Raw genomic sequence first — 57,671 nt, 5'->3', positions numbered from 1 at the left:
AGATCGCGGTGAACTGCGACATCGACGCCGCCGTAGAGGGCCGGGTGCGCTCCTTTTACCAGGCGGTCGCGGCGGCCACCGAGAAGGCGACCGGGGCGTTCACCACCACCGTGCTCGACCTCAGCCACGAGGGGTTCGGGCGCGTGATCATTTGTGCCGGGCGGCTCGTCGTCCTCTCCGACGCGTTGCGGGACGTGCAGCGGTTCGGCTTCGGCTCCATGGACGAGCTCTCCGCCCGGGGCGAGTCGCTGGTGACCGGCGCGACCAAGCAGATCGAACGATGGAACGAGGTGGCCCGCGATGACTCCTGACGCCCAAGCCGCCGACACCCCGGCCGCCGACGCCCAAGCCGCCGACACCCCGGCAGGGGGCGCCCCGGCCGACACCGAGCTGCGGCTGCGCAAGCTTCGCAGCCGGGCCTCCCAGCTCAAGCTCGACCTGCACGACCTCGCCGAGGACCTCCCGATCGGCTGGGAGGGCCTGCTCGACGCCGCCCGCCGCACCTACGACGCCTATGCGGAGATCGCCCTCCTCGAGGGCCTGCTCAAGAAGGAGACATCGCGATGAGCGTGAGCATGGCCGCCGGCCAGCTGGCGGACTTCCGCCGCTGTTCCACCGCCGAGGAGTACTTCATCCTGCTGGACGTCGACTACGACCCGCGAGTCCTGGCCGTCAACCGGCTGCACATCCTCCGGTACTTCGCCAACCAGCTGGTCGAGCTGCACGACACTCGGACCGAGGCCGGGAACCCGGTGGAGCTGCTGCGGGAGTATCGCGACGCGCTCATCCGCTCCTATGAGGCCTTCACCACCGCCTCCGCCCTGGACCACCGCCTGTTCAAGGTGCTGCAGGACCGCGCTCCGCAGTCGTCGTTCGTGCYCGCGTCGTCGATCACCGTCGAGCGGCTGACCCCGACGGTGCCCCAGCCGTCGGCGCCGTCCGACCCGGTGGAGCCGTCCCAGTCCGCCTGGCCGCACCACGCCGCCGCGTCCGCCGACTACCTGGGTGGAACCCGATGAACAGCACCTACGACGTCGGCGACATCGTGGTCGCCGTCAAGGCATTGCGTAACGACGGCACGTATCCGGACCCGGCGATCGCCGTCGGTGAGGTTCTCGTCGAGGCCGGCACCCGTGGCCAGGTCATCAACGTCGGCCTCTACCTGCAGGAACACATCGTGTACGCGGTGGCTTTCGACCACGGCCGCATCGTCGGCGCGCTGGAACGTGAGCTCGTCTCCCCCGAGCAGTGGCAGCAGGCCGCGGCTGTCGCCGCCGGTACCGCCGCACCCGCCGCGACGACCACCGCGACCTCCTCGGCGACCGCTCCGGCCACCGGCACGGCGACCGCCGGGGGGAAGGAAGGGCGGTCGTGAAGGCAAMCCCCGTCAGCCTGCCGATGCTGCCCACCGACCCGGCAGGCGAGATGMCCCGGCAGGCCACCGGGCCGGCGCCCGACACCGCCGCCGGCTGCGCGAGCAAGTCCAGCTGTGGCAYCAGCGCTCCGGTGCGGGACCCGGAGATCGCGGAGAAGATCGCCAATCATCCCTGTTACAGCGCCGAGGCCCACCAGTACTACGCCCGGATGCACGTGGCGGTCGCCCCAGGTTGCAACATCCAGTGCAACTACTGCAACCGCAAGTTCGACTGCGCCAACGAGAGCCGTCCCGGCGTCACCAGCACCCTGCTGTCCCCCGAGGACGCCCTCGCCAAGGTCAAGCTGGTGGCCAGCGAGATCAAGCAGATGAGCGTGCTGGGGATCGCCGGCCCCGGCGACCCGCTGGCGAACCCGAAGCCGACCTTCCGGACGATGGAACTGGTGGCCCGGGACTGCCCGGACATCAAGCTCTGYCTGTCTACCAACGGRCTGACCCTGCCGGACCACGTCGACCGCATCGCCGAACTGAACGTCGACCACGTCACCATCACGATCAACATGATCGACCCCGAGGTCGGGGAGCGGATCTACCCGTGGATCGCCTTCCGCGGTAAGCGGTACACCGGCCGGGAGGCGTCCCGGATCCTCTCCGAGCGTCAGCTCGAGGGCCTGGCGATGCTCACCGAGCGGAAGATTCTCTGCAAGGTCAACTCGGTGATGATCCCCGGGATCAACGATGACCACCTCGTCGAGGTCTCCCGGAAGGTCAAGGAGCTCGRCGCCTTCCTGCACAACGTGATGCCGCTGGTGTCGGCGCCCGAGCACGGCACCCACTTCGGCCTGACCGGGCAGCGCGGCCCCACCCCACAGGAGCTCAAGGCGCTGCAGGACCGCTGCGAGCAGGACGACGGCGCCGAGATGAACATGATGCGGCACTGCCGGCAGTGCCGCGCCGACGCCGTCGGCCTGCTCGGTGAGGACCGGGGTGAGGAGTTCACTCCCGAGGCGTTCCGTGGCCGTGAGATCGAATACGACCTCGAAGGCCGCCGGCAGACGCATAGCGAGATCGAACGGTGGCGCTCCGAGGTGGCTGCCACCCGGGGAGCGCTGAACATCTCGACCGGCGCGGTCATTCCCTCTGGYCCGGGCGCATCCCCCGATGAGGRCACCCCGGCCGGGGCCCGCCCGGGGAACGCCCGCCCGGAGAACGTCGTGCTCGTCGCTGTAGCGACCAAGGGCAGCGGCGTGGTGAACCAGCACTTCGGTCACGCGACCGAGTTCTGGATCTACGAGGGGGGTCCGGGCTGGGCCCGGCTCGTGCAGACCCGCGACGTGGACCGCTACTGCAACGGCCCGTCGGACTGCGACGAGGACGCCTCCAAGCTCGACAAGACGGTCGCGATGCTGTCCGACTGCGCGGCGGTGTTGTGCAGCAAGATCGGCCTCGGGCCGCGCGAGGCGCTCGAGAATGCCGGGATCGAACCGGTGGAGCTCTACGACCTGATCGAGAAGGCGGTGGCCGAGGTCGGCTCCCGCCTTGTCGCACATCGTGCCGAAGCGGAGGTTGCCGTCCGATGAGCGCCACCACCCCCACCGTCGAACTGACCGACCGGGCCGTGAAGCAGGTCCGTCACCTGCTCGCCTCGACCCCCGGCACGGGCGGGTTCAGCCTGCGGATCGGCGTCGACCCCGGTGGCTGCGCCGGCTTCACCTACAACCTGGCGCTCGTCCCCGGTGCCGAGGCCGAGGACGTCGTCATCGGCCAGGACGGCTTTGACGTCGTCGTCCACTCGTCGATGGTTCACCTGCTGCGCGGGCTGCGCGTGGACTACACCGAGACGCTGACCTCCTCCGGGTTCACCTTCCAGAACCCGAACGCGACCAGCTCCTGCGGCTGCGGGACGTCCTTCGGTGCCTCGGACTCCACCGAGCGCACCGCCGCGGACGCCCGCCTGCGCGAGCAGGTCGAGGAGATCATGGAGGAGATCCGGCCCTTCCTGCGGGGAGACGGCGGGGACGCCGAGGTCGTCGCGACTCTCGCCGGCAACGGCGAGCCCGGGACGGCGGAGGTGCACCTGCGCCTTACCGGAGCCTGCGGCGGGTGCTCCAGCGCCACCGCGACCCTGACCGGCGTCATTGAGAGCCGGTTGAAGGAGGCCCTGCCCGAGATCGGCCGGGTCGCGCTGGTGTCCTGACAACGCACTACTTGATCACCTGTTCGGCCTAACCCGGGGAGCGCCCGATGGTCACCGCCCGATTCCGTTCCCACCCGCGTCTGCTGGGGTCCATCTGTGCCGGGCCGCCGGCACCGTACCCATCCCGTCGGCAGGCGCCGTCCGTCTTCGACCCGAATCGACGGTACGAGCGGCAGTTGGGTATTCCGGGCTTCGGAGTGTCCGCTCAGCGGCGGCTCAGCGGCGCGACCGTCCTGGTGGCGGGGGTGGGCGGGGTCGGCGGAGCGGCGGCGACCTACCTGGCCGCCGCCGGCATCGGCCGGCTGATCCTGGTCCATCCGGGCGTTCTGGAGGAGCCGGACCTCAACCGGCAGACCCTGATGCGGCCCGACCGGGTGGGCGACGCCCGGGTGGAGTGCGCGGCCGACACCCTGCGCGCACACCACCCGGACGTCGAGATCGTCGCCCTGGACCGGGATCTGACCGATCCCAGCCTGCCCCGTCTGATCGCCGAGGCGGACGTGGTGGTCGACGCTCGGCACAACTTCCCCGAGCGGTATCTGCTCAACCGGCTGTGCCTGGCGACGCAGATCCCCCTGGTCGTCGCCGCGATGAACGCCACCGAGGCGTATCTGCTGGTGGTCCGGTCGGGTTCGCCCTGCCTGCGGTGTGTGTTCCCGGAGGGGGACCCGTCCTGGGAGCCCCTCGGTTTCCCGGTGCTCGGCGCGGTCGCCGGAACGGTGGGCTGCCTGGCGGCGACCGAGGCGCTGAAGATCGCCGGTGGATTCGCCGAGCCGGCGGTCGGCCGGCTGATCCACCTCGACCTGTGGGACACGGACCTGCGTACGCCGCGGACGCGGCGCGATCCCGCCTGCGTGGACTGCGGCTCTGGAGGCGCACCGTGATCTATCTTGACCACAACGCGACGACCCCGGYCGACCCGGAGGTTGTCCGGGCGATGCTGCCGCTGCTGCGGGACCACTTCGCGAATCCGGCCAGCTCGCACCCGGCGGGGCAGGCCGTCGCCCGGCTCGTCGAAGGAGCCCGGCGGGACGTGGCGAACCTCGCCGGCGCCCAGCCGCGTGACGTCATCTTCACCAGCGGGGCGACCGAGGCGGCCAACCTGGCGATCGCCGGGGTCCTGGCCACCGCCCCGCCGTCCTGCCGCCGCGTACTCGTCGGAGCGACCGAGCATCGGGCGGTCCTCGCCGCGGCGGAGGCCGCGGCGCGGGTGCACGGGGCGATCGTGCAGACCATCCGGGTTCATCCCGACGGCACGATCGACCTCAATCATCTGCGCGCGCTGCTGCAACCGGTATGGGACGGTTCCGCCGTCGCGGGGAACGGGGGGGTTCTCGGGGCCTCCGTCTCGAAGGTCGCCCTGGTGGCGGTGATGACGGCGAACAACGAGACCGGGACGCTGAACGACCCGCGGCCCATCGCCGAGCTCGCCCACGGGGCGGGGGCGTTCTACCTCGCCGACATCACCCAGACACTGGGCCGGATGCCGGTCTCGGTCGCGGACGCCGGCATCGACCTCGCCCTCGCGTCCGCGCACAAGCTCTACGGGCCCAAGGGCACCGGCGCGCTGATCGCCGGCCGACACGCCCGGTCGCAGCTGGCACCGCTGATCCACGGCGGTGGGCAGGAACGGGGCCTGCGCGCCGGCACGGTCAACACCGCCGGGGTGGTCGGCTTCGGCGCCGCGGCGCGGATCGCCGCCGCGGTGATGGACGACGAGGCCCCGCGGCAGCGGGCCCAGACCGAGCTGCTGCACGATCTGCTCGTCGAGTGGCTCGGCGTCGATGCCGTCGAGCTCAACGGGCCGAGTGAGCGCGGCGGGAGCCGCGAATGCCGGCTGCCGAACACCATCAACCTGCGGTTCGTCGGTGCCGACGCCGACGCCGTCCAGGCCTGTCTGCCGGACGTGGCGGTGTCCGCGGGCTCCGCCTGTCACGGGGGCGGCGCCGAGCCGTCCCATGTGCTCACCGCGATGGGCCGGTCGACCACGGCGGCCATGGAGAGCCTGCGGTTCAGCGTGGGCCGGTTCACCAGCGTCGACCAGATCCACGCCGCCGCCGCCGCGGTGGCTCGCGCGGTGCTGCGCGTGCGTGCCCTGGAGCAGAACCGGTCGAACGATCTTTTCGACGGCCCCACCACCGAGTTCCGGGCGCAGGAGATCCCCACCGACCGGGTGTTCTCGCGGGCCCTGCGCATGCCCGAGGTGCCCGCCCCCCGATCCGCCTATCCCTGACCCGTTCCCCCCACGCTTCCCTGACCCCGCTTCCGTGCTGTCAGCGTTGCCACGCGCGGTTCCGCTCGCCCGGCGCGGGCGTGCGTAGCTGAGAAGTTGAGATGAGGTTTCGCCATGCCAACCGAACAGTTGTCCGAACGACCAGATCCGGGGGTCACGCAACTGGAACACGTGGTGATCCGTTTTGCCGGTGACTCCGGCGACGGGATGCAGCTCACCGGTGACCGGTTCGGCGCCCAGGCCGCCGCGGGCGGCAACGACGTGGCAACGTTGCCGAACTACCCGGCGGAGATCCGGGCGCCAGCCGGAACCGTGGCCGGGGTGTCGAGCTACCAACTCCACATCGCTGACCACGACATCAGGACCCCGGGCGACCGGCCCGACGTTCTGGTCGCCATGAACCCCGCGGCGCTCAGGGCSAACATCGCCGAGCTGCGTCCCGGCGGGGTCCTGATCGTGGACACCGACGCGTTCACGGTGATGGGCCTGGAAAAGGCCGGTTACGAGGCCGATCCCCTGACCAACGGGTCGCTGGACGCCTACCACGTGCACGCGATCAACCTCACCGGTCTCGCCGCCACGGCCGTCGCCGAGTTCAACCTGAAGCGCAAGGACGCCGCCCGGACGAAGAACATGTTCGCGCTCGGCCTGGTGTCCTGGATGTTCAGTCAGCCCATCGAGGACACGATCGCCTACCTGCAGAAGCGGTTCGCCGCGAAGCCGGACGTGCAGGCCGCGAACATCGCCGCGCTGCGGGCCGGGTGGATCTACGGCGACACCACCGAGGCCTTCGCGCTCTCCTACGAGGTGAAGCCGGCCAAGCTGCCCGCCGGCACCTACCGGCACATGAAGGGCAACAAGGCGATCGCCTACGGCCTGGTCGCCGCCGCGCAGCAGGCCGGGATGCCGCTGTTCCTCGGCGCCTACCCGATCACTCCCGCCTCCGACATTCTGCACGAGCTGAGCGCGCTCGCCTCCTTCGACGTGCGCTCCTTCCAGGCCGAGGACGAGATCGCCGCCATCGGTTCCGCGATCGGCGCGTCCTTCGCCGGGATGCTCGGCGTGACCGTCACCTCCGGTCCCGGGATGGCCCTGAAGACCGAGGCTCTCGGCCTTGCGGTGATCATGGAGCTGCCGCTCGTTGTCGTCAACGTGCAGCGCGGCGGGCCGTCGACCGGTCTGCCGACCAAGACCGAGCAGTCCGACCTGCTCCAGGCCCTGTACGGCCGGCACGGCGAGGCGCCGCTGCCGGTGATCGCGGCGCGTTCGCCCGCGGACGGCTTCGACGCCGCGCTSGAGGCAGCCCGGATCGCGCTGGCCTACCGCACCCCGGTCATCCTGCTGTCCGACGCCTACGTCGCCAACGGCAGCGAGCCGTGGCGGGTGCCCGAGACGGCGGAGCTGCCCACCATCGGGATCGATCTCGCCACCGGCCCGAACGGGGTGGACGAGGCCGGTAACCCGATCTTCCTGCCGTACGTGCGGGACCCGATCACGTTGGCCCGCCCGCTGGCGATCCCGGGTACCCCGGGGCTCACGCACCGCATCGGCGGTCTGGAGAAGGCCGACTTGACCGGTGCGGTCTCCTACGACCCCGACAACCATGACCTGCTGGTCCGCACCCGACAGTCCAAGATCGATAACATCGACGTGCCGCTCCTGGAGGTCGATGATCCCAGCGGGCCCCCCGGATCCGGCGCCGATGTGCTGGTGATCGGATGGGGCTCGACGTGGGGGCCGATCGGTGAAGCCTGCCGCCAGGTGCGGCGCGACGGCATGAAGGTCGCCCAGGCGCACCTGCGCCATCTCGCCCCGCTGCCGGCGAACCTGGCCTCGGTGCTGTCGGAGTACCACACCGTGCTCGTCCCCGAGATGAACCTCGGGCAGCTCGCCGGACTCCTGCGCCGGGAATGCCTGATCGACACCGTCGGCTACAACCAGACCCGCGGCATGCCGTTCCGGGTCGCCGAGCTTACCTCCGTCATCAGCCGGATCATCCAGGGCATCGACGAGGAGCCGTCGGCGGATGCGGCCTCGAAGCCGGTCGGGGACGTGAGCGCCCGGTTGAACGTACACCTTGGTTCGAAGCTCGGCACGGCCGGGGAGGCAGGACGATGATCTCGCTGAATGGTGGATCCGGAGAACCGTCGGGTGACTTGGCGGGACGGCCGGCGCTGACCGCGCAGGACTACATGACCGGCAACGAGGTCCGCTGGTGCCCCGGCTGCGGGGACCACGCCATCCTCTCGACGATGCGGGGTCTGCTGCCGGCCCTCGGCGTCCCGCCCGAGAACATCGTGATCGTGTCCGGCATCGGGTGCTCCTCGCGGTTCCCCTACTACCTCGACACCTACGGCATCCACTCGATCCACGGCCGGGCGCCGTCCTTCGCGACCGGTGTCTCGATCAACCGGCCGGACCTGGCGGTGTGGGTCGTAACCGGTGACGGCGACGCGCTGTCGATCGGCGGTAACCACCTTATTCACGCGCTGCGTCGCAACGTGAATCTCAAGATCATGTTGTTCAACAACCAGATCTACGGTTTGACGAAGGGTCAGCATTCGCCGACCTCCAGGATCGGCACGATCAGCCCGTCGAGCCCCCACGGGTCGCTCGACAACCCGTTCGACCCGGTTGCGCTCGCGCTCGGCGCCGGCGCGACGTTCGTCGCCCGCACGATCGACTCGGACCGTCGCCACCTCACCGCCACCCTCACCGCCGCCGCGGCGCATCAGGGAGCGGCGCTGGTGGAGATCCGGCAGGGCTGCCCCACGTTCAACGCGATCCCCCGTCAGCCGAAGCGGTCCGATGCCGATGCCGATGCCGGCGCCGCCGGGGCGAAGGGCGAGCAGGGGCCGATCCGGCTCTCGCCCGGTATGCCGGTGGTTTTCGGCGTGGACGAGCAGTACGCCGTGATCCGCGACCCGGCCACCGGGGAGCTGGCGGTCGGGCACAGYGGTGACCCCCGCGTCGTGGTGCACGATCCGACGGTGGAGAACTCGACCTATGCCTACGCCCTGGCCCAGTTGGCGCAGGCGGAGTTTCCGGAGCCGCCGATCGGCGTCTACCGGTCGGTCTCGCATCCCGTGTTCGACCAGCTGTTCCAGGAGCGGCTGGCGACCGCCCGGCCCGGCGGCCTGGGCGATCTGCGGACGTTGCTCCAGGGCGCCGACTCCTGGACGGTGGCCGGGTAGGTCGCAGCCGGGTGACCTACGGCCGGGATGAGACCTACGGCTGAGGCGAACCGGACCGATGGACGGTCGTCGGATGGATGCTCGGGGGGCGGGGGATCAGGCCTGTCGGGGCTGGCCTGATCCCCTCAGGGGGTCCGTTACGGTGCCCGCCCCGGCCTCGGCCCGGAGTGATTTCGGTTCCGGCCCCACGTGGTTTCCGTCATGTTCTCCGGTCGCCTGGCGATGACGTCTGCATGCCGTTTTCCGGGATTTTTGTCACGCCGCCTTCTCGTCAATCGACATTCCGCGGCGCGTCATCTGGTCGACGGCACGACCGGTCGACATCACCCGTTGGGAAACCCGCAACTCTGCTTCGGTCTCGGCCCCTGTTTCGCCCCCGAAATGTAGAGGGCCGGTGCCCGGACGGGGTGGGTCCTGAGCACCGGCCGTGGGCCGGCGGTCTCGCTGACGCCGTGGCCGCGTCAGCCTTCGCCGGCGGCTTGTCTCGTCAGCGTCTGTAGGACGCGACGAAAGCGGTGTCCGCTCCGATCGGGCCGATCTTGCCGGCGCCGCCCGGATTACCGATCGGAGCATCCCGACCAGGCAGGATGTCGGTGAAGAACCGGGCCTCGTCCGCGATGAACTCGGYCTCGCTCGCCGGCACGATCCGGGTACTCTTGATCGCGTCGACCGGACAGACCGACGCGCAGGCTCCGCAGTCGATGCACTCGTCCGGGTTGATGTACAGCTTGCGGCTGCCCTCRTAGATGCAGTCGACCGGGCACTCCTCCACGCAGGCGGTGTCCTTGACATCAATGCAGGGCGACAGGACGACAAACGTCATCGGAGCCTTCTTCCCCGTTCGCCTGCGGTCACGGGAAAATCGTAACAGGATGCCGCCGGCCGGGGTGGGTGGAACTGTAAAGGACAGGTAAACAACTCGTCCGTAGGGCAACGAATTTCGATGGCCCGAAACGGGGGACGAGGAAATCTCCAGGGATATTTTTAACCATGAGATTTTCCTTGCCTGTAGCCGGGCCGTCCGGGCCCGTCCGCCGGAGGGCGGTGGCACCCGCGCCGGCGTGTCCTCAGCCGGTCTTGACGACGGTCTGCGGGCACCACCGTCCGTTGGRCCGCCGGCGCGGCGGGTCCTCTGTCGCCGGTTCAGACGTCGGTGTTGCCGGGGGGCTGAACCTGGGCGGTTGATGGAGCGTGTCCCGGCGAGGCCGGGGTTACGTGCCCGAGCGGCGCCGTACCGTCCCCCGCCTCGTGCCGCTCGGCGCGGAAACGCCTGAAGGCGGCGAACGCGCGCGGGCCGTAGACCGACGCCGGTCCGCCGTTCATCAGCAGTGCCACCCCGATGGCCTCGGCCGCCTCCTGGCAGGTCGCACCCTGYCGGACGGCGCCGTGAGCGTGTGCCTCGATGCAACCGTCGCACTGGGTGCTCACGGCGAGCGCCAGTGCGATCAGCTCCTTCGTGCGGCTGTCCAGGGCGCCGTCACGGAGAGCCGCGTCGCCCAGGGTGCCGAGCCCCCGGTATACGTCCGGGATCAGCCGACGCAGTTCGCGGGCATGCGGGCGGATCTCGTCTTGGACCGGGCTGCCGGAGCTCATGACCCCTTGCCTTCCCRCCGGGGACGACCGGGAACCGCCACGCCGGGAACGGCCGAAGCCCGGCCTCGTGCCCGGGCGGTCGGGGTAGCCGGGCGGTCGGGGTAGCCGGGCGGTCGTGGGGTCGTGGGTGCCCGGGCGGTCGCGGCGAGGCCGAAAACGGTGAGCCTCGGCTCGTCCTCGGACTTGTCCCTGTTAGGGGGGCGACAGACCACTTCCATTGGCGTACCGTCAGACATCGCCAAAGTCCGTGCATCGATTCCGGGGTGTCCGGTTACCGTTCCGGGCCGGACGGACTCCGCCCGCGCCTGCTCGCGGCCCCGCTCACGCTCTCGAGGAGCGGCCGTCCCGCGCCGTAGGCGCTGATTGTCCTGTCCGCCCTGGCCCCGCTTTACATCCCCTACCCCCGCTTCTCGTCCGGCTGCCATGCCATGGCGGCCTCTACTTCGAGGTATCCAGATGACGGCGAGTGTCCGTACGGACCCGTTCGACGTACTGCTGGTTGAGGACGACCCGGGGGATGTCCTCATGACCCGCGAAGCGTTCGCGGATGATCGGATCAACGGCAGGCTGCATGTCGTGAACGACGGCATCCAAGCCATGGCGTTCCTTCGCCGGGAGGAGCCCTTCACACAGGCCCCGGCGGCCGACCTGATCCTGCTGGACCTCAACCTGCCGCGCCGGGGCGGCATCGAGGTGCTGGCCGAGGTCAAGGCCGACACCGACCTGCGACGCATCCCCGTCGTGGTGCTCTCCACCTCGGGCGCTGCCGAGGACATCCTGCGCAGCTACAACCTGCACGCCAACGCCTACGTGACGAAGGCGGTCGATTTCGACCGGTTCGTCGACGACGTGCGGTTCATCGACGACTTCTTCATCACCGTGGTTCGGTTGCCCGGGCGCTGATCTGGTCGCTCGTCAGGTGCACATGGCCCATGATCGAGCGGTGCCCGCCGACGGCGTCGGTCAACTACTGCGGTGAGACTACCGGCCTGCCAACACAACATCGGCCAACGCAACATCGGCGCGCGGCTCCCACGGGAGCCGCGCGCCGACGCGTAAGGCTGGGGGTGGTACGGCCTCAGACGGGCTGGACGTTGTCCGCCTGCGGTCCCTTCTGGCCCTGCACGATCTCGAACTGGACGCTCTGGCCCTCATCCAGGGACTTGTAGCCGTCCGCCACGATCGAGGAGTAGTGGACGAACACGTCCGGGCCGCCACCGTCGACGGAGATGAATCCGAAGCCCTTCTCCGCGTTGAACCACTTGACGGTACCCTGCGCCACGATTATTTCTCCTTGCCGCGCTCCCGGTAAGCGTCCTTCGCGTACCGGCCTCGCCCCAGACCCCGGCCGGTGCCGTGGTCCAGTCGTGCCGTTCTCTGCGTAGGTCACGCACGGAAGAACAAGCAACACCTACAGCCTACCCCTCCACCGACGTGGTGTGCCCGCTTGGCTCTTGTCCCGTCGGACTCGATGCGAAGCAGCTGGCGAAACGTCGGTTATCGGCACCCAGCGAGTGTAGTAGCCGGGGGCCGGCGCTCGCGTGCCGCTGCATCTCGGCGTCGGCGATGATGACCCGGGACCTGCCATCCGGGTGGCGCCGCGGGTGGCGCCGCGGGTGATCCACCCCGGTAGATCCGGGCGTCGAGGGCTGGGCAGGATGGCCGGTCACGGGGGACGAGGGGAAACCGTGGTGCGACGAGAGCGAACGTCGTGGGTGCCGCATCTGTCGATGTGGTGAAGGCCATCGGGTCCCGCCTCTTCTCAGGGCTGCCAGCGGACGGTGAGTCGGCTGTTCGGCCGATCGACGCGGTGTCCGGCGACGGTCTGGTCCTCCAGGGTGTCCGCGGCATGGGCCGTTACGACAGGTTCGGCGGGGCCTTCTTTGCGCCACTGGTGCAGCAGATCGGTGAGGTGCGCGGTGAGGGTGGCCGCGTGGGGTCCGTGGGCGGTGACGCCGAGTTCGTCGGTGTCGGATGCGAGGGGACGCAGGGTGACGTAGGCGATGGTGGTGCCGTCGTGGATGGTGGCCCCGGCCCAGCGCCGTGTCGGAGTGAGCTGGCTGTCAGGGCGGACGGTGGTGTCGACGGCGAGGCGGCCGAAGCGGGCGCCCATGGTGACGAGCCACAGGTCGAGGTGCGCGGTCGGTTCGTCGTCGTGGATCGTCAGCCCCGTCCACAGGTTGTGGGGTGGGCTGGCCGCCGCGGCGCGCAGCGCCGGCTCGTCGGCGGGGTCGTGGTCGTCGACGTGCAGGGCGACACCGTCTGCGAGGGCGAGGGTACGGCCGGTGTGGGCGTCGGCGCCACGTAGGGGGACGAATCCGCAGACGAGCGCCGAGCGGCTGACGAGCCGGCCCGGCTCAACGGCGTCGAGCGGGAGGGAGCGGGTCAGGCCGCTTCCGTGGAGACGGAGAGGCACGACGATACGACCGGCGGGGGCGARCTGGTTCCACCAGCCCTTGGCCAGGTCCCAGGCCCCGGCCGTGATGACGATCCGATCGTAGGGCGCTCCGCCCGGGTGGCCCGCCGCACCATCGGCGTGGACAACGTCCACGCGTTCGTAACCGGCCTTGACCAGTGCGGTGCGCGCGCCTGCGGCGAGCTCCTCGTCGATCTCGATGGTGGTGACCTGGCCGGTCGGGCCGGTGAGTTCGGCGAGGAGTGCTGCGTTGATGCCGGTGGCGGTGCCGATCTCCAGGACGCGGTGGCCGGGGTGGACGCCGGCCTGTTCGAGCATGGCGGCGACGAGGCTGGGTTGGGAYGCTGAGGACAGCGCGGTGCCGTCGGGGGCGCGGCGGGTGACGACGACCTGGGGGGCGTAGGCGGTTTCCAGGTCGACGTCGGGCAGGAACAGGTGTCGCGGGACCGTGCGGAACRCGGCTTCGACCTGGGCGGTTCGGAATGTGCCCCAGCGGTGGATGTCGGCGACCAGGTTGTCGCGGAGCTGTTCGGGGGTGCGGGTGGTCATCGTGGTCACCGTTCGTCAGGGATCGGGCCGGGGTCATCGAAGATGATGGCGGCGGTGGTGTGGGCGAGCTGCGCCTGGTCGGCGGCGGGGAAGCCGAGCCGGTTCCAGGCGAACAGGATGTGATGGGCAAGAACGGCGCGGAGGCCGCGGGTGAGCTGGCCCTGGTTGGCGAGGTTCGCGAGTGACCGACCCGCGTGCCGGAACGCTGCCGGCCACGCCGGTAGCGCTTTGAGGGGCTGCACGGTGCGGGCGGCGAGAAGTTGCCGGACGGCGTTTCGGGTAGCCGCCGTGGCGGCGGGCTGCCGCGCACTGGCCTGGCGGGTGCGGCGGTGACTGGCGACGCGGGTCCAGACGTCACCCTGTTCGTAGTAGTCCTGGCCAGCTGACCTCAGCAGCGCCGCGGCCAGCACGAGTCCGACCTCGGCCCGATGCTCGGGGCGGGCTCGGTCGAGGTGGGCGAGGACGTTGCGGCTGTCGTGGTGGAAGAGCTGATGCGCGACGTCCATGCCGGCGGGGCCACCGAAGGCGTGGATCTCAGGCTCGTAGACGGCGGGTGCCCAGCGGTGGACCGCGTCGCCGTTGAGCACGGCGCGGAGCCTGCCGTCGCCGGACTCCGCGGGGTTGCGCCCGTCCCGATTTGGGCCTGGGCGCCAGCGGATCCGCCAGGAGGCTGCCTTCCTGGTGAACCACCACAGGCTGATCCCGTCCGTCTGCTCAGCTGAGGTCAGCAGTGGTGCCAGCTGGGTAACCCCCAGATGTTCGGCGGCACGCCAGTCTTGGCACCACACCGTAGCGCTCTGTGGCGGTCTATGATGGTCACGCGAGCCTTAAGGAGTGGGCCGAGTCGCAGGCCGTGGCGTACGTGACCGCGCGCCGTTGGTACGCGGCCGGTGTGCTCCCGGTTCCGGCGCGCAAGGTCGRTGGGCTGATCCTCGTCGGCGGACATGCGGCAGGGYCGGTCCGCGCCACGCCGTTCAAAGGACCTCATCCCCAGCGCGGTGGGCGTCCATCTGGCCCCGCTGGCCGGGACCGATGGCCCCTGATCAATACCGTTCATCGTCCTAACCTCGGCATGGCAGGTACAAGACGTCAGGGGGGCGTGATGAACGGACCGAGAACGAAGTCAGCCGATGCGCTCGCGCGCGACGTGATCCGGACCGCCCATGGGCAGGACATGATCATCGGACGGCTTCCCCTGGATGGGGAGGGCCAGGGCGCCAGCCAGATCATTCTGAACGTCGGCTGCCAACGGCACGACCGCGGCGAGGAGTGGGCGCACCTGACCGTGCCCGAGGCGCGGCRGCTGGCCGGACGGCTGCTGGCGCAGGCCGCGGCAGCCGAACGCGACCGCGAGGATGCCGTCGGGACAGCAGACTCGGCGCTTGACCGCGGGCGGGACACGGMTGGGTCCGGAGACGGTCACCCGGGCCGGATCGATGTGGCCTACCTTGCGGGTGAGTCGTACGCGATCGGGGTCCGTGGACACGAGATGCTGGTTGACCAGCCGCTGCGGCACGGTGGTGACGACATCGCGGCGACGCCGACAGAGTTGTTCGTCGCCTCACTCGCATCCTGCGTCGCCTTCTACGCCGGCCGGTACCTCACCCGCCATGGCGTGTGCCGGGACGGTCTGCGGGTTGCTGCCGAGTTCGACATGGCGACTGACCGACCCGCCCGGGTGGCGGCGGTGCGGCTGCGAATCGCCGTTCCCGCCAGTCTGCCGGAACGGCGCCGGCCCGGCCTCGTAGCGGTGGCCTCGCACTGCACCGTCCACAACTCGCTGCACCAGCCGCCCGACGTCGGCATAGAGATCGCCTGATAAAGGCCGCTACCGGTTCGGGTACCTACCGTGGGCGATCATGGGTAGGCCGTCCTTCGGTCGCAGGGTGACCAGGGGTTGCGGTGTGACGGGCAGGCCGGGTACGGGGGTGAAGGACCAGCGGCGGGCGATAGCGGCCAGGGCGAGCACGCCTTCGGTGATGGCGAAGGTGTTGCCGATGCACTGGCGGGGGCCGGCGCCGAACGGGAAGTAGGCGAAGCGAGGCCGCATCTTCGGCCCGGCGTCGGCCGGCTCATCGGCGGTGTCGGGCCCGGTCCAGCGGATGGGGTCGAAGAGTTCCGGTCGBGGCCACCAGCGCTCGTCGCGGTGCACCACCCATTGGCTGAAGACCAGGGTGGAGCCGGCGGGCAGGCGGTAGCCGGCGACGTCGCGGTCTTCGACGAGGTGGCGGCCCATGGCCCAGACGGGCGGGTACAGCCGCATCGCCTCGCTGATGACCGCGTTGGTGTAGGGCAACTGGGGCAGGTCGTCGATCGTCGGCCGCCGCTCGCCGAGCACCCGGTCGAGTTCGGCCTGCAGAGTCGCCAGTACTTCCGGATCCCGGCCGAGTAGGTGGAACGTCCAGGTCAGTGCGTTAGCGGTGGTCTCGTGGCCGGCGAGCAGGAGGGTGAGCGCCTCGTCGCGGACCTGGGAGTCGTCCATCGACGCGCCGGTGTCGGCGTCGCGGGCGGTCAGCAGCAGGGACAGCAGGTCGTTACCGGTGGCGCCGGTGGCGCGGCGGTCGGCGATCAGATCGTGGACGACGCGGTCGAGCGCGTTCCGGGCGTCTCGTCGGCGCCGGGGCGCCGGGAGCGGTAGCCGTTCGAGGGTAGTGAAGCCGGGAAGTTGGGCTCGGCGGGCTGCGGGCATGTTCTGGTCGAGAGCGGCCCGAATGACGTCGACGACGTGGCTGTCCAGGTCGACGTCGAACAGGGTCCGGGCGACGATCGCCAGGGTCATCTCGGTCATCTCGGTGTGCACGTCGAGGCGCTGCCCGTCCCGCCAGCCGTCGGCGGTCTTGTCCGCGATGGCCGCGAAGGCGTCGGCGTAGCCGGCGATCCGCTGCTTGTGGAACAGCGGCTGCAGCAGCCGGCGCTGCTGGCGGTGGGTGTCCCCGGCGCTGGTCAGCAGGCCCTGGCCCAGCAGCAGTGCCAGCGGCTGCACCACCGTTCGCCGGGAACCGGCGCCGCGGCGTACGGCACCTTTGGCGTAGGCCCGGTGTCCGCTGACCAGGGCGTCAGCGATCGCGTCCGGGTCGGTGACGAGGAAGGCCGACACCGGCCAGCTCGCCAGGCGCACCACCGGCCCATGGGCGCGGGCCAGCTCGTTGAGCCGGGTGAGCGGGTCGGCACGCAGCCGCCGGATCGCCTCGACCGGCCCCTCTCCCGAGCCGGGCACCCTGTCGGAGGTCTTGATGTCGGAGGTCTTGATGTCGGAGGTCTTGGCTGTGGATGGTGGCGCGGCGACGGAGCGGACGTGGGGAGCGCGGCTCATCACGACTTCCTTTCGGGCGGAGATGGGAGCGAGTGGGGTGGACGCAGGGGAAGCGGGCGCGCGGTGCTGAGGGCGCGCGGTGCTAATAGCCGATTAGCTGACGAGCACCACCGCGACGAGAAGGCCGATCTTCACGGCGAGGGCGACGTCGGCGGTCCGGCCGGTGGCGTGCGGCAGGCCGACCGCCGTCAGCAGGGTTACGGCGGCGCGCCGGACCGCCGGCCACAGCAGGACGGCCAGGCTCGCGCCGCACCCCGCGACGGCCAGTCGAAGGCCCACCGGGCCGGCAGCGACGACGCCGGCGATGGTCGACGCCGCGATAAGGGCGAATGCCTTGACAGCCGCGAAGGCCGTGACCGTCCGGCGAGCGCGGAGCAGAAGGGCGGACACGGCCGCGGACACGGCGACCATGACCAGAGCGGTCAGCGGGGTCAGCGGCTCGGRCCCAGTCTCGGCCAGGCGGGTGACATGCAGGTGCGGCAGCGGCTGTTCGAGCCGCAGTGCCGCTGCCGTCAGCACGGTGAGCGCAGCGACGCCGGCTTGCACACCGCGCAGGACCRCCACGGCCGCGACCACCAGGAGCAGACGGCGCAGACGTCTCCGGGCCGGCGTGCCCCCGTGGCCGACGAGCGGCCTGGTCACCGAATGTTCTCCTAAAGTCACTGGTCGCATGTGCGCCTACGCGGAGCAGGCCCACGCGATCGAACCGGCGAGCGTTCGRCCGCCGGTGCTCGTCGCCGAGAAGGAGACGTCGCCACCAGTAGCGGTGACCTGCGCGGTGGCCGGTACGGCGGTGACCGCGTAGTGGGCATCCGGGCCGGTCATCGACACGGTCACCGAAGCCTGGTAGCTCCCTGGCCCGTGGTAACCGGCCACCCGCACGACGTCCGAGACGGCGTAGCCGTGGACCGAGCCGCTCGCCGACGCCACGTAGCGGGCGCCCGCGGTCTGGCAGCTCACCACCGTGTCGACGTGGCCGGAGACCGCCACCGGGGAGGTGATGGCCACGGTCAGGGAGCCCGGCCCGCCGGCACCCTTCCCGACCGCATCCGTGGATGTCGCGGCAGCCGACGTCGCCGCCGACACCGGTGTCGTTGAGGTTGGCTGGTCGGCTGCCTGCTCGGCGGTCGCCGTCGCCGGCGCGGCGGTCACTACCCGGGTGCCAGGCTGGCAGGCCRCGATGGTAAGCAGCGCCGCGCCGGCAACGGTAGCCGTTGCGAGACCTCGACGGACCGGAGCCTGAAGGTTCATGGGAACGGGACACCTGCCTTCGGGAGATCGGAGATGGTCAGGTGGCCCCGACGGGTGACCGTGGGAGCCAGCCGGCTGGGTGCCACGGTTTCCGTGGACCGGCTGTGCCCGTGTCCCCTGCCAGCAAGGCAAGAACATCAGCCTGGAATGAGAACCCTTTCCCGGCAAGATGTGAGGCACATTCGGATCCGCAGTTTTCTTGCTATGACCGGGCAACCCGCGGAGGCGGTGAACGCGGCGTCACTGGTCGAAACGGGCCGGCCCGGTCAGAGGAGGTTGACGGGCCGGACCGCGGCCAATTCCTCCCCTGTACCGGCGGGGAGGACGATGCGGACGGTGGTGCCGGCGCCGGGGGCGCTGTCGAGGGTGGCGGTGCCGCCGTGGGCGGCGGCGATGGCGGCGACGATCGCCATTCCGAGGTCGCTGCCGGTCCGGCCACCGCCGCGGCTGCCGGCCGCCGACGGTCCTCGAAGGCCGCCTGAATCTGGCCGAGCATGGTGTTGAGCGCCGCCGCGAGCTGACCGGTCTCGGTGCGCGGACGCCCCGGCGGGACCCGCCGAGCCAGGTCGCCGCCGGCGATGGCGGCCGCCGTACGGGTGATGTCCCGCAGCGGGCGTAGCCCCCGGCCGAGCAACAGCCAAGCCGCCGTACCGGTCAGCGTGAGTACGGCCGCACCAGCGGCGGCCTCGTCCAGGGTCACATCGGCGAACGTGAGCACCGGCGCCGGCGGCACCCTGGCCGGGTCTCCCGCACTCATCCCCACCTCTTCCCGCATCCCCACCTCTTCCCGCCGCCCTTCAGCCCTCGCCAGCCCGGCCGGCGGGCTCCACCCCCGGCCACTACGAGGTCAGCGGCTCGTCGCACCCCGCATTCCATACAAGAAAGATGTGAATTCCGTACGAAAGCGGGTGGTGAGACGTAGTGGCGTAGGTGGCTGTCGAACTCGTACTCGGCGCGGTCGGCACCACGCCGCCCGCTCCCGGCACGCTATGGCGCGAGCAGATCAAAATCATGGTTGGGCGGGTATGCCAGGCTGTGGGCATTCCCTTGCCCGCTTATGGGCGCCGACCAGAGGGGTTCGATGATCATCCGCTTCCCCCGCACGTCTTGGTTGCTCGCCGTGTTCGTCGCTGGCGCGGTCGCCCTCACCGGCTGCTCGGGGCCGCTTCGGCGCTCCGCGGCAGGCCCGGCAGAGCCCGCCAGCACCGCGACGGCTTCTACGCCGGCCGCTGTCCCGGTCGGATCGTCGGTACGGTCGATCAACGTCGGCGGCGCCACCCGCGCCTACCGGCTGTACCGGCCGCCGACTCTGCCCGCGCGGGCGCCGCTCGTCGTCATGATCCACGGCGGTTTCGGTGGCGCGGAGCAGGCCGAGAACTCCTACGGCTGGGACGCCGAGGCCGACCGCGGCCATTTTCTCGTCGCCTATCCCGAAGGGCAGAACCATGCCTGGTCCGTCGGCGGCGGTTGTTGCGGAAAGCCCGGTGCGACCGGCGTGGATGATGTCGCCTTCATCACTGGCATGGTAGCCGCCATCCAAGCCGCCGTACCGGTCGACACCGCCCGTATCTACGCCACCGGAATCTCCAACGGCGGCATGATGGACTACCGGTTGGCCTGCGACACCACCATTTTCGCCGCGATCGGACCCGATTCGGCGACCCTGCTCGGCACCTGCCCCGCACCGCGGCCAATCTCCGTCATCGCCATTCACGGCACCGCGGACCACACCGTACGCTACTACGGCGGCGAGGGTGACGGGGTCGCAAAAATCAACGGACCGGCCGTCCCGTTCGTGAACGCGATGTGGCGTACCGCCGATCATTGTGCCACCCCGGCCACAACCACTACGGAAAGCGTCACCACCTTTATCGCCACCTGCCCGCAGGGACGGGCCGTGGAACTGGTCACCATTGCCGGCGCGGGCCACCAGTGGCCCGGCGGTGCCCGCCACCCGACGGCCGAGCGAATCCTGCATCTCGACCCGCCGTCAACCGCCCTGAATGCCACCGCGACCATCTGGGCCTTCTTCACCCATCAGGCAAGGTGAACCGCACGCCGGCGGGACTCTCGTTCTCCTCGTCCGCGGCGCTGCTGTGGCGGGCGGGCCCTGACCCGGCTGGATCTGCCCGTCGTGACCCGCACCGAGGCGGCCGTCGCCCGGGCGACGGCTCGATGTGCGCTGACCCGGGCGCTGGCCGCCTGACGGCCGCGTGGCCCGCCCCACCGGGAGCAGATGATCCTCGTCGTCATACACTGCCCTGCGCGATCAGCAGGTGGCGTGTACCGGTGCGGAAGGGTCCATGTGAACGTCCTGGAAGCGGTGTTTCTCGGCGCGGTCGAGGGGCTGACGGAATTTCTGCCGGTGTCCAGCACCGGACATCTGACAATTTTGGAGAAGCTGCTCGGCCACGACATCGACGACCCGGACATCACCGCTTTCACCGCGATCATCCAGGTCGGTGCGGTCTTCGCCACCCTGCTTTACTTCCGGCATGATTTCCGGCGCCTTCTGGCGGCGTGGGGCCGCGGTGTGCGCGATCCCGCCTGGCGGGAGCAYCCGGATTACCGGTTCGGCTGGGCCGTCATTCTCGGATCGATTCCCATCGGCCTGGTCGGGGTGGCCTTCAAGGATCAGATCGAGACCACGCTACGCAGCCTGTGGTTCGTCGGCGGTGCGCTGATCCTCTGGAGCGGGGTGATGGGGTACGCGGACCACGTCGGTACCCAGAAACGTCACGAGGAGGACGTGACGTSGAAGGACACCCTGGTGATCGGCATCGTGCAGTGCATGGCGCTGATCCCGGGTATCTCGCGATCCGGGGCGACCATGTCGGCGGGGTTGCTGCGTGGCCTGGACCGGGTGGCGGTGACCCGGCTGTCCTTCTTCCTGTCCATCCCGGCCCTGATGGCGGCCGCGGCGCTGCAGGTCCTCACGAAGTCCGACGACATCGCCGACGGGGTGGGCTGGCCGGCGACGATCATCGCGACCGTGGTCAGCTTTGCCGTCGCCTACGTCGCGATCGCCTGGCTGTTGAAGTTCATTGCCAGACACAGCTACAGCGTTTTCATCGGTTACCGGCTGGCGCTCGGTGCCACCGTGCTCTTCCTCGTGGCCACTGGGATCGTCTCGGCGACCTGAGCCGGCGACCTGAGCCGGCGACCATCTTCGTCCGGCTCCCGCGGGGCGGCTCGACCACGTAAGTTTCAATCCACCGTCTTGCGGGTTCGTGGTTGTCCCCACGGGATGGGGAGACCGCCGGCCGCGCGGCCACGGAGGAAGGACTGTGATGCGGGATCTGCGTTCGCTGCCCAAGGGCCATCTGCATCTGCATTTCGAGCTGGGGATGCGGCCGTCGACACTGGCCGACCTGGCCGCCGCCGCGGGCGTTCCGACTCCCCGCACCACGGGGTTTACCGAGTTCGGGGGCTTCAGCGAAGTGATCGCCGGCATCCTGCCGGTCTTCCGCCGGCCCGAGGACTTCGAACGTCTCGTCGACGAAATGATCATCGATGCCGCGGATGAGGGCGTCACCTACCTCGAACCCAGCTTCTGGCCGTACGTTCATCTAGGCGTCTTCGGGAGCGCGGAGGCCGCCTGGGAGACGGTGCTGGCCCGATCGGATCAGGTCGGCGCGCGGTACGGGGTGACCGTCCGCTGGATGGCGGCCGTCGACCGGGTCTTCGACTCCCCCGAACAGGCCGTCTCCGTGGCCCGGTTGGYCCTGCGTTACRCCGATCGGGGCATCGTCGGMCTAGGGCTGCACAACGACGAGAACGGCTGGCCGCCGGAGCCGTTCATGGCGGCGTTCCGGATCGCGCGCGACGGCGGGTTGCTCTCGACCCCCCACGCCGGGGAACTCGACGGTCCCGCGTCGGTGCGTGGCRCCATCGAGACCCTGGATGCCGATCGTCTCCAGCACGGTATCCGCGCCATGGAGGATCCCCGACTCGTCGACACCCTCCTCGAACGAGGGACCTGCCTCGATGTCTGCCCGACGTCCAACCTGCTGCTCTCGGTCGTCCCGTCGATGGCCGAACATCCGCTTCCGGCCCTGCTGCGGGCCGGGGTGCGATGCTCGATCAACGCCGACGACCCGCTGCTGTTCGGGCCCACCTGTCTGGAGGAGTACGAGCTGTGCCGATCGGCGCTGGGCCTGACCGACGAGGAACTGGCCGCCTGCGCCCGCAGCTCGGTGGAATCCGGAGYCGCGCCGATCGAGGTGCGGACGGCGGCCCTCGCCGGCATCGATGCGTGGCTCGCCGACGCGGGATGTCTCGACGGCCGGTGACGCTCCGACGGCCGGTGACGCTCCGATGACGGGGGTACCGTCCCCCCACCGGCCCGCGCGGGTGGTCCTCGCACCCGACTCGTTCAAGGGATCGGCGACCGCGGCCGAGGTGGTCGCGGCGCTGGGCGCGGGCTGGCGCTCCGAGCGGCCCCGCGATCAGGTCGTGGGAGTACCGATCGCCGACGGTGGCGAGGGCACCCTCGACGTCTTCGCCGTCGGCGTACCCGGGTCGGAGCGGCACCCGGCACGGGTGACTGGTCCGGACGGGCGGGGCCACGACGCCGAATGGCTGTCGCTGCCCGATGGCACCGCAGTGATCGAACTGGCGAGGGCGAGCGGGTTGCCGCTGATGCGGGAACTCGATCCGTTGGGCGCGCAGACCGTGGGCCTCGGCGAGTTGGTCGCCGCCGCGATCGACGCCGGAGTCGACCGCGTTCTCATCACTTTGGGCGGTTCCGCCTCGACCGACGGTGGTACCGGTGCCCTCGCCGCGTTGGGTGCCCGGTTCCTCGACGCGGCCGGCCGGCCGTTGGCCGTCGGCGGCGGCGCCCTCACGTCGCTCGCGCACATCGATCTGACCGGGTTGCGGCCGGCGCCGGCCGGGGGAGCGTACTGTCTCGTCGACGTCGACGCGCCCCTGCTGGKCCCTGCCGGCGCCGCCGCCGTATTCGGGCCGCAGAAGGGTGCCGGACCCGCGGACATCACCCGGCTGGAGGAGGGGCTGCGCCGGCTCGCCCACCTGTTGGATGGTGCTCCCGACGCCGCGGGAGCCGGGGCTGCCGGCGGCACCGCCTACGGCCTCGCCGCGGCCTGGGGAGCCGAGGTGGTCCCCGGCCTGCCGACGATCATCCAGGCGGCGGGCCTGCCGGCGGCCCTTGCCGGCGCCGACTGGGTGGTGACCGGCGAGGGCAGGTTCGACCGCACCTCGTTGTCCGGCAAGGTGGTCGGCGGAGTCCTCGCGCTGGCGCGGGACGCCGAGGTGCCCGTGCTCCTGGTGGCTGGGCGGGTTGACGCCCCCCGACCGGAGGGGGTCCGGGCCGAGATCGCCCTCGTCGATCTCGCCGGGGGGCCGGCCATGGCGATGGCCGAGCCGCTCCGGTGGCTGCGGAGGGCCGGCGCCGAGCTGGYCCGCCGGGTCACGACCGCCCGGTGAGCGGGAGCGCCCGGTGCGGGGGAGCGGCCGGGCCCGGTCTGTGGGTCAGACCCGGCGGTTCATCCCGGTGAGGAGGTAACCGATCTTACGCCAGGTGTTGGGCCCGCAGACCCCGTCGTCCGGGATGCGGCCGAACCACGGCGCGGCGTAGCGCTGTAGGGAGGCCACCCGGGCAGTGGTCCGTGGCCCGTACACGCCATCCGGCGTTATCCGGTTGGGATCACCGGTGGGGGCCTCATGGCCAAAGATGATGTTCAGGGCGTTCTGGAGCTCCACGACGTCCRGACCACGCGATCCCTCCCGCAGGGTCGGACGGTCGTCGTAACGGTGCCGGGGATCGGCGGCTGCGCCGACTCCGTTATGCCGCGCGGCGGCGAGGATGTCCCGGCGTCGGTTGGCCCGGATGTCACCCGGGCAATTGTGGCCCCCCCACGCCTGGCCGCCCATCCGGTGGGTACCGATACCGTAACCGGCGGGAGAGTCGGTGATCTCTTCCTGCCATCCGAACTCCCGCATCCCMCACTGAAAGAGCTCGCCGAGCCGGATGATTTGTAGGGGTGTGTAGTCCTCGGTCTCGTACCCTTCGCATTCGCAGGAGATCCAGTATGGATTTCCTGCCGCCTGGGCCCAGGCCCTCCGGTCGAAAGGAACGTACTGCTCGAAGTCGCCGCTCCTCGACAGCCACAGGTGTGAGCTGACCTGGCTGGCGGGGTTGTYGAACCAGCCRAACAGGGAGCCRCCGCCCACCTGGACGTGCGGGATGAGGCCTCGGGTGGGTTGGATCATCACTCCGGTCGTGTTCCGCACCGGACGGAAGCGGGCCGGCGGGTACAAGGTCGGTGCCATCGCTACCGGCTCTCCTTCCCACGTGTGTCGCCGCGACAGATCCTCGTCTGGGAAATCACGATTCCGGGCCGCTTCCTGTTCATGGGGTCATCAGGTCGGTTGACCGCTACAGTCATAGTTTCCAGCCGGAGTACCAGCATGGCCATAGTGCCGGGCTGCTGCGGAGAGGTCCGCATCGKGGCGGTATGCCCGGACATATGGTGAGTGGAAMCCCTCCCGCTGGATCCCTGACAGGGGCCCGACCCGGTTCGGTGGTGCGCCCCAGRCACGGACAGCCGACGCCGCCGCGAGCCGCCATCCCTTCGACGCCTCGTCAACCCTCGGTATCGAGGGGCATACTGACTGTTTTTTGCGGATGTTTGCGGGAACCGCGGACCGGGCGGCGGAGCCCGTGTTTCGATGCCGCCTATATGGTTCTACCGCCTGTATCGTTCTAGCGCCTGTATCCTTCTACCGCATGATCGACCCGCAGCCGGGCTCGAGAAGGAKGCATTCAATGCGGTATGCCGTATCTTCCCCGCGACGAGTCGGACGGCCGTTATCCTCCGGAGCGCCGGGAGCACCGGAAGCGGCTGCGTCCGGAGGGTGTCGTCCCGCGCGGCGCGGTTCCCGGCGGGCGGGCCGGCGCGGCGGCGCGACCCGGACCACCCTGGCCACTCTGACCACCGCCGGGGCGACCCTCGCGGTGAGCGGCATCCTGGCTCTGGTGAACGCGGGCGCCGCGCAGGCCGGTGGAGCGACCTGGGCGAGCTGCCCGGGCGGGCAGGCGACGGAGGTCGGTGTGCCGGCGGCGGCCGGAGAGCCGAACAGACCCGCGACGTATCTCGACGCCGGTTTCTACGTCCATGTCGCCTCGTTGTGGCCGCCGGCCACGGCATCGCTGTGCCGGACCGGTCCCGGCCGGGGTGAGGAGGCCGGCGAGCCGATCTTCAGGTTCGGGCACCTGAGCTGCCCCGGCGGCGACGCGACCTTCGGTGTGCGCAGGCCCGCGGTACCGGACCGGGCGAGCGCCGACGTCCCGTCGGCGACCTGGGGGACCTACCTGCCGGCCGGCTGGTACAGCCTGGACGACCTGAGCGACCCGTCGTGGACGTCGGTTTGCTGGTCGTCCAGGAGACGCTGACCGATCCCGGCCGGCGAAGCGCCGATTCAGGTCGAAGCGCCGAATCCGGTGGATCGGATTAATCGGATTAACCGGAATCGGCGCGAGAGGACCGGACCGATCAGTAGCGGTAGTGGTCGGCCTTGTACGGACCCTCGACGGGCACGCCGATGTAGTCCGCCTGCTGCTTGGTCAGCTGGGTGAGCCTCACGCCCAGCGCGTCGAGGTGCAGCCGGGCGACCTTCTCGTCGAGGTGCTTGGGCAGCACDTATACCCCGACGGGGTAGTTTTCGGTCTTCGTGAACAGCTCGATCTGYGCGATCACCTGGTTGGTGAAGCTGTTCGACATCACGAAGCTCGGATGTCCGGTGGCGCAACCGAGGTTCATCAGCCGGCCCTCGGCCAACACGATGATCGAGTGGCCGTCCGGGAACACCCACTCGTCGACCTGCGGCTTGATGTTGATCTTCTCGATGCCGGGGGTCCTGGCCAGGCCGGCCATGTCGATCTCGTTGTCGAAGTGCCCGATGTTCGACACGATCGCCTGGTGCTTCATCGCAGCCATGTGCTCGGCATGGATGATGTTGAAGTTGCCGGTCGTKGTGACGAAGATGTCCGCCGTCGCGACGACGTCCTCCAGGGTGGTGACCTGGAAACCGTCCATCGCGGCCTGCAGGGCGCAGATCGGGTCGATCTCGGTGACGATCACCCGGGCTCCCTGGCCGCGCAGCGCGTCCGCACAGCCCTTGCCGACGTCACCGTAGCCGCACACCACGGCGACCTTGCCGCCGATGAGCACGTCGGTGGCGCGGTTGAGACCGTCGATGACGGAGTGGCGGCAGCCGTACTTGTTGTCGAACTTCGACTTCGTCACCGAGTCGTTGACGTTGATCGCCGGGAATGCCAGCGTGCCGGCCTTCGCCATCTCATAGAGACGGTSCACGCCGGTCGTGGTCTCCTCGGTGACRCCCTTGATGTTCTTCGCGGTCTCGGTCCACCGACCCGGCTTCTGCGCGATGGTGCGGCGCAGGGTCTCCAGGACGATCRCGTACTCCTCGCCGTCCGCGGCGTCCGTCGCGGGGACCGCGCCGGCCGCCTCGAACTGGGCGCCCTTGTGGACGAGCAGGGTCGCGTCGCCGCCGTCGTCGAGGATCATGTTCGGGGTGCCGCCGTCCGGCCAGGCCAGCGCYTGGTCCGTGCACCACCAGTACTCCTCGAGGGTCTCGCCCTTCCAGGCGAAGACCGGCACGCCCCGCGGGTCGTCCTTGCTGCCGTTCGGCCCGACGACGACGGCGGCGGCCGCGTGGTCCTGGGTGGAGAAGATGTTGCAGGAGACCCAACGGACGTCGGCGCCGAGCGCTACCAAGGTCTCGATCAGCACCGCGGTCTGAATTGTCATGTGCAGGGAGCCCATGATGCGGGCGCYCCTGAGGGGCTGGCTGGCCGCGTATTCCGCCCGGGTGGCCATGAGGCCGGGCATCTCGTGCTCGGCAAGCCGGATCTCCTTGCGGCCGAACTCGGCCAGTGCGAGATCCGMGACCTTGAACTCGAAACTCATGCCCTCTCCTTCGACGCTCGGGCGGCTGCCGAGCCTATACGGCGGATGTCTCGTCCCGGTTTCCACCCGCCATCGGCCGCGGCCGTGATGCGCCGGCCTTGGAACGGGTTTCTTGAGCGTCCCACATGTCGCCGTGTTGACGAAGACCCGGTCCGGTTCTGTCGACCGCCGGGCCCGGGTCGTCCTGGCGCGGCTRGTGCACCCAGCCGCGTTCGTCCGCCCAGATCAACAGGGGTGGGAGGACGACCAGCGCGGACAGCAGGGCGATGGCGACGTTGAGGGCGACCAGCAGACCGAAGTCACGCAGCAGCGGTAGGGAGCTGAAGGCCAGGACGGCGACCCCGATCACGGCGGYGAGCGCGGAGACCACGAAGGCGCGTCCGGTGCGGGCCGCGGTCTGGTCGACGGCCTCCTTCGGCGTCAGGCCGCGTCGACGCTCTTCCAGGTGGCGAAGCACGAGCAGGGTGGTGAACTCGCTGCCCAGCGCGATGACGAGCGGGCCGCCGACCGCGGTGAGCGGGCTGAGATCGACGCCGACCAGCCAGGCGATCATGGAGCTGAGCCCGACCGCGATCAGCACCGGCACCAGCGACAGGACCGCCCGGACGATGCTGCGGTRCCAGACCAGCAGCATGAGCAGGACGCCGACCAGCGCGAAGYAGGTCAGCTGGGTCCGGTTCTTCGTGAAGTTCTCCAGCAGCCCGGTGCCGACCACGACGAGGCCCGACGGGGTGGCGCGTACCCCTTGCGGCGGATGGACCGTGTCCCGGATGTCGTCGACGATTGCGGCCTGCCGTTCCAACGAGCCCGATCCGGTACGGAAGACGAGGTTGAGCGCGTTGTGGGCCAGGTTCACCGTGGCGCGCTGGAGGTCGGGCGGTGCCGCGGCGTAGCCGAGCCGGACGTCCTGACCCGTCGGCAGGACGACCGTCGTGTTCGGCACCTCCATCATGAAGCTGATGGTCGTGACGAGGCTCGACGCGGTCAGCAGGTCGGCCGGGTCCTTCGCGAGCCGGGTGTTCGCGAACTCGGCGAGGAAGGCGACGGTGGCGTCGTCGAAGACGTTCGGTGACTGGACGTAGATGCCCAGCTCGCTGGCGGATCCGGTGCTCGCGCGCAGCGTGTTGATGTTCTTGATGACCTGACCCTGCTGGTCGACCCATTTCTCCGGATCGGTCTGGATCTTCAGTGTGCCGTCGGTGACGATCCCGACGGCGAAGACCGCGACGGACACGGCGACGAGCGGGAGCGCGGTGATCCGTGGCAGGGACCCCAGGGTGATCACCGTCCGACCCAGCGGGCCGTGGGTGTAGTCCTTCGGGGGGGTCGGCCGGCGACGTTCCCGCAGGCCCAACGAGGCGGTGAGGAACAGGATCGTGGCGATGACGATCACCGGCAGGCCCAGGGCGAGCAGCGTGCCGAAGTCCCGGATCATCGGGACGTCGCTGAACTCCAGCGCGAGGAAGGACAGCACCGCGGCGACGGTGGCGACACTCAGCGCGGGCAGCAGCCCGGCCAGGGCCGCGGTGACGGGATGGCCGGCCCGGGCCAGTTGGGCCTCCTCCTCCACCCGGCTGTGGAGCTGGACGGCGAAGTCGATGCCGACGCCGAGCAGCACCGGCAGACCGGAGATGGTCACCACCGACAGCGGGACACCCGCGTAGCCGGCGAGGCCGAACGCCCAGATGAGGCCGACGGCGACGACGCCGAGCGGGAGCAGCCGCCAGCGCACCGCGAAGGCGACGAGCAGCAGGCCGGCCATCAGTGCCAGGGAGATGCCCCCGAGGGTGACGAACCCGCCGCGCAGGTAGTCGTTGAGGTCGCGCAGCAGCGCGGGCGCCCCGGTCGACATCGTTGTCGCATTATCGAACATGCGTTCGGACGCGGCCTTCTCGGCCAGGGTCGCGGCCTGGCCCTCGGTCGTGAGGGAGGCGTTGCCCCGCAGTCGGGTGACCATCTGGCTGGTGGATTCGGTCGGGAAGAACGGCTTGATCGACYTACGGATGGCACCCGTGTTGTCGCGGAGCAGGAAGGAGACCCAGGCCGGGTTGTCGTAGACCCGCTCGGCCACCGGGATCGCCTGCATCCGCCGCAGTGTCGTGACGGAGTCGGCGAGGCGCYGCTGGGCGGAGACCGGATCCGGATCGCGGCGCTGGGCACCGAGCAGGATCTTCCCGGCGGGGCTGTTGACGGGATTGCCGTCCGGGCTCGTGACCAGGTTGTTCGTGAACTCCAGCGCCGTGAGCGGGGTGATCACCGATTCGATCCGGTCATCGGCGTCGAGGCTGGCCTGCAACTCCCGGAACTGGCTGATGTTGCGCTTGGTGAATAGGTCCTCGAGTCGTTCGCCCTTGTCCAGGGTGAACAGCGTGACCATCGCCTGGCCGCCGAAGAGGGACTGGTAGGCGACGTTGTCCCGGGCGACCTGGGAGTCGGGGTTCAGATAGTTGTCCTGGCCGGTGGTGAATTCCAGCCGGGTGGTTCCGAACCCCAGGGCGGCGGTGACGAGCAGCGCCACGACGGCGACGATGCCCGAGCGCCGACTGACCGTACTGACCATACGGGCGAGTGCCGCCGATGGCCCGGACCGGCGGTCCGGGCCCGACCCGTGCTCCGGTTCCGAGGTGCGGCCTGGCTCCGACCGGTGTTCGGGCCGGCCGGGATGATCGGCTGGATCGTCGGTGGAGGGGGAAGGCGTCGACATCGGTCACGCTCCGGAGTTATCCGCGTTGCCTCCGGATCGACGCGCGTTACCTGTCGGTCCGACGGCTGTGTCCCTGCTGTATAGCGCAGCAGGTCACACCGCCTGAAGGCCCCGGGGCAGCCGATTTCGCCGGAAAATGTTTCAGGCGATCAACACGCCCCGGGCCTGGCTCCCCGGGCTCGGCTACCGTCGCCATCCTCTCCGGGGTCGGACGTGCCCGGGGTCAGACGCCCGCGGACTCCCGTGACGGTCGGAGTTCGACGAGCGAGTCGTAGCTCGGGAAGAAGAGTCCCTCGTGCCCGTCATCCCAACGCACGACGAACGGCGGGCCTCCGTCCTCGCCGCGTACCTCGACCACGGTCCCGTGTCGTTCCGGGCTGCCCACCGTGCGGCCGTGGACGACGAACCTCTCTCCGACGGATGCGAACATCATGATGGTCGACCTCCCTGCCGGGCGATCCGGTCTGCTCTGCTTGGATGCTCYGGTGACCGATCGCATGCGCGTGCTCTTTCTGCCTAGCACGGAGCGTCGGTCGCGGCAGACCCGAAGCCCGAAAGGTCGMGAACTCCCGGTTCAGGACAGCCGCTCGACGACCAGYGCCATGCCCTGCCCGCCGCCGACGCACATTGTCTCCAGGCCGATGGTCGTGTCGGTGGTGCGTAGTCCGTTCAGCAGGGTGGTGAGTAGCCGGGCGCCGGTCATCCCGAACGGGTGACCGAGCGCGATCGCGCCACCGTGCACATTCAGCTTCGCGACGTCGAGCCCGAGCGCCCGGTAGGTCGGGATGACCTGCGCCGCGAACGCCTCGTTCAGCTCTACCAGGTCGACGTCGTCGATCGTCATCCCCGCCCGGGCCAGGGCCCGCCGGGACGCCTCCACCGGGGCCAGGCCCATGATCTCCGGTGACAGTGCGCTGACGCCGGTGGAGACGATCCGGGCCAGCGGGGTGATGCCGAGCTCGCGGGCCCTGGTGTCGCTCATGACGATGACCGCGGCGGCTCCGTCGTTGAGCGGGCAGGCGTTGCCGGCCGTGACGGTACCGTCCGGGCGGAACACCGGCCTGAGAGCGGCCAGCGCCCGCATCGTGGTTCCCGGCCGGGGACTGTCGTCGCTGTCGATCACCCCGCCGTCGGGCAGCGGCACCGGAATGATCTCCCGCTTGAAGAAGCCGTCCGCGACGGCCCGCTCCGTCAGGTTCTGCGAGCGGCAGGCGTACTCGTCCTGTTCGAGGCGGCTCACACCCGCGAGCTGGGCCACGTTCTCGGCGGTCTGCCCCATGGCGATGTAGACGTCGGGCAGCTCGCCGGCCGCCCGGGGATTCGTCCAGGGCGCGGACCCCGCCTGGGCACGGGCCGCCGTACGGGCCTGGGCCTCGCAGTAGCGCGGGTTCTGGGTGTCCGGCAGGCTGTCGCTGTTGCCCCTGACGAAGCCGCTGACGACCTCCACCCCGGCGGCGATGAACGCGTCACCCTCTCCCGCGCGCACGGCGTGCGCAGCCATCCGCAGAGCCTGCAGGGAGGATGCGCAGTACCGGGAGACCGTCGTGCCGGGAACGGTGTCGAACCCGAGGCTGACGGCAACGACGCGGCTGATGTTGTGTCCCTGTTCGCCTCCGGGTAGCCCGCAACCGAGGATGAGATCGTCGATGTCGGCCGGGTTGAGGGYCGGAACCTGGTCCAGGGCTGYCCGGACGATGATGGCCGCGAGGTCGTCGGCCCGCATCCCCCGCAGCGAACCCTTGAACGCCCGCCCGATCGGTGATCGGGTTGCGGCGACGACAACGGCCTCGGTCACATGCCCTCCCAGTTCTCGGTGTTCTTGGTGTTCTTGGCGTTCTCGGTGTTCTTGGCGGCAGGGTCGCGGAGGCCGTGGTCCCTGCGGCCAAATGATCAAAACCCTAACGCGGACGAGCGCCCGCGGTCGCGGGTGGCCGAGCCGACGCGGCGAGGGGGACCCGTCGGGTTACGCTTTGATCATCCCGTCGCCAGCGAGCCGGATGGCGTGCCCGATGCGAGCAGACCTTGGTACACCCCGTGATGTCGCGGCCCTCGCCGCGGCCGCGGGCGAGCTGCGCGAGTGCGCCGCCCGGCTGCGCCGACTCGTCCCGGAGGTGGCCGGGGTGCTGGCCGGTGCGCGTGCCGCCGACACCCCGCGGGCATGGCGGTCACCGTGGCGGATCCGGTGCGCCGCCCGGCTGGACGACTGGCAGCGGGCGCTTGACGTCGGCGCCGGGGTGCTGCGCGATCGGGCCGGGCTGCTCGACTGGCTCGCCGAGCGGTACGACGAGCGTGCCCACGCCTTGCGCCTCGGTCTAGGCGCGGCTGCCGTGGTATCCGCCGACGAGCTCGCCCGGCTGCGCCGGTTCGACGCGTCCGGCGGCGTCGGGAACGACCCACGGGTGTGGATGCTGGCGCACGGACTGGCCACCGGTGGCGTCGAGGGCGATGCCGGGGGGAGGGAGGACCTGCCCGGGGCTATCGGAGGCTCCGGCGATGCCGGCGACGCTGGGGGCAGGCCCGCCGTGAAGGTCCCGATTGACGAAACCGTTCTGTTCGATCCGGTCCTGCTGGGCGTCCTGTCCGACCGCCTGCGGGCGGCGGGCGACCGGTCGGCCGCCCTGGCCCGAGCCGTCGCCGCGGACGGGGGACGGTTGAGCCGGCTGCCCGATCCGTTCGGCGGCGTGGACTGGTCCGATCCGCACTGCCTGTTCGGGGAGCGCAAACCGTCCGCTCCGGCTGGCCTGCTCGGTCTGGCTGGCTCGTCCGGACGGGACGACCCCGTCGGGTTCGGACTGCACGCGGTCGCTGTCGGAGCGCCGGCCATGGCGCGCGGCATCGACCGGCGGATGGCGCGTTTCGCCGCGGCCGAGCTGGTCGCCCGCATCGGCACGGATCCGGCGACGGTGACCGTCAATGATCTGACGGCGATCAGCGTTCGGCTGGCTGGCCTGTCCGCGGCGATGCGCCAGGCGGTCATCTCCCGGCTGCGCGGCCGGCCTCTGGCGGTCCTTGCCGCGGTGGCCGCCCGGGTGATCGAAAATCCGAGCCCCGGCATCCTTGGTTACCTGCCGGCGCTGGCCGACCTCACCGACGCCCTGATCGCCGGGGCCTCCTCGGCCATGATCGGAGACGTCCTGCTGGCCTTCCCATGGCTCGAACCCGGCTACCCTGTCGTCCGCGGACGCCCCGGCGAGGTCGTGGCGGTCGACCGCACCGGCGACCCGACGGTGCGTGACGGGATCAGCCCGAGCGATGTGGGGCAGGGCGGCGTCGCCGACTGCTACCTCGTCGCGGCGCTGATCGGCATCGCCCGCCAGGATCCCGGACTACTCGCGGAGCGGCTGCGGGCCAACCCCAACGGTACTGTCACGATCATCATGCACCCCCGCGGACCGGCCGGCGCCGGCGTGGGCGTCACCGTCACGGCCAGCCTGCCCGCTCGTCGGGTCCAGCCGCCGTACGGGCGATCGGAGGACGAGGCACCCGGGCCGCGGGCGCCGGGCACCTCCCGGTCGCGTGCGGCTGGGTACGAGGAGGTCGCGATGGACGGCGACGACGCGGCGGGACGGCCGGAGCTGTGGCCGGCGCTGTACGAGAAGGCCTACGCCCGGCTGCACGGCGGCTATCCCGCCATCGAATTCGGAAATGCGGCGACGGCCCTGCGGACGCTCACCGGGYGATCGGCGCACGTGTTCGCCGCCCACGAGGCGACCGTTCCCGCCCTCGGGGAGCTCCTCGCCGACGGCGAGGTGGTGATCGTGACCACCCGGCGTCGAACCCGGCCCGGCGGACTCGTCGCGGCGCACGCCTACACCCTGCTCGCCGTGGACGTGGCGCGCCGGCGGGTGCTGCTGCGTAATCCGTGGGATCCGGCGCCCGGGCAGAACAACGAGCGGTGGTACGCCTGGGACGGGATCCTCCCGGATACGCATGCGGTCGTGCACGGCCCGACCCGTTAACGGTCGGTGGCTGCCGCCCCGCTACCGCTGCCGAATGATCGCCACCGGGGTGGGGCAGTGAAGCATGCACTGGTGGCTGACCGATCCCAGCAGCAGCTCGGCGAAGCCGCCGTGACCGCGGGCGCCGACGACGACGAGATCGCACTCGCGACCCTTGACGATCAAGGCCTGGGTGGCCGAGGCGGGYAGCACCACGGCCCGTAGGTCCAGTCCGGCCGGCAGCTGGCCGCGGTCGCGGACGCCCGCGATGGACTCGTCGAGCACGGCCCGGGCCTGGTCCTCCAGGGCCTGGGTGATCTCCCCCGGTGCCTCGGCGAACGGCAACGGGATCGCCGCGAGCCAGGCGTGCACGGCGATCAGCGGAACCCCGCGCAGTGCGGCCTCCCCGGCGGCCCAGGCGAGGGCCGACAGTGCGTTGGGGGAGCCGTCCACACCCACGGCGATCGGTCGGGACGGTCGGGACGGTCGGGACGGTCGGGATGGTGCGCCGGCCGGGGTCGTGCCTTCGGCGGCGGTCGCGCCCGAGCCGGCGGTCGCGGCCTCGACGTCACCGCGGGCGATCACGATCGGAACCGTGGCGTGTACGGCGACGGAGGCACTGACCGACCCGATCCGCAGCCGGTGCAGCAGCCCCTGCCCCCGGGCGCCGACCACGATCATGCGGGCGTCGCGGCCGACCGTCAGCAGGGCCTCCGCACCCGGCAGGTCCACGGCCTGCTCCGTTACGGAGACGATCGATCCCGGTGGCGTGACCGCCGTCACGGTTTCGTGCAGCGTCCGCTCGGCCGCCTGCGCCAGGCCGGCACGCATCCCGGGCTGGGCCGGACCACGGGCGAAGCCGATCACGGCTTGGATGCCGCACCCCTRCCACTCCGCCTCGGTGAACGCCCAGCGCAGCGCCGTGTGGGAGCCCTCGGAACCATCGACCCCGACCACGATGTCGGCCATCGTCCGCCTCCTTCGAAGCCCGGTCCGGGATACCCGGCTGGTCGGCCGGGAACCCCGTCCGCCCGCGGGGGAGGCCAACGYGGGGGAGGCCAACGTGGAGTGGAGCTGCCCGCCGATCAACAGCTTCCGGTGTTGTTTTCGTGTGTTCGGGCCAGGTGAACCCTACGTTGGACCATCCTTCCCACCCGTCGGCGTGATCCATGGTGAGAAGTGGTGAATGGTTGGGTCACCGGTCCCCGGTAACCCCGTCGTCGGACCGGAAGCCACTGGGCGCCAGCCGCTCCCCTGCCGTGATCGATCGATAAGACGACGAGGTACGACAATGGAGGTCCACGATCTCTGTTGTCGGTGACGGTGGTTGGCGTCCGTTGTGTGGCGGCGGGTCGATCGGGCGAGGTGGCTGTTCCCGTCCGGCCTCGCCGGGCAAGGACGAAGAATGCCGTGACCGGGYGGTCCGGTTTCTCCCGGTGTTCCGGTTCCCGGCGATTTTTCTTGTGCGCCGAGTCCCGTCGTAGTTCCGGATACCGGTKGGCCGGTTCAACCGGTGAGCGCGCCCGGACTTTCCTCCGCACGTGCCGTGGGCAGGATGTACTCGGGCGCGGTCACCGTGGCGGCCATCCCTCCGGCCATCCCTCCGGCGAGGTGCGGGGGGATCCTCCACGCCGCCGAGTCCTCCTCCCCGGGGATGCAGTCCCGCCGGGTGACGCGGTAATAAGGAATTGAATATGACGGATTAAAAATCGATTTCTGGTGTCACCCGATGAGGTTGAAGGCAGGGAGAAGAACTGCTCGGGAGGTCTTTCCGGATGGCCCGGTGTGGCCTTTTCGTGGCCGCCGGCCCCATCTTTTGCTTTGCGTCAGTCGCGCGATGTTTGATGCGTCTGTCGCACCACGAGTCCCCAACGAGGGTGATGAAGTCATGTCCTCTTCATGTGAATGTGGTKGCCCTCCCCAGGAGCCTCCCCTCCAGGCACGGAGTACCGTGCCTGGACAGACGTTGACCGGTCCCCGACCCACCGAACCCGTTCAGGTCGGCATGATCCCCGGGCAACCCGCCCCGGTCCGCTCGGGCGGGCGCAGTCCGTCAGCTTCGAGTGACCCCGCCGAGGAAGGGAGGCATGTGGCGTCGGCCGTGACCCAGCTTGCCCTCCCCGGTGCTCTGGTTCTGGTCCGTGCGCAGGAGCCGGGCACGCTGGTGTCCGATCGCGGGGGATGGCAGCGGGCGGTGCTGCGGGCGGCCCTGCCGTCGGCGGCGAAGCTGGTCGCGTTGACGCTGGCGAGCCACGTCGCCGAGGTTCCGCCGGCGGCGCCCGCCGGTGCCGCGGTGAGCGCCCCCGGCCTGGTCACCCTGGTCGCGGAGACCGGTTACAGCCGGACCCACGTGCAGCGCCAGATCACCAGGCTGCGCAACCAGGGCTGGTTGGCGACGGTGGCCCGGCCTGCGGCTGGCAGGACGACGCGGTTAGCCCTGAGCATCCCCGAGGCCGCCGTACGGGCAGGCGAGGTCCGCCTGGTCGAGGCCGACGTCGCATCCTCGCCGGCGGCTCCGGCGTCCGCGGCTCCGGCGTCCGCGGCTCCGGCGTCCGCGGCTCCGGCGTCCGCGGCTCCGGCGTCCGCGGCTCCGGCGTCCGCGGAGGCCGGCTCGGCAACCGCCGCCTCGGCCGCGCCCGCTCGTCGGCGCCGCGGCGGTCGCCGTGGCCGGATCGGCCTGCGGACGGCGTCTGCGGTCGGCCGTCGTCCCCGGGCGATGGCGTCCGTGGCGGGCGATGGCTCGCCTGGTGCCGCCAGCCCGGCGGTCAACCTCGCCCCCTCGAGGGGCGCCGACCGCCCGGACAGCGCCGGTTCGGATGATCCGGACACCGCCGGTTCGGATGATCCGGACACCGCCCGTTCGGATGATCCGGACACCGCCCGTTCAGACCAGCCGGAGCCGGGTGACGCCCGAGCGGACGGCGACCCCCAACCGGCTCCGGCCGTGGGCACCGTCGATCCCGCCACCCGCGGGGCCGTGACGGACGAGCCACACGTCCTGACGGACGAGACCGCTGGGGCAGCGGACGCGTCGACTCCCGAACCGGAGCGGGGCGCCCCGACAGTCCCGTTGCCCCCTCCGCCRCCCGAGCCGATGACCCTGGCCGCCAGCCAGGTGATCACGGTCCTCGCGAACGCGATGCGGCGCCCGACGTCCGACTACCTGGCTATCTACCAGAAACTGCGGGTGATCCTGGAGGAGGACAGCTGGGAACCGGTTGAACTGGCCCTGCATCTAGTGCACATCATCACGACCGGTGTCCTGGTCGGGGATGGCGACGAGATCGACAATCTGTCCTGGCGACTCGATCGCCTGCCCAGGGCGTCCGCCGACTGCAACTGCCGCGCCTGCCTGGAGAACCGGGGGATCAGGACCGGACCGACGCCGGGTTCCACCGTCCCGAACCAGGGGCGCGGGCGCTACACCCGCACCGCGAAGGAGAGGGGACCCGCGCCCGGACGCCCAGGATGGGAGGCCTACGGGTCCCGAGCCGCCCGCCCGGAATCCGAGGCGCCGCCCGTGTCGATCCCGCGGCCACCGCTGGAGGCTATCGAGGAGGCCGCTCGCGCGGGACGTGCGCATGCCCAGATGGCGAGCCAGTCGGCGGCTGACGGCGCGGCCTGAGCCGGTCGACCTGTGGTCCGGGTCGCTCGCCGCGGCGAGCGGCGGCGGGCCGCGGATGGTGACGGTCAGTGGCGGATGGTGTTGCATAGTCCCAGCGACAGCCCATCATGGGAAGTCATGGTGACTTCGGTGGACGACACCCGTGGCTGATTCCGGGTCGGACGGCGGCTATGACGCCGACGTGATCGTGATCGGGAGCGGGTTCGGCGGCAGCGTCAGCGCGCTACGGCTCGCGGAGAAGGGCCATCGTGTCCTCGTGCTGGAGGCCGGTCGCCGGTTCACCCCGGACACGCTGCCGAAGAACAGCTGGCACGTTCGCCGGTATCTGTGGATGCCGCGGTTGGGCTGCCACGGTATCCAGAAGATCACCTGGTTGGGTCGGGTCGTGGTGCTGTCCGGAACGGCGGTCGGTGGCGGCTCGGTCGTCTACGCGAACACGCTGTACCGCCCGCTCGACGCCTTCTATACCGACCCGCAGTGGCGGGACATCACCGACTGGCGCCGTGAGCTGGAGCCGTTCTTCGACCAGGCCGAACGCATGCTCGGGGTGAATCCCAACCCGACGACGACGTACTCCGACGAGGTGTTCCGCACGGTCGCCGAGGAGATGCGGGTCGGGTCCACCTTCGCGGCGGCGCCGGTCGGTGTCTTCTTCGGCCGCGACGGCAGCCGGGAACCCRGCGTGCGTGTCCCTGACCCGTACTTCGGCGGCGCCGGCCCGGCTCGGACGGGATGCGTAGAGTGCGGGGAGTGCATGAGCGGCTGCCGTCGAGGGGCCAAGAACACCCTCGACTGTAACTACCTGTACCTGGCCGAGCGGGCCGGTGTGCGGGTAGTCCCGGACACCACGGTCACGGCTGTCCGGCCACGCTCGACCGGCGGGTATGAGCTCGACATGGTCCGGACGGGGGGTCTCGTCCGGCGTCGGCGACGTACCCTCACCGCGGAGCAGGTCGTGTTCGCCGYCGGCACCCTGGGCACCCAGCGGCTGCTGCTGGCGATGAAACAGAGCGGTGACCTGCCGGCGTTGTCCGACCGGCTCGGTCATCTCACMCGGACGAACTCCGAGGCGATCCTGGGCGCATCCAGGCTGCGCCCCGATCAGCGGATCGCCCGGGGAGTCGCGATCACCTCGTCCTTCCACCCCGACGAGCACACCCACATCGAACCCGTGCGCTACGGCCGGGGGAGCAACCTGATGGCACTGATCAGCGCGTCGATGACCGACGGCGGCGGGCGGGTGCCGCGCTGGCTGAAATACCTGCGTCAGGTCGTGCTCCACCCACATCAGGCGCTGGCGTCGTCACTGCCCTGGCGATGGTCCGAGCGGACCATCATTGCGCTGGTCATGCAGTCGTGGGACAACTCGTTGATCGTCTYCCTGCGCCGTGGGCCGTTCGGTCTCGGCTGGCTGACGAGTCGGCAGGGACACGGTGAGCCGAACCCCTCCTGGATCCCGGAGGGCAACGATGCCGCCCGCCGGATCGCGGMCAGGATGGGCGGCTACCCCGGCGGGTCGATCGGCGAGATCGCCAACATCCCGCTGACCGCGCACATCCTCGGCGGGGCCCCCATCGGCACGGATCCCACCACCGGAGTGATCGATCCCTACCACCGGGTCTTCGGATACGAGGGGCTGCACGTCGTCGACGGCGCCGCGGTCTCGGCGAACCTCGGCGCGAACCCGTCGTTGACCATCACTGCGCAGGCCGAACGGGCGATGTCCTTCTGGCCGAACAAGGGGGAACCCGACCCGCGCCCACCTCTCGGGGCGGCCTACCGGCCGGTTGCGCCGAGAGCACCGGCGCACCCCGCCGTCCCAGCCGGCGCTCCCGGGACCTACCGCGTGGTCGGCCCGGTCGGCCCGGTCGGACCGGTCGCGGGGACGAGGTGACCGGTTGCCGGATGCTGGCCACGAGCTGCCGGGATGCGGGTGCGTCCGGCAGCCACGCTTTGCCCGGCACGTCGATCGCCGGCACGTCGATCGCCGGCACGTGATCTCAGCGCCGCCGGCTGGGCGCACCGCGCGACGGGTCGACGCCGGGCAACTCCTCGAAGTCAGGGGTCGCCGAGGCGGACAGGCCTTCGTCGAAGGCGCCCCGGGTATCAGTGCCGGCGGGGGATGCGGTGGTGCCGGCGGGGGATGCGGTGGCGGTGGTGTCAAGCGGCACGGGTTCGGCGGTGGTGGCCGGGCTTTCCTCCGCCTGGGCCAGGTACCGCCGCACCGCGGCGGTCCCCGCCGCACCCGCGCCGACGAGGGCGAGCGTGAGGAACTCCCGCCGCCGACGGCGGTGCACCCTCGCGAGCTTGGACTCGGCCTTCGCCAGCCGCTTTTCCAGGATCTCCTGGGCTTTGTCGGCCTGCAGGCGCGCCTTGGCCTCGCGCTGCACCGCGCGCCGGGAGCGATGCTTCTCCGCCCGCAGTTCGGCGGCGGCCCGGGCGCGTTCGGCGGCGAGCTCGGCATGCGCCCGGGCCTTCTCGATCCGCCTGGCGGTCCGACCGGACACGGCGGTGGCTTTGCCGACGGCCCGGCCCGCGGYCTTCCCGGCCGCCTTCTGGGCCGACGCACCGGTCTTGGTGGCCGTGCTGGAGGCGTCGGAGATCCGGTGCGCCACGCTGGCGCCCACATCCCTGGTGGCCGACGCGGCCGAGCCGGCCGTACCCCCGGCCTTGCTCGCCGCCTTGTGAGCGACCGTGCCGGCGCGGTCGGCGGCGCTCTTCGCGGTGTCGGACARCCCGCTAACCGGCACCGTGTCGGCGACATGTKACAGTCTGTCCTTCAATATCGTACTCATGGTGCCCTCTCGTTGAGCCGATGGTCGAGGCGTCCGACCATCGAACTGGTGGTGTGCCCAGGTATCGGTGTGGTCAAGATCTGTGAAGTGTGCCGTACCCCGTCGRCGGGCTTCTCCAACGCGTTAACCCTCCGTAGCGTGTCACTAATACTTGGGTGACATGTCTGGGCTGTGCCCTTGGGAAGGTGTACCCGGTGYGAACCTCGGTGATGGAATYCCCCCGCGGCGCCCGGCGCATACGATCGAGACCCATCCGGACGCCGGCTGACCAGACACCCGCAGAGATCGATCTGAAGAGAAGAGAGGCTCATGGCCGAGGAGCTGTACGCGACGCTGCGGACGACTCAGGGGGACATCGAGATCCGCTTGTTCCCCGACCACGCTCCCAAGACGGTGCGGAACTTCGTCGGCCTCGCGACCGGCACGCAGGAGTGGACGGACCCGGAGACCGGTGCCAAGAAGACCGGCACGCCGCTGTACAGCGGAACGATCTTTCATCGGGTCATTCCGAACTTCATGATCCAGGGCGGTGACCCGCTGGGCTCCGGTCGAGGTGGTCCGGGCTACCGGTTCGCCGACGAGTTCCATCCGGACCTGACCTTCAACCGGCCGTACCTGCTCGCGATGGCGAACGCCGGACCGGGGACCAACGGCTCGCAGTTCTTCGTCACGGTCGCGCCCACCGACTGGCTCAACCGCAAGCACACCATCTTCGGTGAGGTCACGCGGGGAACCGACGTGGTGGATGCGATCGCCAAGGCGCCGACCGGGGCGCAGGACCGGCCGAAGTCCGACATCGTCATCCAGGAGATCGTGATCGACCGCCGGTCCGCCTGACCGGCCGGTCACCGCCTCGAACCCGGGAGTACGGCGCATGAGAGCTCCAGCCGCGCGGCGTGCGCGGTCGTCGGCCGCCGCGTGCGTACGGGCGGCCGGACGTGTTCACGTCAGCCGTACCCCTCCGGCGGCGACGCTGGCCTCCGGGGCGGCGCGGTGACGGCGAACCCGCCCGTCGAACCGCCCACGGATGACCAGCCGGGCGGCCCGGAGCAGCGCCCGGCCGGATCGGGGCACCCGGTGGCCGAGCCGGGGTGGCGACCCACGGTCGGCCCGGCGCCCGGCTGGTCGGGGTGGACTCCACCTTCCGGTTCCGGCGGTCCCCCGCCGCCCACCGGCGGTCTTCCCGCGGGCGGTTTTCCCGCGGGTGGTCCTCCCGCCGGYCGGCCGCAGCCACCCGGCGCCGCGATGATCCCGCACTGCTACCGTCATCCGGACCGGGAGACCTACGTCTCCTGCCAGCGCTGCGGCCGGCCGATCTGCCCCGACTGCATGCGCCCGGCGGCGRTCGGCTTCCACTGCCCGGAGGAGGGCGACCGCTCCACGCCGCAGCGCCGAACGCGGACCACACTCGGCGGCCCGGCTCAGGTCGCCCGGCAGGGGCTGGTCACCCAGATCCTCATCGGCCTGTGCGTCGCCGCCTACATCCTGCAGGGCGCGCCCGGGCTGACCGGCCGCGGCACCTTCAACCGCTTCACCGGCGACTTCGCCATGATCGGAATCCGGATCGCGGCGGACGACCAGTACTATCGGCTGCTGACCGCGGCCTTCCTGCACGCCGGCGTGCTCCACATCCTGTTCAATATGTACGCGCTGTACCTGCTCGGGTTTCAGCTCGAGGCGATCCTCGGGCGGGCTCGGTACCTCGCGCTGTTCGTGGCGGGGGCGCTCGGTGGGAAYACCCTGAGTTACGTGCTCGGTGACGGGTTCACCGTGTCGGTCGGCGCGTCCACCGCGATCTTCGCGTTCTTTGCCGCCTACTACATCATCGCCCGCCGCCTGCGGGTGGACTCCCGGCAGATCCTCATCGTGCTCGGGATCAACCTMGCCATCACCTTCTCGTTCAGCAACATCGACAAATGGGGGCATCTCGGTGGGCTGGCTGTCGGTGCCATCATCGGTCTGATCTACGCCTACGTCCCGCCCCGCCGGGTGCTGCTCCAGGCGGGCGGGGTCGCCGCCGTGCTCGCGTTGCTGTTCGCCGCCGCGATCATCAAGTCGTCGACACTGGTGTAGCCCGGCAGTTGTAGCCCGACAGCCCTGGTCGCGGGGGTGAGGACGGCCGCGACGCTTGCACGCCGCCGAGTAGYGGCTACCATTCGCTTTCTTGTCAATACTCATAGTAGCGATCTACGTGTGGTGGCGATAGCGTGATGGATGCCGTGGCACGGCGCGGGCAGGGGGATCAGATGGCACATTCACCGGTGCGGCGCAGCGGGGGCAGTCCCTTCCCGCCGATCGCCGAGTACGGATTCCTGTCCGACTGTGAGACGTCCTGTCTCGTTGCCCCCAGCGGCAACGTCGAGTGGAYGTGTGTGCCCCGGCCCGATGCCCCGAGTGTCTTCGGGTCGGTGCTGGACCGGTCGGCCGGGGGCTTCCGTTTCGGTCCCGAGCGTACGCAGATCCCGGCCGGCCGGCGCTACCTCCCCGGGACGAACATTCTCGAGACCACCTGGCAGACGCCGAACGGCTGGCTCATCGTCACCGATTGCCTGGTGGTCGGGCGCTGGCATCGCACCCACAAGCGTTCGAACACGCACCGTCGGACGCCGAGCGACTGGGACGCCGACCACGTGCTGCTCCGGMTGGCTCGCTGTGAGCACGGCTCGGTGGATCTCAGCCTGGTGTGCGAGCCGAACTTCGACTACGGCCGTGAGCCCGAGTCCTGGCAGTACGAGGGAGAGGATTACTCCTCCGGCGTGATCAGCCATGCGGGCACCAACGTCACGCTKCGGCTGCGTACCGACCTGCGGCTCGGTTTCGACGGCCGGCGGGCACTGGCTCGCACCACGCTGCGGGAGGGGGACACCGCGTTCGTCGCGCTCACCTGGCGCCCGGAGGAGCCCCTGCTTCCGGACACCTACCTGCAGGCGTGCGTCGCCGTCGACCGGACAACGGAGTTCTGGCGCCAGTGGCTGTCGCGGGGAATGTTTCCCGACCATCCCTGGCGGCGCCRTCTGCAGCGCAGCGCCCTCGCGCTGAAAGGACTGACCTACGCGCCGACCGGTGCTCTGCTCGCCGCCTCGACCACCTCGTTGCCGGAGACCCCGCGCGGCGAACGGAACTGGGACTACCGATACAGCTGGATCCGCGATTCCACCTTCGCGCTGTGGGGCCTGTACACCCTCGGGCTGGACTACGAGGCCAACGATTTCTTCTCGTTCATCGCCGACGTCGCCGAGAACGATGACGACGACATCCAGGTGATGTACCGGGTGAGCGGCGAGCCGAAGATCGACGAGGAGGTCCTCGGTCACCTGTCCGGCTACGAGGGAGCCTACCCGGTACGGATCGGCAACGCAGCGGCACTGCAACGTCAACACGACGTCTGGGGTGTCGTTCTCGACTCCGTGTACCTGCACACCAAGTCCCGTGACTACCTCTCCGAACGGCTCTGGCCGGTGCTCGTGCGCCTCGTCGAGGCGGCGGCCACGCACTGGCGGGAGCCGGACCGCGGGATGTGGGAGGTGCGCGGGGCGCCGCAGCACTTCACCGTGTCCAAGATGATGTGCTGGGTTGCCCTGGACCGGGGTCGGCGGCTGGCGCAGATGCGGGGGGACGCCAAGACGGCGGCGCGCTGGCGGGCCGTGGCGGAGGAGATCCACGCCGAGGTGTGCGAGAAGGKTGTGGATCATCGCGGTGTGTTTACCCAGTACTACGGATCGAAGGCGCTCGACGCCTCACTGCTCCTGATTCCGCTGCTCGGGTTCCTGCCGGCGGCCGACGAACGCGTGAAGGCCACCGTGCTCGCGATCGCCGACGAGCTGACCGTTGACGGGCTGGYCCTGCGCTACCGCACGGAGGAGACCGACGACGGGGTCTCCGGCACCGAGGGCGCCTTCCTGATCTGCTCGTTCTGGCTGGTCTCCGCCCTGGTGGAGATCGGCGAGCTGACCCGTGCCCGGCAGCTGTGTGAACGGCTGCTGAGCCTCGCCAGCCCGCTGGATCTCTATGCCGAGGAGATCGATCCGGTCAGTGGCCGCCATCTCGGAAACTTCCCCCAGGCGTTCACCCATCTGGCCCTGATCAACGCGGTGATGTACGTGATCAGGGCCGAGGACGCCGAGGCCTACGCCCGGCCGTCCCCCTCGACCTGATCGTGCAGGCCGGTCCCGGGACAGGTGGCCACGGCGATCAGGCGAACCCGAGCGGGTCGTGGCATTAACGTGGGAGCTGTGGCCAGCCTGGAGGTTGTGGACAAGCGGGTCGAGGTCGTCCTGCGCGGGCTTGAACGGATCGGCGCGGTGCGTGGGGACGTCTCCGTGCGGCTCGACGAGGTACTCGACGTACGCCTGGCGGCGGATGCGTTCGCGGAAGTGCACGGATGGCGGGCGCCCGGGACCGGACTGCCGCGCGTCATGGCCCTCGGGACCTGGCGGTCGCGGGGCGGCAAGGAGTTTGTCGCTGTCTACCGCGGCCGGCCCGCGGTCGTGGTGGAGGTCCGCCCGGGTGGCGAGTTCCGGCGCCTGATCGTCACAACCGGCGACGCCGAACGCGCCGTGGCGCGTCTGCGCAGGGCGGTCATCGCGCGCTGACGGTCCCGGATCCGGACCCGGCGTCAGGGCCGGCCGTCAGTCGGACCCGGACCCGGACCCAGCCCCGGACCCAAGGATCGCCTCGGCTTCCACTTCGACGACCCAACGCTCGTCGAGTAGTCCCGCAACGACGACCATCGTGGCGGCTGGGCGGATCGCGGCGAACAGCTCGCCGTGGACGGYGCCGACGGCCGGAGCGTGGGCGGGATCGGTGATGAACATCCGGGTACGGGTGACGTCACCGAGATCGGTGCCCGCCTCGCGCAGTGCGGTGCGGATGATCTCGAAGCACCGCCGGGTCTGCAGCTCAGCGTCCGGTGGAACCGTGTCGTCCGGCCACACCGGCCCAGTCCCACTGACGAACACGCGTTCGCCCACGCGGAGCGCCCGGGAGAACCCGATCGTGGCTTCGTAGGGTGAGGAGCCGGAAATCTTCTGACGTTCAGGATGCAACAGGATTCCCTGGGTAATCGGTGATCAAGGTGGAGGTATCCACACTTGTGGACAACGGTTGTGGATGAATAACACGGCTGGAAGCTCTGGTGGTTGTGCCGGGCGTGGCCATCAGGCGTCTGGCGTGCGGGCCGGCTATCGCCACTGGGTCGACACGGCCAGTCCGACGACGACAAAACCAAACCCGATAAGGATGTTCCAGCCGCCCAGCCCCTCCATCCCCAGGACGCCGCCGTTGGAGAAGTAGTAGACGAGCAGGTAGGCGATCCCGAGCAGGAAGAACGCGAGGATCAGACCGCCGAACCAGGGCGGGGACGGCGGCTTCCGCCTGCGTGCCGACGCGCCCGCGGTGGTGGTCGGGGTTGGCTTCTTGGGCTTGCGGCGTCGTGACTCGGGCACTGCGGAACTCCTCGATGGCCGTGCGTGGACGAGAGCGGCGACCGTCGTCGCCGTCCTCGTCCGGCCATCGGCGGTCTCGCGCTGGGTACCAGCGTAGACAGGGCGTCCGTGGAAACGCCGTTGCGTACCGGCCGGCGGGATTCACCTCCGGTCGGGGCCCGGGCGACGCCGACGTCGCGGCCGGTGCCGGGGCGATCAGACCCATGTGGCATCGAGAGCGCCATCGGCCGCGTAGCCTGCGCGGGAGGCGATACCTCCGACGCGGCGGACGGATCGCCCGGCCGGGCTGGTTGTGGCATGGTCGCGTGCCGCCCCCGGCGATTCATCGGCATGCATGGGTGAACCGTTCAGCGGGGCACCGAGGGAGATTGGGGACGACGGTGCACGGCGGGCTACGGCCCTGGCCCTGGCCGGGGGGCCGGTCGCGGCGGGTGATCTGGGCGGTGTCGCTGTTCTGGGCCGGCGTGCTGTCCGGCGTCGTGGTGCTGGACGGCGGCCCGTTCGATCGGGCCGGCCCGCGGGACACTGCCGCTTGGGCGGCCCAGGAGCGGGCGGGAGTCGCGCAGGTTGTAGACGAGGAGGCGGGCCGGGTGGCCGACCGCCGCGCCGGGCTGGACGCCGAGTCGCGGCGGCGCGCGACCACGGCGCAGGCCGTCCCGTCGGGGGCACCGGGCTTCGCGCTCGGGACCGATGCCGCCGCCCGGTCCCTGGTCGAGTCGCTGGCCGGTCCCGCGGGGTTGGCCCCGGTGCGCGGGCCGGCGCTGACCGTCGAGCTGGACGACGCCCCGCGGGAGGGCCGGGGTGGCCCGTACGCCCCCGGCGTGCCCGCCCCGAGGCCCGACGATCTCATCGTGCACCAGCAGGATGTCCAGGCGGTCGTGAACGCGCTGTGGGCCGGCGGCGCCGAGGCGATGAGCATCATGGACCGCCGGGTGACGGCACTGACGGCGGTCCGCTGCGTCGGGAACACTCTTCTGCTGCACGGCGAGGTCTTCTCCCCGCCGTTCCGGATCACGGCGATCGGGGAGGTCGCCGCGCTGCGCTCCAGCCTGCAGGCCAATCCGCAGGTCACGATCTACCGGCAGTACGTCGACGCCTACCGGCTGGGATACCGCGTCGAGGAGGCCGCCGACAGCCGGCTACCCGGCTACGACGGGCCGATCGACCCGTCCGGCATCGCCAGGCGCGGCTAGGAGAACGCCGCCGTCCGCAGGGTCTCGACCTCGGCGGACAGCCCCGGTGCGAGCCTGCGCGCCGCGCCGCCGTCGCCGCACTGGTCCAGCCAACGGGCGAGGATCAGGTGGCCGCCCTGGGTGAGGACGGACTCCGGGTGGAACTGCACGCCCTCGAGCGGGAGGCGTCGATGGCGCAGCGACATCACCACGCCGCTTTCGGTCCGGCCGGTCACCTCGATTTCCTCGGGAAGGGTGTCCTCCTCGACGGCCAGCGAGTGGTAGCGGGTCGCGACGAACGGCGACGGCAGGTCCGTGAGAACGCCGGTCCGGTCATGGCGGACGACCGAGGTCTTGCCATGCAGCAACTCCGGGGCGCGGTCGACGGTAGCGCCGAACGCGACCGCGATCGCCTGATGGCCCAGGCACACCCCGAGCAGCGGCATGCCGCCCGACGCGCAGGCTCGCACCATGGGAATGCTCACGCCGGCCGCCTCGGGCGTACCCGGTCCCGGGGAGAGCAGGACCCCGTCGACGCCGAGCGCGGCGAGGTCGGCCGGCGTCATCTCGTCGTTGCGGCGCACGATGCATTCGGTCTCGAGCTGGCCCAGGTACTGGACAAGGTTGAAGACGAACGAATCGTAGTTGTCGATCACCAGGATGCGCATCAGATCGTGACCTCCCGCGGCATCAGGCACCCTGCCGTGGGCGGCCGCAGTCCCATACTGCCTGAGCAGCCACGACCGCCTCCGTCGGCGCGACGACCTCAGGTGCCGCCACCGCCGGAACCGCCACCGCCGTTGCGGCCGCCCAGCAGCCCCCCCAGGCCGCCCGGCTTCGTCGTGGCCGGTGTCCCAGGGGTGGGATTACCCGTCGGGCTCGGCGAAGTGCTGGTCGGCTCCGTGGTCGGGGTGGGCCCGGTTGGCGTCTCGGTTGGAGTCGGCGGCGCGGTGGTCTGGATCTGCTGGGCGACGGACAGCGTGATGGTCGAACCCCGAGGGACGTTGCCGCCGGACGGGCTCTGGTCCACAACCGTCCCCGGCGCCACGTTGTTGTTCGCGACGGGCTGCTGGGCCGCCCTCAGCCCGTAGCGGCCGAGTTCGGCGGCGGCATTGTCGTACGTGCGGTTGCGCACGTCGGGAACGTTGACGTTCGGGCTGACCACGTTGAGCGTGACCGTGCTGCCGCGCTTGACGGCCGAACCCGCCTGCGGATCGGTGCTGTCCACCGTGCCGACCTTCTGGCTGGTCGGGTTGCCGTAGGCCATCGGGTTCGGGACCAGCCCCAACGCCCGCAGGGCCGCCTCGGCCTCGGCCTGGGTCTTCCCGATCAGGTCGGCGGGGATCTGGACGTCGTCGGCGGCCTTGCCGATCGACAGGGTGATCACCCCCTTGGCGGCGACCTCCTTGCCTTCGGCCGGGTCGACCGCCGTGACCCGACCGGCCAGGTCCGGTGAATCGACCAGCTTCGTGACCACCTCCCCCCCGAAGCCGGCGCTCTGCAGCCGGGCGCGGGCCTGCTGCTCGTTCTGCCCGACGAGGCCGGTCGGGACGAGGATCTTCTTCGTGGAGGCGGTGTTGTCACCGGTGCTGAGGAAGGTCGTGGCGAGCAGGACGACGGCGACGAAGACGATGACGATTCCGAGACCCGCGAGGATGTACTTCCACGCCTGGGAACGCTCCTGATTGGGAACGGCCCGCCGGTCGATGGCCCCGGTCACGTCGTAGYGGTCGAACGGACCGGTGCCGAACCGGCCGTCGTCGTAGGGGACGTCGCGGTAAGTGGTCTGGTCGTCGTTGCGGTAGTCGTCGTCGCGGTAGCGGTCCCGGGTGGGATAACCCGCTCGGTCACCGCGGCTGAGGATCGCCGTGCCGGGCGCGGCCGGGCCGAGGGTGGTGGCGGCCCCGCCCGCGCCACCACCTCCCATCATGGCGTGCACGCGCCGTCCGGCCAGCGCCCGTTCCAGATCGTCGCGCATCTCACCCGCAGTGCCGTAGCGGTCGTCGGCGTCCTTCTCCATCGCCTTGAGGACGATCGCGTCGGCCTCGGGGGAGATGTCGCGATCGTGAGCGGACGGCGGCAGCGGGTCCTCCCGCACGTGCTGGTAGGCCACGGCCACCGGGTTGTCCCCGCGGAACGGCGGCGACCCGGTGAGCAGTTCGTAGAGCARCACCCCGGTGGTGTAGACGTCGCTGCGGGCGTCAACGCGGGCTCCTCGGGCCTGCTCCGGGGACAGGTACTGAGCGGTGCCGATCACCGCCGCCGTCGCGGTCATGGTCGAGGAGGTCGCGGTGGTGGCGCGGGCGATGCCAAAGTCCATGACCTTGACCGAGCCGTCCGGGCTGAGCATCACGTTCGCCGGCTTGATGTCGCGGTGGATGATCCCCATCCGGTGGCTGTAGTCCAGGGCGGCACAGACGTCGGAGGTGATCTCCATAGCGCGGCGTTCGGTGAACCGGCCCTCGGTCTGCAGCGCGTCGCGCAGGGTCCGTCCCTCGATGAACTCCATCACGATGTAGGGGATCTGCGCCCCGTTGATGAGGTCCTCGCCCGTGTCGTACACCGAGACGATCGCGGGGTGGTTCAGCGCGGCCGAGGACTGCGCCTCTCGGCGGAACCGGGCGAGAAAGGTGGGATCACGGGCGAGGTCCGGGCGCAGCGTCTTGACGGCGACCTCACGGCCGAGCCTGATGTCACGACCGCGGAAGACCTCCGCCATGCCGCCATAGCCGATGCCCTCGCCCAGCTCGTAACGCCCGCCGATGATCTGCGGCCCAGCCCCCGGGGCATACATCTCCGTCACGTCGGTCACGAATACTCCCCTGCCGTCGCCCCTCCCGCGCCGGAAATCGCCGACCCGGCGTTACCGCTGACGATTTCATCACCGATTGCGGTTGGGTAGACCACCCTCGGTGGTGTGGTCGCGGAGTTCGATGCGGAATTGCTGCCGGAGAACAACCTGTTGGTCGCGAATGCGACGATCACCACGGTGAGGATCAGCAGAATGATCAGAAGTGGCAGTGGCAGGGCGGGACGGGAGGCCGCCTTCGGCCGGTGCCGTCGAGCGGCTCGCCCCTCCCAGCCCGGCCGCAGATCATCCGGGCTGTCMGGGCCGGACGGACCTGGGGGGCCGCCGGGGGTACGGGCCCACGGCGGCGGACCCGGGTGGTAGGCGGTGCCGGGATCGCGGGGGCCGCCACGGTCCGACGTCCCGTAGGCCGAGCCGCCGTACGCCGACTCGGGGCCACCGTACGCCGTGTCGGGGCCGCCGAAGGGCGGGCTGTGCAGGGCCGTTGCAGGTACGTCGGGTCCGCCGAGCATGGCTTCCGGGCCATCGGGAACCGCCTGGGCGTTGTCCGGCGAAGCGCCGGTGCGCCCCGGTCCACTGGTGTGACCGGACGGTGGCGGTGCGGCCACCCAGGACGGTGGCCGGGTGCGCGAGGTGGATCGGGGCGGGCGAGCGGCGGCACCGGCGGGCGGGAGGACGGCGCCCGGCCCCGGATGGCGGGCGGTCGCGTCCGGTGCGCCGGGCCAGCGCGCCGGCTCCGGGCTCCACAGACTGCGCCGGATCCCGGCCGCCGAACGCGCGAATGCCCCCGCCGAACTGGGCCTGCGCGCGGGGTCCTTGGCCATCGCCGAGTCCACCAGGGCCCGTACCTGGTAGGGGATGTCGGTCGGCAGCGGGGGCGGGGTGTCCTGCTGGTGGGCCATCACGACCACGATGGGGTTGCGGTCGTCGAAGGGGCGGCGACCGGCGAGGCACTCGTACGCGACGACGCCGAGCGAGTAGACGTCGCTCGCCGGTGTCACCGGACGCCCGGACGCCTGCTCGGGGGACACGTAGTAGGCCGTCCCCATCATGATGCCGGTGGCGGTGAGCGGCGCGGCGTCGACCGCGCGGGCGATCCCGAAGTCGGTGACCTTCACCGCGCCGTCCGGGCGCAGCAGCAGGTTGCCGGGCTTGACGTCGCGATGGACCACGCCGAGGGCGTGCGCGGCCTGCAACGCGTCGGCCGCCTGCCCGAGGATGTCCAGCGTGCGTTCCGGGGACAACCGCTTCTCCCGGTGCAGCGCGGCGGAGAGGGGCTCCCCCTCCACCAGCTCCATGACCAGGTAGGCGGTCGGGTAGTCGTCGGCGGTCGCGACCTCGCCGTAGTCATAGACCGAGGCGACGCCCGGGTGTGACAGCCGGGCGGCATGGCGGGCCTCGCCGCGGAACCGCACCAGGAACGACTCGTCGCTGGCGTACTCCGGGCGCAGCAGTTTCACCGCGACGGGGCGGCCGAGGGTCAGGTCCAGGCCACGCCAGACCTCACCCATGCCGCCGGCGGCGATCCGCCCGTTCAGGCGGTACCGGTTGTCGAGGACGGTGTTCGGCGACGCGGCGCCGGCGAAGGGCTGCGACGGGGAGATGGGATTGCCCGGGGAGTTGTTCATGGCTTGTCCAATGCGGCCTGTATGACCTGTTTCGCGACGGGGGCGGCGACGGCACCACCGGTACCCAGCTCGCCGCCGCCGTCCTCGACGATGACGGCAACCGCGATCTTCGGAGCGTCCGCCGGGGCGAACCCCACGAACCAGGCRTGCGGCAGGCTGGTGCCGTGCTCGGCGGTCCCCGTCTTCCCGGCGACGGTGACGCCGCCGATCTGCGCCCGCCGACCGGTCCCCGACGTCACCACGCTTTCCATCATGGTCGTGAGCTGGGCGGCCACCTCGCTGCTCACCGGTTCACCGAGTTTCTTCGGCTCGGTTTTGCTGATCCTCTTGAGGTCCGGGCTGCGTAGTTCGGACACGATATAGGGCTTCATCTCCGTGCCGTCGTTGGCGATCGCCGCGACCACCTCCGCCATCTGTAGGGGCGTGACCCGGACGTCGTACTGGCCGATCGCCGACTGCGCGGTCTGCGCGGCGTCGAGCTTGGCGGGGAAGACGCTACGGSCCTGCTGCAAGGGGAAGTCGGGGAAGGTCGCGTTCAGGCCGAAGGCCTCGGCCTGCCGGCGCAGGGTGTCGGCACCGAGATCGATACCGAGCTGTGCGAAYGCGGTGTTGCAGGAGATGGCGAGCGCGTGAATGAGGGTGTCGGTCTCGCCGTCGCCGCAGCGTTCGCCGCCGAAGTTCGGCAGCCGCACGGTGCTCAGTGGGAGCGGTAGCTCATCGGGTGCCGCGACACGAGTGTCCGGCGTCCTGCCTTGTGACAGCGCGGCGGCGGCGGTGATGAGCTTGAAGGTCGAACCGGGCGGATAGGTCTGCTGGGYTGCCCGGTTCAGCAGCGGTTGATCTGGATTGCCCGACAGCAGCCCATAGGCATTGGCCGCGGCCTTCTCATCATGGGCCGCCAGCGCGTTCGCGTCGTAGGAAGGGTTGGTGACCATCGCCAGGATCGCGCCGGTCGACGGCTCGATGGCGACCACCGCGCCCTTGCGGTTGCCGAGCGCCTCCGCCGCCGCCTTCTGGACGGCGGGGTTGATCGTGGTGACCACGGAACCGCCGCGCCGCTCCGCGCCGGTGAACAGGCCGGTCACCCGGCTTGCGAGCAGTMGGTCGTCGTCTCCGGACAGGAAGACGTCCTCGGACCGCTCCAGGCCGGCCGCCGTGAACAGCGTGTAGTAGCCGGTAACGTTGGAGTAGAGCTGCCCGGCCGGATACTGCCGCTGGTACTTGTACTGGTCGTTCGACGGCACCGAACGTGCGATCTCCACGTCACCGGCGACGATCGCGCCCCGCTGTCGTTCCAGGCRCTCGGTGATCTGACGCCCGTTCGTCGGCTGGGACTTGAGGCTGCCCGCCTCGCCCACCTGGAGCCAGTTCGCGTTCACCAGGAGCGCGGCGAAGAGGACCATGCAGGCGACGGCGACCTTGCGCACCGTGCGGTTCATGTCGTCTTCACCACCTGGGTGGGACTCTCTGCAACCGCGCCCGGGTCGAACAGGGGGGCATCCGGCACCGGTTCGGGTGCGCGGCGGGCGGCGTCGCTGACCCGCAGCAGCAACGCGATGATCGCGGCGTTGGCCACGATGGACGACCCGCCGTAGGAGACGAACGGCAGCGTGAGCCCGGTCAGCGGGATGAGCCRCATGACCCCGCCCACCTGCACGAACACCTGCAGCGCMAGGGTGAAGGACAGCCCGGCCGCCAGCAGTTTGCCGAACGGGTCCTTCGCGCCGAGGGCCGCGCGCATCCCGCGCAGCACGACCAGGGCGTACATCATCAGGATGGCCATGACGCCGGTGAGACCGAGCTCCTCACCGAGRCTCGCCATGATGAAGTCGGTGTTMGCGAACGGCACMTTCTGCGGGTGCCCCTCCCCGAGCCCCGTACCGGTGATGCCACCGGCGGCGAAGCCGTAGAGGCCCTGCACGAGCTGGTACGACGTGCTCGACGGGTTGTCACCGTCGAAGGCGTGCAGCCAGCCGTCCACCCGGACCTGGACATGGCTGAACATGCTGTGCGCGATCACGGCACCGAACAGAAACAGCACGAAGCCGACCAAGAGCCACGATACCCGCTCGGTGGCGACGTAGAGGACGACCATGAACATTCCGAAGAACAGCAGGGACGAGCCGAGGTCCTTCTGCACGATCAGGATGCCCAGGCTCGCCAGCCACGCCACCAGTACCGGCCCGAGGTCGCGGGCGCGCGGGATCCCCATCCCGAGAAAGGAGYGGGAGGCCACCGAGAGGACCTCGCGTTTGTTGACCAGATAGCCGGCGAAGAAGATCAGAAGAATGATCTTCGAGACTTCGCTCGGCTGGAAGGAGAACGGCCCGATCCGCAGCCAGRGGCGCGCGCCGTTGATGGTCGCGCCGATGCCCGGCGCGATCGGCAGCACCAGACCGACCAGACCGACCAGGCCGGCCGTGTAGGCGTACCGGGCGAGSGAGAGATGATCGCGTACCAGCGCCAGCACCAGGATGAAGACGATGACCGCCAGCAGGGTCCAGACGAGCTGCGTCTGCGCGGCACCGGGCGGAATGTGGGTTCCCGCCCGCTCGGCGGCATCCGCCTTGGCGAGGTCGAGCCGATAGATCATGACCAGGCCCAGGCCGTTGAGCGCGACGACGACCGGGAGCAGCACCGGGTCGGCGGCCGGCGCGAACCTGCGTACCGCCAGGTGGGCCAGCGCCCACAGGCAGAAGAAGCCGAGACCGATKGAGAAGATCCCGAGCGAGACCTGGCCGATGTCGGCGAAGGTCAACGCGGCGAGCGCGCTGGTCGCGAGCACGCCGGCGAAGATCATCAGGATGAGCTCCCGGCGCCGGTACGGCGGGAGGTTGGTGCCGGTGGGCAGCGGGAAACCGGCGAAGGTCGCGGTGAGGTCCGCCGACCTCGGCCTGCGTAGCGGAGGTAGGGGGATCGGCGGGCGGGTCATCGCTGGCCTGAGATCACGGTGAGGGGGTGGGGACGGGTGTGGTCGGGCATCCCGGGACCGTGACGCCGGCACCGGTCGCCGGCTGGCACAGGGCGGTGGACAGGAGGGAGGAGCCCGAGGTGCCCGACGGCACCTTGGAACGGTCGGTCGGACTCGGACTCGGGCGTACGGAGGGCGTGGCCGGGGTCCGTAGGCGCGAGATGATCTTTTCCGCATCGTCGCGGCTGCCGGCGCGGATGCCTCGTCGGAGCTCCGCCTGATCGGGCTCCGCAACCTCCGACAGTGGCTGACGGCGGGGGAGTACCACCGAGGACAGCGGAATGCCCTTCACTCCCTGGAAGAGGGCGACGTGTTCGTCGTCGACGCCGACATAGTACTGCCCGCGCACGTAGGTCCACCCGGCCGCGGCACCGGCCGCGATGAGCACGAACACCACRGTGGAGACGAACAGGACCCGCCGCCCGGAGCGCCGTCCCCCGGATCCTTCCGGGTCGGAGTCGTCGCCGTCGTCGTCGCCCCGATCGCTGGCCTGCGCCTGGCGGTCCCGCCGGTGGAAGCCCGGCCGACCGATACGGGCCGCCTTCGCCGCCGCGGACTCGTGGTCGGGGTACTGGGGATTCGGCCCGCTGCGGGCCGGCGACGCGCCGGGAACCGCCCGCTTCTCGGCCGCCGCGCCGGCTACGAGGGGATAGGGCTCCGCCTCGCCGTGGTCCTCCTCGATGTCGGCGACCACGACGGTGATGTTGTCCGGGCCGCCGCCCTTGAGGGCCAGGTCGACCAGCTGGTCGACCGCCTCCTGCGGGGTGGGCAGCAGCAGCGTCTCGAGGATTGTCTCCTCGCTCACCACCCCCGACAGGCCGTCGGTGCACAGCAAGTAGCGGTCTCCCGCAATCGCCTGGCGCACGGAGAGATCGGGCTCGACCTCCCGACCGTCGAGCGCCCGCATCAGCAGCGAGCGCTGCGGATGGGTGTTCGCCTGCTCGGGGGTGATCCGACCCTGGTCCACGAGATCCTGCACCAGGGTGTGATCGTGGGTGACCTGGCTGAGGACGCCGTCGCGCAGCAGGTAGGCCCGGGAATCGCCGACGTGCAGCACCCCGAGCATGTCACCGGAGGAGAGCACGGCGGYCACCGTGGTGCCCATGCCGTCCAGCGCGCTGTTCTCCAGCGACATCTCGCGCAGCTGCCGATTGGCGTCCCGGACGGCCTCGTTCAGCTCCGTCACGAGATCGTCGCTGTSGATCGCGTCGTCGAGATCCGCCAGGCGGGAGATCACCGTTGAGCTGGCGACCTCCCCCGCGGCATGACCACCCATGCCGTCGGCCACCGCCAGCAGGCGGAGCCCGGCATAGGCTGAATCTTCGTTTCCTTCCCGTACGTGCCCGACATCCGAGCGGACGGCGAAGTGAAGCCTGAGGCTCACCGGTGGAGCTCCAGGACCGTCTTCCCGATCCTGACCGGCGCGCCGAGAGGTACCGGCATGGGACTGGTCACCTTCGTACGGTTGAGGAATGTGCCATTGGTCGAGCCCAGGTCCTCCACGAACCACTGCCCGTCGTGGGGCACGAGTCTCRCATGCCGCCCGGATGCGAAGTCATCCTCGAGGACCAGAGTCGAGTCCTGTGCCCGTCCGATGGTGACAGGTGCCGTTCCTAGCGGGATCGTTGTGCCGGTCAAGGGGCCTTTGGTCACCACGAGTTTGCTAGGTGTCTGTGGCTTGCGTGGAGGTTGGGGTGGAGTGCGCGGCGGCGTCGGCCGGACCAGGGGGGGCGRCTCGCGCCGCTGCTGACGCTTGGTGGGRCCGAACATGTCCAGCCGGACGGCGCGCACGGCGACCAGAACGAATCCCCAGAGGAGGGCAAGGAATCCGATCTTGACAACCAGCAGTACGAGTTCGCTGGGTTCAGTGGGGTCCATCGGGCGCTACCAGCCTCGAGCCGATCTGGGCCGGCCACGTCGACCATCCCCGCCGGGAGGCTCCGCGGCGGCGCGGCCGGGGAGCTCCGTGTCGGCGTCGTACACGTCGTCGAGGGGTTCGAGCCCATCGGGCGGCGAACCGGAGCCGGGCCGGCGGCCGGGGTTRCTCGGCTCGCGGTAGGGGTCGGCTCGCCGAGGAGCGTCGGTTCGCCGAGGAGCGTCGGTTCGCCGAGGAGCGTCGGCTCGCCGAGGAGCGTCGGCTCGTCCCTCACGCCCGTCACGGGGGTCACGGTGATAGGGGTCACGACCACCGTGGTCGCGCGGCTGGTCGTAGCCGTGATCCCKTTCCGGTGTCCGGTCCCGGTACGGGTCCCTCCGGTTCTGGTATGAATCGTCCCGGTACCCCGGCCCACCGCGCCGATCACGATCGGCGTACGGGTCGACACGGCCGGCGTGTGGCGACGAGCCGCGCCGGTACGGGTCGTCCGGCGCGGGCGTGGGACGGCGGTCCGGCGGGATGGTCTCCCGGCCCCCGGCCTGGGCCGGCGGAGGTGTTCCACGGGCGCCCACGCGCGCCGGACCATTCCCCCGCCCGTCCTCGCGACGGAAGACGATCGTCGCGGTACCGAGCTCGATCTTGTCCCCGTTGACCAACTTGACCTGCGTCGCCGCGCGACCGTTGACCAGGCTGCCGTTGGTGGACCCGGCGTCGACRTAGAGGAACTGCCCGTCGGGAAGCCGGCGTATCTCGCCGTGGCGACGAGACACACCGGTGTCGTTCAGGCGGATGTCGCACTCGACGCTGCGGCCGATCACGGTCGTCTCGGCGTCCAAGGGATACTCCCGTTCCCCTCCGCCCGCGGGCCCTCCCGGGGCCTTCGTGGTAATGACGAGGTGCGGGGTGCCGGGAGCGCCCGGTCGGGGAGGGCGTGCGCGCCGTTCAGTCACCGCTCCCGGGTCCGCGGCGGCCACGCTGCTGCGAACCCGGAAGACGCCGACATCGAGATCGGTGGCCTCGGACATCCGCACGGACACCGGGCCGACGAAGGTGTAACGCTGCTCGGCCGCATGCTCGCGAACCATCTCGGCGAGCTCGTCGCACAGCGCCCGGTCGTAGGGGGCGAGCCGGGCGAAGTCGCCGCCGGCGAGCTCGACGGCGAACTCGTTGGGCACCAGCACCCGGTTCGAACTGACCGCCCGCCGATCGTCGGTTTCCCGGGCCAACGCGCTGGCGATCTCGACGGRCTCGACTCCGCCCTTGAACACCTTCGCGAACRCACCCTCGACGAGGCCGCCCAGGCGCCGTTCGAAGCGTTGTAGCACGCCCATGCTCGACCTCCCTTCTCCCGGTCTGTGAGATCGTATGCCCCCGGGCGCGGACGTCCCACGGCTCGGCAGCTTGACATGTTCGCGACGGGCCCGACCCCCCTCCGTGAAGGACATCTCCGGCGTGGTAGCGTGTCGTCTGGTCAAGAGATAGTCCCACTCGGGCGAGTGGCGGAATGGCAGACGCGCACGGTTCAGGTCCGTGTGTCCTAGCGGACGTGGGGGTTCAACTCCCCCCTCGCCCACGCAAGCCCCTGGCGGCGCGTGCTGCGCCGTCAGGGGCTTTCGTCATGCTGGCCGGGGGGCCGA

General features: G+C 70.5%; 50 protein-coding genes, 1 tRNA gene and 2 pseudogenes (1 of these 53 running past the window's edge). 26 read left to right on the top strand and 27 right to left on the bottom strand.

What is annotated here, in order from left to right:
- From Manayef4_RS05960 to Manayef4_RS05915, 10 genes are all read left to right on the top strand, one after another.
- Positions 1-311, top strand: partial view of a NifX-associated nitrogen fixation protein gene (locus Manayef4_RS05960; protein ID WP_011438836.1) — the 3' portion only. 133 nt of this gene lie to the left of the window's left edge; the window shows 311 of its 444 coding nt (coding positions 134-444); its start codon lies beyond the left edge, outside the window; the stop codon is at positions 309-311.
- Positions 301-567, top strand: a complete 267-nt coding sequence (locus tag Manayef4_RS05955) for a CCE_0567 family metalloprotein (RefSeq protein WP_011438835.1) — start codon at positions 301-303, stop codon at positions 565-567. The genes Manayef4_RS05960 and Manayef4_RS05955 overlap by 11 nt, the downstream gene beginning before the upstream one ends.
- Positions 564-1,019 (top strand): nitrogenase-stabilizing/protective protein NifW, encoded by a 456-nt coding sequence (locus Manayef4_RS05950; protein WP_070130914.1) that lies wholly within the window; start codon positions 564-566, stop codon positions 1,017-1,019. The genes Manayef4_RS05955 and Manayef4_RS05950 overlap by 4 nt, the downstream gene beginning before the upstream one ends.
- On the top strand, positions 1,016-1,375 hold the full coding sequence (locus tag Manayef4_RS05945; protein WP_011438833.1) for a nitrogen fixation protein NifZ: 360 nt from the start codon (positions 1,016-1,018) through the stop codon (positions 1,373-1,375). Before Manayef4_RS05950 ends, Manayef4_RS05945 begins: the two co-directional genes overlap by 4 nt.
- A complete protein-coding gene (gene nifB, locus Manayef4_RS05940; RefSeq protein WP_139140017.1) occupies positions 1,372-2,955 on the top strand; it encodes a nitrogenase cofactor biosynthesis protein NifB in 1,584 nt (527 codons plus the stop codon). The genes Manayef4_RS05945 and nifB overlap by 4 nt, the downstream gene beginning before the upstream one ends.
- The gene (locus Manayef4_RS05935; RefSeq protein WP_011438831.1) at positions 2,952-3,572 is read left to right on the top strand and encodes an iron-sulfur cluster assembly accessory protein; all 621 of its coding nucleotides are present in this window, start codon (positions 2,952-2,954) and stop codon (positions 3,570-3,572) included. Before nifB ends, Manayef4_RS05935 begins: the two co-directional genes overlap by 4 nt.
- Positions 3,573-3,748: 176 nt before the next feature.
- Positions 3,749-4,456 (top strand): HesA/MoeB/ThiF family protein, encoded by a 708-nt coding sequence (locus tag Manayef4_RS05930; protein WP_308726835.1) that lies wholly within the window; start codon positions 3,749-3,751, stop codon positions 4,454-4,456.
- Positions 4,453-5,805 (top strand): cysteine desulfurase family protein, encoded by a 1,353-nt coding sequence (locus tag Manayef4_RS05925; RefSeq protein ID WP_070130938.1) that lies wholly within the window; start codon positions 4,453-4,455, stop codon positions 5,803-5,805. The genes Manayef4_RS05930 and Manayef4_RS05925 overlap by 4 nt, the downstream gene beginning before the upstream one ends.
- 114 nt (positions 5,806-5,919) lie before the next feature.
- Complete coding sequence (locus tag Manayef4_RS05920) at positions 5,920-7,923, top strand: 2-oxoacid:acceptor oxidoreductase subunit alpha (RefSeq protein WP_011438828.1); 2,004 nt, start codon at positions 5,920-5,922, stop codon at positions 7,921-7,923.
- Positions 7,920-8,999, top strand: a complete 1,080-nt coding sequence (locus tag Manayef4_RS05915) for a 2-oxoacid:ferredoxin oxidoreductase subunit beta (RefSeq protein WP_011438827.1) — start codon at positions 7,920-7,922, stop codon at positions 8,997-8,999. The genes Manayef4_RS05920 and Manayef4_RS05915 overlap by 4 nt, the downstream gene beginning before the upstream one ends.
- 487 nt (positions 9,000-9,486) lie before the next feature.
- On the opposite strand, the gene fdxA is transcribed toward Manayef4_RS05915, so the two are convergent.
- Together fdxA and Manayef4_RS05905 are read right to left on the bottom strand one after the other, a co-directional pair.
- Complete coding sequence (fdxA, locus tag Manayef4_RS05910; protein WP_070130913.1) at positions 9,487-9,822, bottom strand: ferredoxin; 336 nt, start codon at positions 9,820-9,822, stop codon at positions 9,487-9,489.
- 428 nt (positions 9,823-10,250) lie between these two features.
- A pseudogene (locus tag Manayef4_RS05905) lies at positions 10,251-10,592 on the bottom strand (carboxymuconolactone decarboxylase family protein); the annotation flags it as partial.
- A 456-nt stretch (positions 10,593-11,048) separates the two neighbouring features.
- On the opposite strand from Manayef4_RS05905, the gene Manayef4_RS05900 reads away from it, so the two are divergent.
- Positions 11,049-11,495: a response regulator gene (locus tag Manayef4_RS05900; RefSeq protein WP_011438824.1), complete on the top strand. Its 447-nt coding sequence runs from the start codon at positions 11,049-11,051 to the stop codon at positions 11,493-11,495.
- A 175-nt stretch (positions 11,496-11,670) separates the two neighbouring features.
- On the opposite strand, the gene Manayef4_RS05895 is transcribed toward Manayef4_RS05900, so the two are convergent.
- The 3 genes from Manayef4_RS05895 to Manayef4_RS05885 form a co-directional block, all read right to left on the bottom strand.
- Positions 11,671-11,874 carry a cold-shock protein gene (locus tag Manayef4_RS05895; protein WP_011438823.1) on the bottom strand — a complete coding sequence of 68 codons (204 nt, stop codon included), beginning with the start codon at positions 11,872-11,874 and terminating at the stop codon, positions 11,671-11,673.
- Positions 11,875-12,354: 480 nt separating this feature from the next.
- Positions 12,355-13,557, bottom strand: coding sequence for a methyltransferase, FxLD system (fxlM, locus tag Manayef4_RS05890; protein WP_070130937.1), 1,203 nt, complete (start codon positions 13,555-13,557; stop codon positions 12,355-12,357).
- Between the two features lie 5 nt (positions 13,558-13,562).
- Positions 13,563-14,345 carry a thiopeptide-type bacteriocin biosynthesis protein gene (locus Manayef4_RS05885; protein WP_011438820.1) on the bottom strand — a complete coding sequence of 261 codons (783 nt, stop codon included), beginning with the start codon at positions 14,343-14,345 and terminating at the stop codon, positions 13,563-13,565.
- Between the two features lie 314 nt (positions 14,346-14,659).
- Between Manayef4_RS05885 and Manayef4_RS05880 the strand changes: the two genes are divergently transcribed.
- The gene (locus Manayef4_RS05880) at positions 14,660-15,376 is read left to right on the top strand and encodes an OsmC family protein (protein ID WP_254665486.1); all 717 of its coding nucleotides are present in this window, start codon (positions 14,660-14,662) and stop codon (positions 15,374-15,376) included.
- 9 nt (positions 15,377-15,385) lie between these two features.
- On the opposite strand, the gene Manayef4_RS05875 is transcribed toward Manayef4_RS05880, so the two are convergent.
- From Manayef4_RS05875 to Manayef4_RS26560, 5 genes and pseudogenes are all read right to left on the bottom strand, one after another.
- Positions 15,386-16,870, bottom strand: coding sequence for a cytochrome P450 (locus tag Manayef4_RS05875; RefSeq protein ID WP_023840007.1), 1,485 nt, complete (start codon positions 16,868-16,870; stop codon positions 15,386-15,388).
- 93 nt (positions 16,871-16,963) lie between these two features.
- The gene (locus Manayef4_RS05870) at positions 16,964-17,512 is read right to left on the bottom strand and encodes a histidine kinase (protein ID WP_070130911.1); all 549 of its coding nucleotides are present in this window, start codon (positions 17,510-17,512) and stop codon (positions 16,964-16,966) included.
- Between the two features lie 36 nt (positions 17,513-17,548).
- Positions 17,549-18,121: a hypothetical protein gene (locus Manayef4_RS05865; RefSeq protein WP_070130910.1), complete on the bottom strand. Its 573-nt coding sequence runs from the start codon at positions 18,119-18,121 to the stop codon at positions 17,549-17,551.
- Positions 18,122-18,387: 266 nt separating this feature from the next.
- The gene (locus tag Manayef4_RS26565) at positions 18,388-18,534 is read right to left on the bottom strand and encodes an ATP-binding protein (protein ID WP_023840010.1); all 147 of its coding nucleotides are present in this window, start codon (positions 18,532-18,534) and stop codon (positions 18,388-18,390) included.
- 56 nt (positions 18,535-18,590) lie between these two features.
- Positions 18,591-18,764 (bottom strand): annotated as a pseudogene (locus tag Manayef4_RS26560) (HAMP domain-containing protein); the annotation flags it as partial.
- A gap of 438 nt (positions 18,765-19,202) precedes the next feature.
- On the opposite strand from Manayef4_RS26560, the gene Manayef4_RS05860 reads away from it, so the two are divergent.
- The 4 genes from Manayef4_RS05860 (at position 19,203) to Manayef4_RS05845 (ending at position 23,566) form a co-directional block, all read left to right on the top strand.
- Positions 19,203-20,171: a PHB depolymerase family esterase gene (locus Manayef4_RS05860; protein WP_011438814.1), complete on the top strand. Its 969-nt coding sequence runs from the start codon at positions 19,203-19,205 to the stop codon at positions 20,169-20,171.
- Between the two features lie 255 nt (positions 20,172-20,426).
- A complete protein-coding gene (locus tag Manayef4_RS05855) occupies positions 20,427-21,263 on the top strand; it encodes an undecaprenyl-diphosphate phosphatase (RefSeq protein ID WP_070130909.1) in 837 nt (278 codons plus the stop codon).
- Positions 21,264-21,411: 148 nt separating this feature from the next.
- Positions 21,412-22,413 carry an adenosine deaminase gene (gene add / locus Manayef4_RS05850; RefSeq protein ID WP_070130908.1) on the top strand — a complete coding sequence of 334 codons (1,002 nt, stop codon included), beginning with the start codon at positions 21,412-21,414 and terminating at the stop codon, positions 22,411-22,413.
- A gap of 25 nt (positions 22,414-22,438) precedes the next feature.
- On the top strand, positions 22,439-23,566 hold the full coding sequence (locus Manayef4_RS05845; RefSeq protein WP_070130936.1) for a glycerate kinase: 1,128 nt from the start codon (positions 22,439-22,441) through the stop codon (positions 23,564-23,566).
- A gap of 45 nt (positions 23,567-23,611) precedes the next feature.
- Here Manayef4_RS05845 and Manayef4_RS05840 read toward each other — a convergent pair whose 3' ends face one another.
- The gene (locus tag Manayef4_RS05840) at positions 23,612-24,412 is read right to left on the bottom strand and encodes a peptidoglycan-binding domain-containing protein (protein WP_070130907.1); all 801 of its coding nucleotides are present in this window, start codon (positions 24,410-24,412) and stop codon (positions 23,612-23,614) included.
- 685 nt (positions 24,413-25,097) lie between these two features.
- Between Manayef4_RS05840 and Manayef4_RS25715 the strand changes: the two genes are divergently transcribed.
- Entirely contained in the window at positions 25,098-25,535 is a 438-nt protein-coding gene (locus Manayef4_RS25715; protein ID WP_232234815.1) for a hypothetical protein, read from the top strand.
- Between the two features lie 100 nt (positions 25,536-25,635).
- Here the strand turns inward: Manayef4_RS25715 and ahcY are convergent, their stop codons facing one another.
- The 4 genes from ahcY to Manayef4_RS05815 form a co-directional block, all read right to left on the bottom strand.
- Entirely contained in the window at positions 25,636-27,072 is a 1,437-nt protein-coding gene (ahcY, locus tag Manayef4_RS05830) for an adenosylhomocysteinase (protein WP_070130905.1), read from the bottom strand.
- A 34-nt stretch (positions 27,073-27,106) separates the two neighbouring features.
- Positions 27,107-29,632: an MMPL family transporter gene (locus Manayef4_RS05825; protein WP_254665482.1), complete on the bottom strand. Its 2,526-nt coding sequence runs from the start codon at positions 29,630-29,632 to the stop codon at positions 27,107-27,109.
- Positions 29,633-29,999: 367 nt separating this feature from the next.
- Positions 30,000-30,206, bottom strand: coding sequence for a DUF1918 domain-containing protein (locus Manayef4_RS05820; protein WP_035729341.1), 207 nt, complete (start codon positions 30,204-30,206; stop codon positions 30,000-30,002).
- Between the two features lie 144 nt (positions 30,207-30,350).
- A complete protein-coding gene (locus Manayef4_RS05815; protein WP_070130903.1) occupies positions 30,351-31,571 on the bottom strand; it encodes an acetyl-CoA C-acetyltransferase in 1,221 nt (406 codons plus the stop codon).
- 214 nt (positions 31,572-31,785) lie between these two features.
- Here Manayef4_RS05815 and Manayef4_RS05810 point away from each other — a divergent pair, with 214 nt between their 5' ends.
- Positions 31,786-33,735 carry a C2 family cysteine protease gene (locus tag Manayef4_RS05810; RefSeq protein ID WP_070130902.1) on the top strand — a complete coding sequence of 650 codons (1,950 nt, stop codon included), beginning with the start codon at positions 31,786-31,788 and terminating at the stop codon, positions 33,733-33,735.
- A gap of 21 nt (positions 33,736-33,756) precedes the next feature.
- On the opposite strand, the gene Manayef4_RS05805 is transcribed toward Manayef4_RS05810, so the two are convergent.
- Positions 33,757-34,683 (bottom strand): universal stress protein, encoded by a 927-nt coding sequence (locus tag Manayef4_RS05805; RefSeq protein ID WP_070130901.1) that lies wholly within the window; start codon positions 34,681-34,683, stop codon positions 33,757-33,759.
- 1,120 nt (positions 34,684-35,803) lie between these two features.
- On the opposite strand from Manayef4_RS05805, the gene Manayef4_RS24785 reads away from it, so the two are divergent.
- On the top strand, positions 35,804-37,339 hold the full coding sequence (locus Manayef4_RS24785; protein WP_070130900.1) for a hypothetical protein: 1,536 nt from the start codon (positions 35,804-35,806) through the stop codon (positions 37,337-37,339).
- 142 nt (positions 37,340-37,481) lie between these two features.
- The gene (locus Manayef4_RS05795; protein WP_070130899.1) at positions 37,482-39,233 is read left to right on the top strand and encodes a GMC family oxidoreductase; all 1,752 of its coding nucleotides are present in this window, start codon (positions 37,482-37,484) and stop codon (positions 39,231-39,233) included.
- Positions 39,234-39,339: 106 nt separating this feature from the next.
- Here Manayef4_RS05795 and Manayef4_RS05790 read toward each other — a convergent pair whose 3' ends face one another.
- A complete protein-coding gene (locus Manayef4_RS05790; RefSeq protein ID WP_070130898.1) occupies positions 39,340-40,134 on the bottom strand; it encodes a hypothetical protein in 795 nt (264 codons plus the stop codon).
- A gap of 309 nt (positions 40,135-40,443) precedes the next feature.
- On the opposite strand from Manayef4_RS05790, the gene Manayef4_RS05785 reads away from it, so the two are divergent.
- From Manayef4_RS05785 to Manayef4_RS05770, 4 genes are all read left to right on the top strand, one after another.
- The gene (locus tag Manayef4_RS05785; RefSeq protein ID WP_011438798.1) at positions 40,444-40,971 is read left to right on the top strand and encodes a peptidylprolyl isomerase; all 528 of its coding nucleotides are present in this window, start codon (positions 40,444-40,446) and stop codon (positions 40,969-40,971) included.
- Between the two features lie 156 nt (positions 40,972-41,127).
- Positions 41,128-42,207, top strand: coding sequence for a rhomboid family intramembrane serine protease (locus Manayef4_RS05780; protein WP_254665481.1), 1,080 nt, complete (start codon positions 41,128-41,130; stop codon positions 42,205-42,207).
- A gap of 173 nt (positions 42,208-42,380) precedes the next feature.
- Positions 42,381-44,288 (top strand): glycoside hydrolase family 15 protein, encoded by a 1,908-nt coding sequence (locus Manayef4_RS05775; RefSeq protein WP_070130934.1) that lies wholly within the window; start codon positions 42,381-42,383, stop codon positions 44,286-44,288.
- 78 nt (positions 44,289-44,366) lie between these two features.
- Positions 44,367-44,726: a hypothetical protein gene (locus Manayef4_RS05770; RefSeq protein ID WP_023840019.1), complete on the top strand. Its 360-nt coding sequence runs from the start codon at positions 44,367-44,369 to the stop codon at positions 44,724-44,726.
- A 36-nt stretch (positions 44,727-44,762) separates the two neighbouring features.
- Here the strand turns inward: Manayef4_RS05770 and Manayef4_RS05765 are convergent, their stop codons facing one another.
- Positions 44,763-45,179, bottom strand: coding sequence for a RidA family protein (locus tag Manayef4_RS05765; protein ID WP_070130897.1), 417 nt, complete (start codon positions 45,177-45,179; stop codon positions 44,763-44,765).
- Positions 45,180-45,314: 135 nt separating this feature from the next.
- The gene (locus tag Manayef4_RS05760; RefSeq protein ID WP_011438793.1) at positions 45,315-45,578 is read right to left on the bottom strand and encodes a cell division protein CrgA; all 264 of its coding nucleotides are present in this window, start codon (positions 45,576-45,578) and stop codon (positions 45,315-45,317) included.
- Positions 45,579-45,916: 338 nt separating this feature from the next.
- Between Manayef4_RS05760 and Manayef4_RS05755 the strand changes: the two genes are divergently transcribed.
- The gene (locus Manayef4_RS05755; protein ID WP_235462856.1) at positions 45,917-46,771 is read left to right on the top strand and encodes a DUF881 domain-containing protein; all 855 of its coding nucleotides are present in this window, start codon (positions 45,917-45,919) and stop codon (positions 46,769-46,771) included.
- On the opposite strand, the gene Manayef4_RS05750 is transcribed toward Manayef4_RS05755, so the two are convergent.
- The 8 genes from Manayef4_RS05750 to Manayef4_RS05715 all read right to left on the bottom strand — a co-directional run bounded on the left by Manayef4_RS05750 (position 46,768) and on the right by Manayef4_RS05715 (position 57,365).
- Positions 46,768-47,418, bottom strand: coding sequence for an aminodeoxychorismate/anthranilate synthase component II (locus Manayef4_RS05750; RefSeq protein WP_011438791.1), 651 nt, complete (start codon positions 47,416-47,418; stop codon positions 46,768-46,770). The genes Manayef4_RS05755 and Manayef4_RS05750 overlap by 4 nt on opposite strands.
- A 98-nt stretch (positions 47,419-47,516) precedes the next feature.
- A complete protein-coding gene (pknB, locus tag Manayef4_RS05745; protein ID WP_070130896.1) occupies positions 47,517-49,562 on the bottom strand; it encodes a Stk1 family PASTA domain-containing Ser/Thr kinase in 2,046 nt (681 codons plus the stop codon).
- Complete coding sequence (locus Manayef4_RS05740) at positions 49,559-51,187, bottom strand: serine/threonine-protein kinase (RefSeq protein ID WP_011438789.1); 1,629 nt, start codon at positions 51,185-51,187, stop codon at positions 49,559-49,561. The genes pknB and Manayef4_RS05740 overlap by 4 nt, the downstream gene beginning before the upstream one ends.
- Positions 51,184-52,626 carry a penicillin-binding protein 2 gene (locus tag Manayef4_RS05735; protein ID WP_070130895.1) on the bottom strand — a complete coding sequence of 481 codons (1,443 nt, stop codon included), beginning with the start codon at positions 52,624-52,626 and terminating at the stop codon, positions 51,184-51,186. Before Manayef4_RS05735 ends, Manayef4_RS05740 begins: the two co-directional genes overlap by 4 nt.
- Positions 52,623-54,119: an FtsW/RodA/SpoVE family cell cycle protein gene (locus tag Manayef4_RS05730; RefSeq protein ID WP_070130894.1), complete on the bottom strand. Its 1,497-nt coding sequence runs from the start codon at positions 54,117-54,119 to the stop codon at positions 52,623-52,625. Before Manayef4_RS05730 ends, Manayef4_RS05735 begins: the two co-directional genes overlap by 4 nt.
- Before the next feature lie 13 nt (positions 54,120-54,132).
- Positions 54,133-55,542: a PP2C family serine/threonine-protein phosphatase gene (locus tag Manayef4_RS05725; protein ID WP_070130893.1), complete on the bottom strand. Its 1,410-nt coding sequence runs from the start codon at positions 55,540-55,542 to the stop codon at positions 54,133-54,135.
- Positions 55,539-56,036, bottom strand: a complete 498-nt coding sequence (locus Manayef4_RS05720; protein ID WP_070130892.1) for an FHA domain-containing protein — start codon at positions 56,034-56,036, stop codon at positions 55,539-55,541. Before Manayef4_RS05720 ends, Manayef4_RS05725 begins: the two co-directional genes overlap by 4 nt.
- A gap of 6 nt (positions 56,037-56,042) precedes the next feature.
- Positions 56,043-57,365 carry a DUF3662 and FHA domain-containing protein gene (locus Manayef4_RS05715; RefSeq protein ID WP_070130891.1) on the bottom strand — a complete coding sequence of 441 codons (1,323 nt, stop codon included), beginning with the start codon at positions 57,363-57,365 and terminating at the stop codon, positions 56,043-56,045.
- A gap of 159 nt (positions 57,366-57,524) precedes the next feature.
- On the opposite strand from Manayef4_RS05715, the gene Manayef4_RS05710 reads away from it, so the two are divergent.
- Positions 57,525-57,607: transfer RNA gene (locus tag Manayef4_RS05710), tRNA-Leu, on the top strand.
- The last annotated feature ends 64 nt before the right edge of the window (positions 57,608-57,671 follow it).

The sequence above is a fragment of the Frankia sp. CgMI4 genome (assembly GCF_001756285.1).
GTDB lineage: Bacteria > Actinomycetota > Actinomycetes > Frankiales > Frankiaceae > Frankia > Frankia casuarinae.
Note: the sequence above shows the minus strand (reverse complement) of the source record. Positions and strands in the feature narration are given on the sequence as shown.

What these genes read in the sequence shown, in the direction of transcription:
- Manayef4_RS05955 (WP_011438835.1), top strand. Translation starts at nt 301, where the DNA reads ATGACTCCTGACGCCCAAGCCGCCGACACCCCGGCCGCCGACGCCCAA.
- Manayef4_RS05945 (WP_011438833.1), top strand. Translation starts at nt 1,016, where the DNA reads ATGAACAGCACCTACGACGTCGGCGACATCGTGGTCGCCGTCAAGGCA.
- Manayef4_RS05935 (WP_011438831.1), top strand. Translation starts at nt 2,952, where the DNA reads ATGAGCGCCACCACCCCCACCGTCGAACTGACCGACCGGGCCGTGAAG.
- Manayef4_RS05900 (WP_011438824.1), top strand. Translation starts at nt 11,049, where the DNA reads ATGACGGCGAGTGTCCGTACGGACCCGTTCGACGTACTGCTGGTTGAG.
- Manayef4_RS26565 (WP_023840010.1), bottom strand. Translation starts at nt 18,534, where the DNA reads ATGGCGATCGTCGCCGCCATCGCCGCCGCCCACGGCGGCACCGCCACC.
- Manayef4_RS05860 (WP_011438814.1), top strand. Translation starts at nt 19,203, where the DNA reads ATGATCATCCGCTTCCCCCGCACGTCTTGGTTGCTCGCCGTGTTCGTC.
- Manayef4_RS05820 (WP_035729341.1), bottom strand. Translation starts at nt 30,206, where the DNA reads ATGTTCGCATCCGTCGGAGAGAGGTTCGTCGTCCACGGCCGCACGGTG.
- Manayef4_RS05785 (WP_011438798.1), top strand. Translation starts at nt 40,444, where the DNA reads ATGGCCGAGGAGCTGTACGCGACGCTGCGGACGACTCAGGGGGACATC.
- Manayef4_RS05750 (WP_011438791.1), bottom strand. Translation starts at nt 47,418, where the DNA reads ATGCGCATCCTGGTGATCGACAACTACGATTCGTTCGTCTTCAACCTT.